Raw genomic sequence first — 57671 nt, forward strand, 5'->3', positions numbered from 1 at the left:
TAACTAGTTTGCCATTGTAGAAAGAGACTACGAGTATTGTTTTCATTGAAGTATAAACAAACATATTTTAAAAATATTTTTAAAAAAACAAGGTTTTAACTTTGATTAAGAGTAACTAGTTTGCCATTGTAGAAAGAGACTACGAGTATTGTTTTCATTGAAGTAAACAAATATATTTTAAAAATATTTGATTAAGAGTAACTAGTTTGCCATTGTAGAAAAGAGACTATGAGTAATATTTTCATAGAAGTTTAAAACAAATATATTTTAAAAATGTTTTTTAAAAAACATGGTTTGAACTTTATTATCGAGAGTAACTAGGTTTGCCATCTTAAAATTGAGAGGGGCTACGATAACAATATATTTCAGAGTTTGATGATCCGAATAAAAATCTTCTTTAAGTTCTAATTTAATAGAGATATGTTAGGGATACTTAAAAAGGGTGAAAAAAATTTTTATACATATTCTGAAATTCTTATGAATACACTGTTAGCAAAGTGAAACGATAAGCTAGTATATGGTTTCACTTTACAAACAACATACCAATTTTTTTAAAAAATACTATATCTTTCGTTTAGTACCTTCAAAAACAAGGTTATGTTTTTTTAGCGACAGTGGGAGGGGTTACGAGTAATATGTTGTTGATATAAATAGCATAATTATTATTGACGTTAGAATAAGGTTGTAACAAGAGTTTTTAGCAAGCTCTTATAAAATCTTGGTTTAAAATAAATCTATTTTAAAATTAAAAAAACAAGGTTTTAAAATTGTATAATAAAAAACGTAGATTCTGTTGAATCTACGCAAACTTTAATTTATTTAAAAAATGATAGTAGTTGATGGCGTTCCTTTGGAGAAAGCATTTTATTGTTCATATAAACAAAATCAGATTTTAAGACCTGATCTAAGTCAAAATATGCTTCTTGTGCTTTGTCTGTTAATCCAGCTAATTGCATTAAATCCTTAATGTCTAAGTCTAATTCAATTGCCAATTTAGATAATACTGTAACTGATGGCTTTCTTTTTCCTGATTCTATTCTTGAAATATAAGATTGTGACACCTCGATTACTCTCGATAGTTCAGATAATGAATATTCGCTATCAATTCTCGCTTCGTGTATTACCTCCCCTAATTTAATTAAATCTGCCATTGTATGCCGATACCTCCTTATTGTTCTGTATTTGTAATAGGTGCAAATGTAGAGCTTTTTACTTTTTTAAGCATATTTTGCTCTACGACATATTTTAAAAACGCTCCGCCTTCATGAAGAGGGATTTGAATACGTTCATCTGTAGAAATTCTGAAACGTTCAATTTCAGTAGTGCAAGCATATAGTTTACCTACTTCCAAAGCGTTGTCATCGTTTTCAGTAAATACAAAAAGTACAGGAGGTTCTAAATCCTCATAAAAATACTTTTTCCAAGCATTTGTCATAAGCAGCTGCTCTAATTTTTCAGCCTTTTCTCTAGCATATAAAGGGAAGTCAAAGTCACGAACGATTTCTCCAATATAATTTCGATTAATGCTGCCATCCTTAATGCAGAAATTGAATGATGGAATGATTGTTTTCTTGCCGCAACGGAAAATCGGCTCCGCTTTAAAGTAAATTAAGCGATTCCCCATTGTTTCACGCAAACGTAGGTAAAAGTCCACTGTAAATAGCGTTTTATTTACAATTTCAGAACTTACCATGTTAATTGCTGAATACCAATCCGTTGTATCTTCATTTGAGAAGTTTGTTAGTAGGTAACGTCCACCTAAATCTAGGCAGTAAACCTCAAAAGCATCCGTTGGGATTTCGTCCTCTTCATAGTCACCTAGCATAAATTTGTTTAAAATTCGAGAATGCGTTAATTTCTCAAGTCGTCCTCGTAAATTTTCAATTGAAGATTGTTCGTTTAGAAACGTATGAATCTGTTCTGCCGTAGCAAATCGGAATTGAAATAAAAATTTTGCAATTTTCACATCTCGTTCAGTCAGGTTGTTGTTGTTTTTACGTTTGATGATTTCGGTTTTGCCAATATTTAATGTAAATTTATTAGCAAATGTTTGCTTTAACTCAGCTGGTATAGCTGGAATACCTTGTTGTTTTTTAATGTACAAAAAAAAACACTCCTTTCGGTTCAATTATTTACAGGCTGCTAATAATCTATTAACAGCCTGTATGAATTTTTGATAATGTAAGCCTTATCCAATAATATCTACAATTTTACCTCGGATACGATTTTGTGCTCCGTCATTAAACACCTTAGTAATTCGGCATCGTACACGTGATCCTTCTTCAAGTTCACCTGTGCCTGGTAACGAGCAAAGGGCATCAATATTACCTGCTAGGCGTACAAACACGCCCCAGGGTTGAACAGTTACAACTGTGCCAAAAACTAGTTGATTTCGTTCGTATAGGTCAAAGTCGAAAATTGTAGGATTTTTATACTTTTCAACCGATTCAAATACTAATCGAGATGAAAGTTTTTTTAGCCTAACGTTTACAGTATCGCCAATTTTTAGAACGTCACCGATAGAAGTGTGATCTTCTGCAAAATCCTTATTTTTTAATAAGCCTGTTACGCCTTGAATTTCTACAAATGCTGCGTAACGTAAAATATTAACCACTTTTGCTGGCATTACTTCGCCTTCTTGTAGACGAGGAATGATCGTTTCGCGTGTAATTAATTGAGCTTCCTTACGAGAAGCGAAAACTGTTTTTGCTTCTTCATCTACTGACAGGATGATATATTGCACTTCACGTCCAACGAAATTGATTAAGGATTTCCATTCCATTTCAGAATCGATTTGGTCACGTTTGATAACGAAGCGTGCTTCCGAATGGTCTAATAGTAAAACATCTGATTGTAATTCTTCATCAAAGTAGATCATATAAACAATCCCTTTGAATACCTCCTTGTTATTAATCGCATTTTCATATTTTTTAGTTAAAGTCATGATTAATGTTCCCTCCTTGAGTTCTTTTATTTTTTTCTTCCAAATAATCGGGCAAATAGCCCTCCCTTTTTAACACCAGCATCAGATTCCTCTTCAGCATTATGGATAACATAGTGTTCAGGAATATCACTTTTATATTGACTAATCCTATGTTGTTCATCAGCTGTAAGAGGTCGTCTTTTTGACATTGGTGGTCTAATTGTTGAATTGAATCGATCACCTATGGCTGGATTCTGTTGTGAACTGTTTTCAGAAATAGAAATTTTTTGAGTAGGTTCAGGCTGCTTTTCTTCCTGTTCATACAAGGTGAATAGTTTTTGATCATACTCATTTTCGATTGCTTGTTCTTCAATAGTCAAAATGGGCGGTGGCTCTTGATTTTTTTCTTCAATTGCCTCAATAACTTGTTTAGGTTCATTGTTTTCTTCCAAACTTTTAATACGCCATAAACTACGATGATCAAACGGTTTTACTTCGATAGGAATTTCTTCATCTGATGCAGTAGATGTAGTAGCATGTTCGTTTTGCGTTGATGGTTGCACAACTAGCAAGTCATTTTTGCTGAAATCCGTTTCAACTTTTGGTTGAGGATTATTTAATTCATCCTCTTCCACTTCTTCAAGAATGATAGTGTCTTTTTGAGCGAGAATTTTTTCTTTAGTTAATGCAAATTCACCTGATTCATAATCGGGTGTTTTATCTTCTCCATATTGAATTTGTGTTTTTGCATTACGAATTTCGATGTTGCGATGTGGACGCTCAGTTGTTTCAGATGCAATCACTAACTCGAAGTCATCACTTATCTCAGGTTGAGGCAAGTAGATTTCTTCTACAAGAGGTGTTTCTTCTAAACGTGTTGTTAGATAAGGTGGTTGAAATGGTTTTTTGATTAGATGAAGAGCACCTAATTTAATAGCTAATTGATGTTTTTCTTCATTTCTTTCACCTGTGATAACAATGACTGGAAGTTTAGGATATTTGTCTTTCAAAATTTCTAACACTTCATAGCCATTACGTCTAGGCATATTTAAGTCTAGTGTAATTGCAGTGGGTTGAAGTTCTTCAATTAATTGAATAGCTTCAATTCCATCTGAGGCTTCACCAATACATGAATGATTTGTAGCATTGATAATCTGCTTCACAACTCGCCTATTAACATAGTTGTCATCTACAACAAGAACTTTATGCGAATACATTTATACACCTCCTTTTTCAAAAAAAATTCTATACAACAATCTACTCATTGGCAGCTACGATTATGCCAAAATATTAAAAAAGACAGGTAAAAGTGTCGATAAAACAAGGTTTTTGGATCACAACGTCAAATATAATTTACATTTACTTATGTTAAGCGAATGATATAATAGTTATATAAGTACAATTTAGGTCGTATAAAAATAAGGTTCATATATAAAAAATGGGGGCGAGTTGCCATGTTTAAAGGGATCGTAGAAATTAAAAAGATTCGAAATCGCAACAAAGAAACTGGATATTCGGTATTAGAAGTAAAAATTATTGATGCTCAAGGCAGTGAGATTTTGACTAAAGAGCCAATCGTAGTTGGAAGATTTGTTTCGGTTTTCGAGGGCGATGAATTTGCAATTGATGGACAGTGGATTGAACATAGGACTTACGGCTATCAAATTGAAGCTATTTCATACGAAAAGCAACTACCTCAGTCTTTAAAGGGGATTGAACGGTTCATTTGTATGCATGTAGAAGGAGTAGGTAAGAAAACTGCTGCTAAGATTGTAGATGTATTTAAGGAAGAAACGTTGAAAATTATAGAAAATCAACCTGATGCACTAGCTAGTATTGAAGGGATTACAAAGAAAAAAGCAATGCATATCAGTGAATCTATTTTTCGACATAAAAAATTCGAACCTGTTTCTATGTTCGTTTTAAATGCTGGAGGCAGTTATGAATTAGCTTTATGGATTTATGAAACATATGGAGATTCATCGATTCGGGTAATACGTGAAAATCCTTATGTGCTTATGGACTATGATAAAGAAGGGTTTAAATTAGCTGAAAAATTTGCCTTAAAGTTGCAAGTTGATCCTTATCATGAAAGTCGATTCAAGTTTGGTATCTACACATATTTAGTGAAAGCTGCCGAAACGAGAGGGGATTTATATGTTAGGGAATCTGAAATTTACAAAACACTTAATTCTTATTTAGCTTCATCAAGTATATTCGATCCATTAATGGATATGGATTTATATAGAAAGCGAATTAGTGATGCGATGATAGGATTAATTGCTGAAAAATCGATTGTCGTTTGCGAAATATTAAATGATGATGCTGAAGATCGAGCTGTGTATCTAGGAAAGTATTACACAATTGAGAAAAATATCGTTAAAACGATGAAGCGTATCATTATTGACGAGAATAAAAAAATGTATGTTCCTAAACAAGTAATTGAGGAATGGATTCCTTCATACGAAGAGAAAACGAATCAAAAGCTTGCTGACATGCAGAAAGAAGCAATTAATATGGCATTGACTTCAGGAGCTAGTATTTTAACAGGAGGACCAGGTACAGGTAAAACCGCAACAATAAATGCAATTATAAAATGTGCGTTAGAATTGAATCCTGCTGCTGAAATTGTATTACTTGCTCCAACAGGTAAGGCTAGTCGAAGAATGACGGAATTAACAGGGTTGCCAGCAAGTACAATTCATAGCAAGATAGGGTTGAAAATGAATGCTCCTACTGCATATGTAAACGAGCTGTATTGCGATTTTGTTATAGTAGATGAATTCTCTATGGCTGATGCTTATGTGTGTTCAAAATTATTAGAAGCTATTCAAGATGGCACATGTGTATTGTTTGTAGGGGATGTTGATCAATTACCATCTGTAGGTCCAGGTCTTATTTTAAGAGATTTTATTGAATCGGGTGTTATTCCAACAACAAGATTGGTTGAAATTTTTAGACAGGCTCAAAATTCACAAATTTTATTAAATGCTGTGAGAGCCATTAAAGGGAAGGATACAAATGATATAGAAGATCCTATTCATTGGGATCATTCAAAAGGTGACTTTTTCTTTATTGAGGAAAATGTACCTCATAATGTAGTAGGACGAGTATTGCAATCATATTTAAAAATGGTGAAACAATACAAGCATAGTGTTTCTGAAGTGCAAGTTCTTACACCAATTCATAAAGGTGTTTTAGGAACGTGGAATTTAAACAAGCAGTTACAGGAGCTTTTAAATCCACCTTCTTCTAATAAAGCGGAAATTTCGATTAATGAAACAACAATTATTCGTGAAGGTGATAAGATTATTCATTTAAAAAATAACGATGAATTAGGAGTTATGAATGGTGAAACAGGGATTGTTTATTTAATTTACGAGGATGCAGATCGTGGTATCAGTGTTGATGTCGAATATGATAATGAGAAAATGGTGACATATAATTATGTTTATTTTGAAGAGATTGATTTGGCGTATGCAATGTCTGTTCACAAATCTCAGGGAAGTGAGTATCCAGTGGTGATTGGCATTTTTCATGATATTTTAGGAATTGCTCCAAACCGCAATTCAACTTATACTTTTTGGACAAGGGCGAAAAGACGTTTGATTAATATCGGTACAATAGATGCAATGAATAGCTCGATTAAGCGAGTAATGCAAGTGCAACGAAATTCTCAAATTAAAGAATATTTAAGAGAAGCTTTTTCTGATACAGTAGCGATAAATAGTTGATATATAAGTCAGGAGGAATTGAGATGGATAAAAAACAATATAAAAAACAAGGTATTGGACAAGATAAAAAACAAGGTATTAAACTTGATAAAAAACAAGATAAAAAACGTTTTAAAATGTTTGATTGGTATTTTAAATTAAGTTGGTTGGGCAATGGACTTCTAATTGTCATTTTGGCAGTAACATTTGGAAGTGCCTCATTTACTCCATCAGCTTCAATGGAGCCAACGCTAAAAGAATATGATTACGTATATTTTATTAATTCAAGCGAATTTGAAAGAGGGGATATTGTAACATTTACGCCTTCATGTGAAGGGATCGATTGTGAGGCTAAATGTGGTGTTACGGAAGATGTAAAAGAGTTGTCTAAGCGAATTGTTGCAGTCGGTGGTGACGTTGTAGAAATTCGAGCAGGTGTTCTTCACATTAATGGAGAAGTGGTGAATGAGCCTTATGTAAAAGAAGAGTGGTTCGACACATTGCCTGAATTTACCGTACCCGATGATCATGTCTTTATTATGGGTGACAATCGCAATGAATCTTCTGATTCGAGATGTTTTGGGAATGTACCAATTGAAAATGTTTCAGCTAAAGCGTTGTTCAGATTGAAGCCGAGAAAAGATGTTGGATTTAAAGTCGAATAAATATTTTAAACAAGGTTAAGTGTATTAGCCTTGTTTTTTTATATATTTCAAGGTGTTAGTACATAGATTAATAAAGAAAAAAATTAGGAGGGATTTACATGTATAAAAAAGCTTTATTAGGATTGGGTATTGCTGGAATGGTGTTCTCATTTGGAAACGTTTCATTTGCAATGGAAGATTCTAAGCCTTTTGAGCAAGGGAACGTATTAAAAGAAGAAGTTGTGACGGAGGAAATTCCCTTTGAAAAAAAATTTGAAGGGTTTAAAACTTTGAATTTAGAACAGAAGTTGAGTATTGTTCAAGGTTATTTAAGCAAAGAGATAAAGCAGGTTCGTTCAAACGAAAAGCAGTCGTGGCTATTCCTACATTTAGGCATTAAAAGTATGAAGAGCGGAGAGATTGAGAATAAGTTAAATGAGTTTGCTCAATTAAATAAAATCTTAGAGGATACTTTAACGCCTGAAAATATTAAAAGTCGTGAACAGGAAAAAGTTATCAAACAAACATTGGAGATGTATAAGCAGTATCATGTGTTGTTAAAAGAGCAAAAAAAAATACTAAGTAAGATGAATACAATTTCAGCTAGAGAACAATTTGCTCGTTATTTAGTTATGCAAGATTATTTAACAAAAGGTGAAGCAGAATGGCAGTTGAAGGAGTTAAATGAGCTTAATCGTCAATTGGGCGGCAATGAAGAAATCTTAAAAATGATTAAATCATTTGAAGATATGTCGAAGCTTAATATCTATTATGATAATAGGCTAATTATTAAACCTTTATTTAATAATCAACCGTTAATCAAGTTTGGTGAAATGTTGATTTTTTCTGTAAAGGTGGCAAAAGCTGAAAACGGAGAAATATCCTTTTCGTATAAAGACCAAATGATTGTTCAGAAATCTGATGGTGTTTATTTAAACGATTCACTGATTTATGAAGGAAATGTTATGACAGTAGAGCAAGAAGAAAATTATGTTGATGTCTTTAAGGTATTGATATTATTAGGCTTCAGTGTCGAAGTAAATGAATTTATTTACAATGTGCATGAGCCAAAAGAAACTGAATCAATTTTATTAAAAATGGACAACGAGAAAATTATGAAGCTATTAATGGCTCACCTATAAACAATATTTATTGTCAATTATTATTGACAATATTGTGTATTAGGTAGATAATGAGATTATCATACAAAAAAACAAATTTATTTAATGGAAGAGAGGTGATGGGGGCTTAAATGCTCCCAATTTTATATGAGAGGTTTATTTATTGCAGAAAAACCATCTGTTGCTAGAGATGTACAAAGTGTTTATAACAAAATGAGAAATTATCCTGATGAATTAGATTTTGTAGGTTTAGTAGGTCATGTTTGCCAACAATCTATGCCTGAAGATTACAAACAAGAGTGGGGTAAGCCCTGGCGTGCTGAAGTATTGCCGATGATTCCCGAAAGCTTTACTACGAAGAAAATTGATCGTACATTGGATCTCTATAATATGATTGTTAATAAAATTAAAAATGGACATTATGACTATTTAATTTGTGGGACCGATGCAGGGAGGGAAGGCGAGCTGATTTTTAAAATGTTTTATAAGGATGCCAAATTGAAGCTTCCTGTTAAACGTTTTTGGGCTTCAGATACTACAGCAGAAACAGTAGAAAAAGCATTGAATAATTTAATTGATAATTCATCGCCTGAAATTCAAAATTTAGAAAAAGCTGCATTTTTACGTTCGGAATTTGACTGGCTGCTAGGTATGAATTTAAGTCGTTCTGTAACGTTAAAATCTAATGTATATATTCCAGTAGGTCGTGTAATGACACCGACTTTAGGAATTGTCGTTGAGCGTGAGTTAGCAATTCGCAATTTCGTCCCTGAAAACTTTTGGGAAATCGAAGGTCTTTTCGAAGGCTATAAAGGAATGTGGATTCATGCTGAAACAGGTGAGCGTAGAATTGATAAATTGGAAACAGCTGAAGCAGTAATTGGACGCATTTCTGATGCAAAAAAAGCAAAAGTATTAAGTATGGATACAAGCCGAAAAACTTCATATGCACCAGGTCCATTTAGTTTAATGCAGCTTCAAATTGAAGGTTCTCGAAGATATGGTTATACAGCGAGTGAAGTGCTTGACATTGCTCAGTCGCTTTATGAAAAGCATAAGCTTTTAACATATCCTCGTACATCGTCTAGCTTTTTACCCAAATCTCTAGGAGCTACCATTACAAAACATTTAGAGCCTCTTCAATATGTGCCTGAATTAGCAAATTATGCGAAAGAGGTGTTAGCTGATCCAGCTTTAATTAAGCAGGTTATGGGAAAAAAATCATACGTAAATGACGCTAAAGTGACGGATCATCATGGAATTATCGTTACAAATGTTGTTCCAAATTTAAGTATCTTGTCTGAAGCAGAGCTGCGTATTTATATGCTTGTGGCAAAGCGTTTGATGGGAATGTTCTTACCGCCATTATTAACGGATGTAACAACATTGATGACAGGTGTTAATAACGAGAAGTTTGTTACGAGAGGTAAAATAATTGTAGATGAAGGTTATACAGTTCTTTATCCTAAATCGAACAAGCAAAAGGATGACGATGATGACGATGATTCGGTGTTGCCAAATGTTAAAGAAGGCGATGAGGTAAATGTTGAAGGTATTAATATTTTAACAAGAAAAACAACGCCTCCTAAACGTTTTGATGATGCCTCATTGTTATCAGCCATGTTTAATGCTGGTAATTTGGTTGAGGAAGAAGAATTGAAAAATGTTATGAAGAAAACAGAAGGGTTAGGTACAGAGGCTACACGTGCAACAATTATTGAAAAGTTAGTAAGCCTTAAAATGATGGAACGTCAAAAGAAAATCATTATTCCCTCTGATTTCGGTATTGCTATTATTCAACACTTAAATGGTCGAGATGTTGTATCGCCAGTTTTGACTGCTGAATGGGAAACGAAATTGTTAGCGGTACAAAATGGAGAGTATTCAGCAGATGTGTTCCGCAAAGAAATGGAGGATTACATTACTCAAAATACAAGCGATGTTTTGGCAAATATGGGGGCGTTAAGCGGCTTTACAACAAATAGTGGTGGGGGAAAAAAAACGGACGGTAGTTATGATAACAGCGAAAAAGAGGTGTTAGGAAAATGTCCTAAATGTGGTGGAAGCGTCATTGAAGGAAAAACTTATTATTTGTGTGAGAACTACAAGAATCCATGTACAGTAATTATTGGCAAGGAGTATTTTAAAGCAAAAGTAACCAAAACGGATGTAAAGACCATGCTGAAGGGTAATGTGTCTAAGCCTAAAAAGCTGACTTATGGCTCAGGTAAAACATCTGAATCGGCACTTAAAATTAATCCTGACGGAAAGTTGATGGCGGAATGGATGAATTAATAAAGGGCTTTAGACATTTTACAAAAACCTTGTTTTTTTAAAAGTTAAAAGATTGTAATTAAAATTAGATAATTCCTTTGATTATTAAAGAATAGGGGTGAGTTGATGAATCAAGAATATGCTTATATCATAGGATGGGTAAATCATCATTCTCATATTGATACTTTGGCAGAATTGAAATCTTTTATTTTTCGACAAATGACTAATGAAGAAATTGAAAAGTTTGGAGAAGAACCACTGAAGATTGCATGGGAAAAGCTATCAATTGAAGAAAAGGTTCAATTGGAAGAAGAAATTGAATCTATCTATCAAAAGTAATTATCATATTGAAGTAAGTAAAGTTACATAGTTTTGTGTAATTTTACTTGCTTTTTAAATTATAAATATATTGATGTAAACGTATATTGAATAAAAAAAGGAAGGGGAGATGTTAATGAAAGATCGATTAAAACAGGCGTTTAGTAAGCCTATTTTTATACCAATTTTGCTTATTATCATTATCATATTTGGATCTTTGAGTGTAGGGGCATTCTTTGTACTAAAAAATAGTACAGGAAATCCTGACATTGAGAATGGGGCTGTTCTAAAAGGGAATACGGTGGATGGGGTAACTGAAGATAAGCGAGTGAAGGAATCTAAGGAAGTTGCTGAAGAAAAAATTGATAAAATGAATCAGTCGGGCGAAGTCGTTGTGAAAAATCAAGAAACGCCTTTAAATAACCCTATTTCGAATGAAGATTTTGAAATGGAAGAAGATGAATGGGAATATATAAAGGGCGAAGTGAATAAACTGGTGGATCAATATAAATTTGTAGAGGCAAATGAGTTGCTGAATAAGCGAGTAGTGGGATTGGATTTGGAAAAATATGAATTCGGAGTGGAGTTAAGTGAACTTCATATGGACATTAATAAATTGTCATTTATCGAAACAACTTACGGTGTTGAAGTTGCTAGTAATGATGTAGGTGCAGCAGTGATGCCTGTTGTTTCTCAATATGATCCGAAACGTGCTTTATTAGCTTCATTATGGCTTTCAGTTAATGTCATGACTGAAGCGATTTTAAATCAAGAAAGTTTAGTGCCAATACGAGATGGCGTGCCAGTAGTCGGAAAAATTGAGGATTTGAAAGATGTACATTATTTACGTGAGATTAAGACAACCTACGGTGATGTGCAAGCTAAGATGATAGATTTTAAATTGGATGGGTATCCATTACAAGCTATAGTTATTGGTTATCAAGATGGGACATATCAAGTGTGGAAAATTATGCAGGAGGCAAGTGGAGAAGCACCGTACCAAAATATTAAGTTTTGGAAAGTTTACTTGCAGCAGATAGCTCCTAAAGGATCGCATTTAAATGAAGGCACTGGACATGGGCATTCTAGTGACGATGAAGGATATATTGATGATAATGATGATGCAGACTATCAAAAATATTTAAAATCGCAAGGTAAAGACAAATAGTAAAAAAGGGTGTATAGAGATTTTAGTTTCTATACCCTCTTTTTTTATAGAGAGAATTATTTTATAAAGCTAATTTATAAACAAATGTTATATAAAAATTATTTAGAAATTAATTAATATTTTTAAAAAACAAGGTTTTATAAAAGCTTGTTTTAGATATTCGTAGGTTAAAGTTTTATATAATTAATATGTAAGGGTTAATTAAAAAATATACAACTATAGATTATTTGAAAGCTTACTGCGATTCAAAGGTGCTGGTTAATTCCAACATCTTTTTTTATTTTTATTGGTATGTTGTTTGTAAAGTGAAACCATATACTAGCTTATCGTTTCACTTTGCTAACAGTGTATGACTAAGAAATTAATAATATGTTAAAAAATTTTTAGTAAATCCTAGCTTACATTTTATAAATTTTTGGAATAACAATGCTTCTTAAAGCATAGCGTATTGTATAAAATTTTAAGGAGGTGAGATGCTTTTAGGCAAACAATGTTTAGAAGCAAACATTTATGAACAACAAAGGTATTATTGTAGGTAAGGATAAACAAACTAACGAAGATGTTTTATGGAGTGAGGCTGATCGAAGAAAACATATGATAATTGTTGGACCAACAGGCTCAGGCAAAACAAGTCAAAGCATTATTCCATTCATGGCTCAAGATCTTCAAAATGAAAATATGGGGATTACATTAATTGAGCCCAAAGGAGATTTAGCTTTGAGAATAAATGAACTGGCAAGCGAGTATGGACGCAAGGCATTTTTCTTTGATATAAAATCTAAGTCGAATGCTATTCCTAACCCATTAAAGGGTGATATAGCAGATGTGATTGAAAATTTCGTAATGGCTTATCGTACAGTGGCAGTAGATTCTTCTACATTCGTTTTAAATATAGGTGAACAATTGATTAAGGATACTATTACAGTTTTAAAAGCTGTTAATGGTGAAGAAACAAATTTAGTAGAATTTAATAAGTTTATTCACAATACAGACGATTACGGAACGGAAATGATTAAAAAATTCTCATATTTAACAACAATTTCAGCAGAAGAAGAGCAAAAAAAGAAAAATACAATTAAATGGTTTAAAAAAGATTACTTTGCAAAAAAATCGAAGCTGTTTAAACTTTGCTCAGATATTCGTGTAATGATGAATAATTTAGTTGAAGCATATGGATTGGAAGAAAAAGTGGCAGATAAAGAAATCAAAGAAATCGATTTTGAAAAGCATCTTGAAGATGGGGATGTTGTGATAATTTCAACAAGTGCTGGAAAAATGGGTGCAGGATACCATCTATACAATCAATTAATTTCTCTCTCATTCCAGTCGGCTGTTTTTCGAAGAAAATGTTTAACGATTGAATCAAAAATGAATGCAGTTTATATTGATGAATTACAAATGTATGTAAATTCGAATTTTATCCAATTAGTGGCACAAGGAGCTTCTTATAATGTCGCATTACATTTAGCTACGCAAGCTAGATCACTGATTGGCATGGGCTTAATGGCTTCTGACATTGGACCAATTGAAGGTGTGGATGCTATTTGTGCGAATATCCGAAATGTAATTGTATATCCTGGTGTTAATGTTTCGGATGCAGAATATTACTCGAAGCAGTTTGGTGAGGTAGATGGTAAGGCTATAGTTACGGTAGCAGATATTGAATATGGTAAGTTTGGAGAAGCTACATGTGCTTTAATTAAGGATGGTAAGTTACAAAAGCCGATAGTTCTCAAAAATAAATATATATAATGTGAGTAGATAGTTGAAGGATAAAAAAGGTGCAGGAGACAGGTAGAATAAATTCTACTTGTCTTTTTTTATGAAAACATTTAATAAAACTTTAATAAAAATATTTAAAAAAACATTTAATAAAGGATTGTTAAAAACATTGGTAAATTCCTTTGAAATTGAATAGTTGAGGGAGCAAATGAGTATATTGATGTAACAAAAAAATATAAGGAGGTGAGATGTTTCTAGGCATATGATGTTTAGAAACAAACAATTTGAATGATAAGATCAAGCAAATAATACAGGATTCAGGTAAATATATGTTTACCGCTGTAGTTGCTCTTGTCATTGTTCAAGTAATGATTTTTGTAGGGCAGCAAATCTTTCATTTTTCGTCATTTTACATCGTATTGATTTCAAGTTTAATGCCGACTATTGCTTATATGGTAATGAAAGAAAATGCTGAAGATACACATAAGAAGATGGGAATGGGATTAGTGAAGCTTAGTTTAGTTTTAGCTCTAATTCTATTATTAAACCATTTCATTATTGCGATCCTATCAGGAATCGGTGCTTCAGGATTTGGTATGTTGAAAATGTTGTTGATTTTCCTAGTAGCGATCATTGCATATGCTACTTACAACAATGATAAAGCAAAGTATATTTTTGAAAGAATGGAACAGGAATCGCTATTTTCCCTGCTTAAAAATGGAAAAGAGCCTGATTACGAGCCAAAAGTAGGCGATATTCGAATGGGTGTGAACGATGTAACAAAAAAGCCGATCTATTGGCGTAAAAAAGATCGTTTCTTACACATGTTGATTTTAGGTCCTACAGGTTCAGGTAAGACATCTCAAACGATCATTCCGTTTATTAATCAAGACATGCAGAATTTAGAGGCTGGTATTACAGTTATTGAGCCGAAAGGTGATTTGGCTGAAAAAATCTATTCGATGGCGGAACATTATGGAAGAAAGGCTGTTTATTTTAATCCTATCTTGCCAAACTGTCCGTATTTCAATCCGCTGTATGGTAAAGAAGCTGATGTAATTGAAAATATGTCGATGACTTTTAAGATGTTGAGTTCGGATTCTCCGCAATTCTTCTTGAATATGAATGATGATTTGATTCGAAAATCAATAAAAGTATTAAAGAGATTATATGGAAATAATGCTAACTTCATTGAATTTAGTCGTTTGATTCAAAACTCAGGTGGATTAGGGAAAAAAATGGTGCAGGAATTTAGCCGTTTGCCAGCTGATACGCCTGATATGGCAAAAGAAAATGCAGATATTACAGCATGGTTTTTATCGGATTACTTTGCAGAGCGTTCTAAAACATATGAGCATTGTTCAGATATTCGTTCAACGGTATCTAAAATCATTTCAAACCATCATTTGCGTAGAGTATTAAATCCACCTAACGGAGAAAATGATATAGATTTTGATAAGCACTTAGAAGAAGGTGGCGTTATTACAATCGCTACAGCTCAAGGTGAACTACAAGATCTTTCAAAGTTCTTAGGTTATTTCATCATCTTACAATTCCAATCATCTGTATTCCGTAGACCAGGTAATGAAAATACAAGACGTGAACACTACTTATATATTGACGAATTCCAAACGTATGCTAACTCAGGTTTTGCTAACATGCTTACACAAGGTCGTTCATATCGAGTAGCTTCACACTTAGCAACACAAAACAGAGCTTTAATCGGTATTAACTCAGGTAAAGATGCAAAAACATTTATCGAGTTAGTGTCAACCAATGCTCGTAATTTAATCATTTATCCAGGCGGTAATGCATTAGATGCTGATTATTACTCTAAGCAATTTGGCGAAATTATGAAGGTGACAACTCAAGTAGGTGTAACTCGTCAAAAATTCAATATTTTAAAAGGTATTAAGCCAATGAGCTACGATTCAGAATCAATTAGAGAAGTTGAGGAAGTTGAAGCTAGATTTTCTCCAACAGATCTTATGTATCTACCATTTAGAAAGATTACGTACTGTTTAATTGAAAATAATAGTATTGGCGTGCCAGGTGTTGCTGAAATTGAGTTTATTCCAGAAGAGCTGAATGAAAAGTTAGATATAATGGTTGAAGAATATAAGGCGGCAGCATTTGCTACAGAATCAGAAAAGCCAGTAAGTGAGCTGGAAATGAAAATTGATTCTGCACCTGATGTAATAGAGGATGTAGTTGTTAAAAAAGATGCAGCTAAACCTAGACATTCGGTGAAAGAAGATTTTGTTGTCAATCCATTACCGCATGTTGATGAAACAGAAGCAGATTTTATTAAGCGAGGCAAAGAGGAAAAGAAAGAAAGAATGATAGATGAAGATTCTGATGATAAAGATCCGTATTTAACACAAACATCTCGATCTAATACAAGAGAGCGTGATCTAGGTGAAGAAGCATTGCAACAACAACGATTTATTGATGATGCATTAGACTTGATTGAAGAAGATGACATCATTTAATAAGAAATAATAGAAAACGAGCTTATGAAGGGTGTAATTATCCAACATAAGCTCGTTTTTATATATTTTAAAAATTATCGAGATTCCCTAATGCTGCTTCAAATACTTGTTTAGTTAATCCGTTATTCTCAAAATGAAATACGTTTCCAAACTGATCAAATTGGAAGATTGCTTCATGGAATGGAAGTGATTTAAGTCGCTCTAATGTTGTATAGAAAACATTTGGCTGTGCTGTTAAATCTAGCGATTTTAAATCTTTTAGTATTGACAGTTCGCTTTCACAAATAATTAGATAAGAGAAGTTTCGATTATATCGCTCTTTAAAAGTTAAATTATACTTTTGTATATATGCAATTTTGGCTATAACATCAGTTGGTGAAAAATAATAGTCATCTACTAAAAACTCTTGAATACGATTATTTTCAATATAGATTTTATTTTCCTCATTTAATTTGCGTACATAGCCATCGAATTTTGCATTTTTAAAGATTTTATTTAACTTGATTGCTTCAGACCATACATATTGATGCTTGTCTTTCAACGTTTGAATAATATCTTGTTTATATTCAATATCGTTTTTAAAAGATGGCACAAGATGTTTTAATAGGTAATCTTGAAGTATTTCATGTGTACCTACAACAATTTCAAAGTCGCCATCATGTAGGTCTAGTAATGTTTCGTAAATAGTGTAGCGTACAAGGTCGATTCGATTTTCTAATAAGTGTGTTCCAGCAACGATAAAAAGTACGACAATTTTACGTTCACGATAAAAATACTCATTAGAATTAATGAAATTGCGGTATTGTTCCCATTTTTCATAAAGTTGGGATTTCTTTTCGGTTGCCATGTCCATTTCTAAAAATACATCGACATCGCCAAAAGAAAATAATCCATCAGGTCGTATGCGTGTATAAGTGTTCATGAATTTTTCATCGGCATATTTGATGGGGATGTCACCTTTATTACTCATAAAGTCGATGACAAAGTTGTTTAGATGTACCTGGTGATTGATATTTCGAGGTAAGATTTCCAATTCAGAAGCTCTGAAGTAACCTCTTACGGAAGTTTTCTTCTGTTCGTCATAGATATTTGCAGGAAAAGAATAGATTTGCCGCAATACCTCAATTCCTGTAGTAGTTAAGAAAAATACAGATTCATCAGGTCGATAAGAAATTTCTTTAATTAATTCAAATTTTAGCAGTGCCTTAATGTTTTTCTTTGCATTTCGATTTGATAAAACTTCATTATTTGGATACATAGTGTCAAAATGAAGTTTTTTTAATTGTTGTCTATTTAGGCAACGATGCTGATAGATAGAATACAAGCTTTCGGCATCTGCTTTAGAAAGTGATTGTATGATTTTGTTTATTGTTACTTTCATAAATAAATAGCCCCCCCCTTAATATATATTTGACCGTATATTCTATGCGTTAGAAGCCTGAAAAATAAGAGAAATATATATAGCATCAAATCTCTAAAAAATAAGTTGCTAATTGCGAAAATGGCTTTGTAGTTGATAAAGTCAATGTCCTTTGAGATAAATTAACGGAAAAATATAATCATTTTTATAGCTTTGTTGACATATATGTAATTTATAATGTATTCTTCTTTTTGAGAGAAGTGTAATATATGTAAGATAGCTATGGGGGTTTTATATAGATAAAAAAATAAAAAAAAGCTCTGAAATCAATTCAGAACTTTTTTAGATAGATCGTTATATTAAACTAATCCACAAACTTGACTACGGGTTAAATACTTAAAAATGAATATGTCGATGGCACGTAACATATCTTTTGTAGTGAATAGTTTCATACGTTGTAATTGGTATTCCATACTATTTTCACTCAAATCTTTATATTCTTCTTCTAATAAAATAGATAGATGCTCGCAAATGCTTGCACGATTCATAGAATAGTTTGAGTTTTTTAATGCAACGCCAATTAGCTCGGCAGCTCTTCGAGTGAGCGTAGCTGATTCTTTGTCATTTGAGCTCGTAGTGATTGTAGTGTTTAATGCTTTTACCATTTTAAAAACTCCCTTTTTTAATATTTCGCTTTAAGCGAATCCAAATTAAAGTAACTATATGTAAATTATATAACAAAAGTTACATATATTCAATTATTTACTTAATTCTGTTATTATTATTTAAGTTGGGTGATTTAGAAGAAGTTTTAATAAATACGAATATAATAGTGATGAAAAAAATAAAAATAAAAAAAGATGTTTATTTTCAAAAAAAGTGGGTAATTTTACTATATATGTTGTAAAATATTATTTACAAGATAAAATTCACTTTGAATAGTATGAATATAAAAAAAATGAACATACAATATAAAAAAGAGTAGATAACAGAAGGAGAATATTAAAATGAATATTACTAAAAACAAAGATGGAAAGGTATTAAATATGATGGGGGCTATAGGATCAGGTAAAACTAGCATGTTTATTAAGGCATTAGACTTAGAATTCTTTTCAGAATCTTCTAATTCTACAACGGTAGTAAAGAATTTTGAAATGCTTACTGACGCAATTCAAGCTGGTTCATACGATGATAAGACTTATCTTAATGACTTGATTAAAGTTGTCACATTAATTAATGATGCTGAAAAAAATCCCGACAGTGTTGCTGAAAAAGAAGTAGAAGCTATGAAAGTGTTTGTAGAAAAAGCAAAGTTTCCCGAAAATATTGTCCTTGTCTTAAATAAGAAAATTAAAGTGTTTTCTAATCGATTAATGCGTAGTTCTGATGTTAATTTAGGAGAAATTGTTTCATCTGTTCGTAAAGAAGCGAATATGACACTTAAAATGATTGAGCAGGAGACAGGTATTACTTCTTCATATTTAAGTCGTTTAGAAGCAAATAATAGCAAATCTGTTCCGTCTATTACAATTGTTAAGTTGTTATCAGAAGCTTTAAATCATGACTTTTTCCAATACTTTAAGCCTGAAATTGAAGAAAAAGAAGCTGGCGAAAAAATATCTATCAATGAAGTTTTAAGAGCAAATGATTTTTATATTGTTAAAAATAATGAAAATTATTCGCATTCTGAAAAGAGTATGTTAGCAGATATTTTATCTGAAATAGTTAATAATGATTTTGAAGAGAATCAAATGTTTGAAGTTGCAAAATTAATGGAAAAAATTAAGAGATTTAAAACGGCAACGAAATAATTAGCTTTATTTAAAGGTTTAAGTGTAACGATATTATATGCGTTACACTTATTTTTTTTGGAATAAATGTATATTTCTTAACATATAGTGAGTTGGTTTTATAAAAAAGGATGCTTATTGAAGCAATCTGATAGGAGGATTTTTAATGTTAGGTGTACAAAAACGAGAAGTTGTAGTTTCTTTTGCTGAATATCATGGCAATGGTGGTTTGAAAATGGAGGCTTTAACAGAAGGGGTATCAGTACGTATTCGTAAAGATATGGTAGAAAGATTGAAGAAGCCTGTTAAATTTACCCATAAAGTTGATGGTAAGACTGTTTGCGAAGTGATGATAGAATTTGTCGTTATTAAAGGTGAAACCATTTCTGAATTGAGAAATATCTGCGTTTGGAATACTCGAAGTAAGAAGTATCTTGCTTTTGGGGAGGAAATTGCAAAAGATGTTCAAAATTACTTAAACAATGAGGTGATTGAGAGTGTTTGTGATAAGCAACAGGCATTCGAAGAAGCATTTGAAAACGAATTATCAACAGTATTGGTAGGTGTTGAGAATAATACTGATTTCGTTGTAAAAGTGCGTTATGACGTAGAGTTTGAGCAAATTTTTGAAACTCTGAAAGCATTTGATTCTAGTAAGCTATATTTGGTTGATGGATTATTGTATAGAGAAATTGATAAAACAGCTTTGATGAAAGAGCTATACGCATATAAGTATCTACAGCGTGAGGGAGTAATTATTGTTAATGGCGATAGATGCTTTATGGAAAAATATCAAGCATAGTGCGTCTAGCAAGATCTAATCTTAAAGATTAGATCTTTTTTTTGTATGAATATATTACGTTATTTAGATTAAAAGAGATGTCTAATACATAGAGTAATGAGAATAACAGAATAGAAAGGAGATGGTTTAATGCAAAGAGTAGCATTTGCCGTTGGAGATCGTGAGCTTGAAAAATATCTTCAAGCTAAATTGAAAAGTGAGTGTGTGTTTGTAGGAGCAACAGTCTTTAGAGAAGGGGTTATTCGTTTAGTAGGGCAAGCTAATGCAAATGTTCTTGTGTTACGAGAGGTGCTGGATGGTAAAGAAAATATTCTATCTATTATCTATAAATTACAGATGGAATATCCTCATGTACGCATTATCTTTTTAGCAGGTGATCGGGAAGTAGGCGATGAATTTTTATCAACGTTAGTCAATTATGGCGTATATGATATTTTATACGGAAAATCTATTTTAGGTCCTGACATTATTGAGTTAATCCGTAATCCTCGTCAACGTAGAGATGTCGCTCATTTACAGCCTAAGCCTGTGTTAGATGATAAGGGCAAGAAAGTGTTGTTTGAATCGCCCGATGCTTTAGATCGAGCTAAACCAGCTGAAGAAAAAGTATTAGTTAAGGAAATTTATATTCCATCAGACATAACAGATGATGAATTGTTAGTTAAGCAGCGTGCTGAAAGCAAGGCGGCAACTACTAGCACATCAAATTTAGAAGAATTTGAGGAAATAGAAGATCCTAAAATAGAAGCTAAATCAAAAAAAGGTAGATTTTTTGATATGGGTAAGGCGAAAGATCCTGTAGAGCCCATTGTAGAGCCCATTGTAGAGCCAGTAACTGAAGTTGAGCAGTCGCTGACTCCGATACAGCCAGTGCGTCAAGAAGAGTCTAAAAAAGAAGAAACGATTTTAGAAAACCCAACTGTCAAAAGTGAAAAAGGCGGTTTTTTATCACGTTTAATGGGAAAAGATTCGGCTAGTTTGTCTATTGGTACTTCATCAGGGCGAGCATCGCAACAGATTATTACATTTGTTGGAGCTAAAAGCGGTGTTGGAAATTCAATGCTTGCTTTCAACACTGCTTTAATGTTAGCAAACAAACATCGAGTGCTATATATCGACATGGATGATATGAATCCAGTTGTGCCAGCGTTATATCAATTGTCTAAATTGAATGTAGGTATTGACACTGCTTTTCAGGCAATTCAAAATGGGCGATTAGAATTGATTCGTGAAAGTATTTGTAAGATGGATGAAATTGTTGAAATGAAATTGAGCTTAAATGATCTTCATAAAAAACTGCCAAAAAATTTAGAAATTCTAATATACTCTGAAACGTATTTGTCCAATCTTACTGAAAAGAGTGAAGCAAATAAGGATTTGAGTAGGGAGTTGTACTTGTACATGTTGTATCAAATGGATTATGACTTCATCATTTTAGATGTAGGCGGAAACATTAATGACAATGTTACATTTGACGCTATTACGTATTCTAATCGTGTGTTTTATACAATCACGCAAGATGCAGCGTGTATTTTAAAAACGGAAAATGATTTTCATGAATTACAGAAGCAGGGTGTAGACGTAGGAAAGAAAATTAAATTATTAATTAATCACTACACAAAGAACACAATTGATGTAAAAGGTATTTTAGATTGGCTTAATCTGAAGAATGCGGTCTGTATTCCAAATGCAAATGATGAAATCATGTATGCCAATTTTGAAGGAATTCCAGTTTCAATGCATTTAAAGTCGAACAGTTGGAAGAATGTTTGGAAGGGAATTTTAAGCGAATTGTAAAAAAAGGTGATTTTGTTTTAAAAAGTAATGATAATTCGAGACGCAAGTGAGTAGTATAAAAAAAAGAAAAATAAAGGAGGTGTTTTCGTGAAAGCGAAAATGAAGATAATTATCGCCATTCAGTTTTTAGTAGTAATCGCTGCAATGGTTGCCTTTTACTTATTTACTAAGAAGGAGGTAAATCCAACAGAAGCGTATATGTATACGGCAAACCTGTCTGAAAATCAACTGATTAAGGCAGAGCACATTCAAAAGGTGGAAGTTCCATCTAAGGCAGTGACAGAAGGATTTGCAATTAATCCTGATGAAATTGTTGGTAAGTTTGCAGCAACTGATATTGCTGCTAATCAATATGTGTTTAAATCGCATTTAATTGATAAAGAAGAGAAGGATGTATTTGCAGATATGGATATGACAAACTACCGTAAAGTTTCTTTACCTGTATCGTATGCAACAACTTTTGGTGGCGAAGTTAAGCCTGGAGATCAAGTAGATTTAGTATTTACAGGTAATGGTCAATCTCGAAATGATCAGGGGGAGGACTTAAACTTCCGTTATGCTAAAACATTCTTATCAAATGTGTATGTGTATAACATTCATACGAATGCTGGTTTCAAATTTAGCTCGCATTCAGATACAGACTTTGCCACTGATTCAGTAAAAGCAGAGGATTTATCTACACCAAACCACGAAGAGCCATCTACACTAACATTATTAGTGACATTAGATCAAGCTGAAGAAATTATTGCTCGTCAAAATGCAGGTGAAATTCGTATTGTAGGACGATTCGATGAATCAGAATCATATGAAACTCTAGGATTTGTATATGGCGATTATGAAAAAGTATTTACTGCTCCAGCAAATGCTGAAACAGGTCGTGGAACAGTTCAATAATAATCAAAGGGCTTGGCAAATTGCTAAGCTCTTTTTTTATTTAGAATTTTAATAACAACCATTTTTAAAAAAACAAGGTTTTATAAAATCCGATTAAATGAAAGGGCTGTTCCATATAATATATAAAATCTATTTTTCTGAAAGGAGTAGTGATTTATGAATTCAAATAAAAATCGTTTGCTTTTAGCTACAGGTCAAGAAGAAATTGATGCTGTAGTAAAGCGAAAATTGCCCTATGAATTTGTAGGGGAAACTTATTATAAGGAGGATGCTGAAAACACTATTCGAGAAATACAGCCCGACATTGTTATTATCGGTGAGGCATTATCGGGTACTGAAGCGATGATTCCTTATTTAATGAGAGTGATTCGTCAAAATCCTAAAGTACGAATTGTATACTTAGCTGGATATGTAGATATGCGTGACGAAGTGAAAATCCATTCGTTGGGAATGCTTGTTATGGCAGGTCTTTACGATATTGTTCATGAAAAGAATTTGACAATTGGTATGCTGGAGCACTTATTAGAAAATCCTAAAACGGAAGAACAAATGGGGTATTTGTTAGAAAAAACAACGGCAACGTTTGAACGTAAAAGTACGCAATTAATTGATTTTGAAGCACCAGCTGATGAAGAAAACGAAGTAATTAATGGTTATAAAAATTTAACGGTTATCTCTTCTATCAAGCCTGGTACTGGAAAAAGCTTTGTTTCTACTAATGTTGCAGAAGCTATTGCTGAATTTGGCAAAACGATTGATGGTCGTAAGCCACGTGTAGCTTTGATTGAAGGGGATTTGCAAAATCTTTCAGTGGGTACGCTTTTAAGCATTGAAGATGATAAACGAAATTTAAAAACGGCAATCGATAAAATTTCTTCCATTCTAAATGAAAAAGGTGAATTAATTGGTGGGCTGCAAGATACGGAAGATGTTAAAGATCACCTATTGAAATGCTTCAAGCCCTATCATAAAACGAAAAATCTTGAATGCTTAGTAGGTTCTCAATTATTGTTTGGTCAATTAGAAGATGTGAAACCTCATCACTACGTGTATTTGATTGAGGCAATCATTGATGAATTCGATGTAGTAATTGTCGATACGAATTCAAGTTTGACGCATGTTACTACATTCCCACTTTTAGCAATGGCTAAATCGGCATATTACATCTTAAATCTTGATTACAATAATGTTCGAAATAATAACCGCTATGCTGAAACATTGGGAGAAATTAAGGTGCTAAGTAAAGTCCGTTACATTTTAAATGAGGATATTCCACAAGGCGATCCTGAATATGTAGGTAGTAGCATGGAGGAATTAATCTTTACAGCCGATTTATTAGAAGATGCTGGATTTACTGTTGAAGCACGTATTCCTCAAATTGAAAAAACAGTGTTCTTAAACCGCATTTATAACGGTGAGCCAATTGTGCTGGATAACAATAAATACACGTTAAAAGCACGCTATGAGCTATTAAAAATTGCAAATCAGATCTATCCGATTGCCAACTTCGATGCTATTGAGCGTGAGATTAACGAGGTTCACAAGCGAACACCTAAAAAGACTGGTGGATTTTTAAAACGAGGTGGTAATTAGTGAGTATGGAAGTTAAAATCTCGTCTTACCGAAAAGATATTGCAAAATTGAAAGGAAGCCATGTTGCAGAAGGTTTTTTAATGACGTTTGAGGATGCGTTAGATTTTATTCGAGAAAAAGCAAATAAACGAATTGCTGATTTAGGTTTAGATATTAATATGTCTAAAGCTAAGACAAAGTCTGAATTTCGAGAAAACTTTGAGCGTGCTAAAACAATGGTAACAGATATTGTACTTATTAATGAGCTGCGTGTTCGAGGATTCGAAGGGGATAAATTTGATGATTTTATTCATTATGCTACGCATGAAATTGCAGGGTACTCAATTCTATCAGATATTTTTGAAGATGATGATATTACTGATTTCTTCGTTATTAAATACAATTACATTGTAGTTGAATACCGAGATGGACGTTATGAGGTTTATCCTCGTCCATTTACTTCAGAAAAGCATTTAGCTGTAACTGTAGAGCGATTTTTACGTGTAAATGGGCTAGAGGTTAATGATGGTAGTAAAAAAATAGTCCACTTTGAACTATTTGGTGATCGTGGCTGTGCAATTTCTGCTAAAACGGCTAAAAAAGGGCTTTCACTAACAATGCGTAAGCATAGTGAGGAACATATTGTGTTGGAGCAAGTAGTAAAAGCAGGTGTTATGACACAAGAAATAGCTGATTTAATGGGTGCATTTATTTTAGGTGAAACAAATGTAATTATTGGCGGATTAACAGGCTCAGGTAAAACGACAACAATGCGTGCTCTTTTGGATGAATATTTAACTCGTTCCAATAAACGTGCTCTAGTGGCTGAAGATACACAAGAGCTTTATTTGCGTCACAAGCATGTAGTAGAATTGTTGGCATCTCATGGTAAGCAAGGTGAAGATGGGGTTGTTACACTATATGATTTGATTCTTACAGCTTTACGTTTAAAGCCTAAGTATATTATTGTTGGTGAGGTTCGAGGCATAGAAGCAGTTGCAGCGGTTGAGGGGATGGAAACAGGGCATAGTACATGGATGTCAATGCATGGTGGTAACTCATGGAATATCTTCAACCGTCTTGTTACAAAATATTTAATGGGGATGCCTTCTTTATCAGTGCCAGTTATTGAACGTATTATCGGTAGTTCACTAGATTATGTGGCGATTCAGGATAATATTCCCGATATAGGTCGTAGATTATCTATGATTGATGAAGTTTCTTACAACTTCGATGAAAATAAAATTATTATTCGCCCTATTATCCGATTCAATTTAATTACGCAAGAGTTTGAATGGATTAATAAAATCTCAAAAGAAAAAGCAATGAATATGCTAAGACGAGGTGTAAAATGGGATGAAATTAAGCAATGGGTTGAGGGAGAATCGATAGCGGCAGCTTAATAATTTTATAAAAAAAATAAATGTGAGCAAAATAGGACAATTTTTCGAACGAAAATAGTCCTGTTTTGCACTTTTTTTGCCTTTAATTTGGATATTTTGATAGAATAGGTAGTAGGAACATAGTTTGACTTCAATCAAACATTTTTTTGTTATAAATAAATTTTTACTTCCATACAATGAAGGGAGTTTATGAAAAAGGAGAAAATTTATATTTTCATTTTCAAATGGCTCTAATTTTATTGTGAAGATTTTAGGAGGATGAATTAGATGGCTAATAATCAAAATCAAGGTTTTAAAATGAAAGAGGCATTAGATCGTGTTTTAAAAAACAAAAAAGTTCAAGGTACGGCATTTGTTATTGGTTTAGCTGTATTAGGAGCAAGTTTAGCAAATCAACCATATTCACTTACAAATGTGAAAACATCAGAAGTAAATGTAACGGAAAAGACTAATATCGGTGATGCTGAATTGGTTGATACGCAAGGTGTAACGTATGAGGTGGATAAAAATAAGCATTTTGAAGTTCTTGTTATGTATAAGAATTTAGAAGGTTTAGAGTTCGCTGAAAAAGTTGGTAAATCGGTTGATGGTGGCGATGATTTGAAAATTTTCAATATCATTAAAATCAAAACGAACGATGCTGGCTTAAAACGTTTACAAAACAACAAGAATATTCTTTCTGCTGAAATTAATGTACGTGTTGAAGTAGAAGAGCAAGGTTCTACAATGAGCTCGACATCTTCAAAGGTATACGAAGTTCGTCCAGGTGAATTTGCATCATGGGCTTTTGAGTATATGAATATTCAAGAAGCGTACAAAAAAGGTGTAACAGGTAAGGGTGTTAAACTCGCAATTGCCGATTCAGGTATAGCTGGACATTCAGACTTAAAGATTGTAGATCAGTATATTGTAAACAAAAATGTATTGAATCTAACAGACAATAATGGTCATGGTACACATGTAGCAGGTATTGTAGGTGCATCAGACAATGGCAGTGGTGCTATCGGTGTTGCTTCAAATGTTCAAATGTATTCAGTTAAATTAGATGATGACCAGGGAAAACTTTACGCATCAGATATGTTAGATGGATTACGTTGGGCTTTAGAAAATAATGTAGATATTTACAATGCTAGTTTTACAAACTCATTAAATTCTCCAATTTATCAAGCTGCAATCAATGCTGCTTATGAAAAAGGTTTAATGATCGTAGCGGCTACAGGTAATGATGGAGAAGGTACAGTTGGATACCCTGCTGCATATGACAATGTTATTGCAGTCGGTTCAATTGGAAGCAATGGAAAATTAGAATATTACTCTAACTACGGTCCTGAAGTTGACTTTGTTGCTCCAGGTTCTGTAATTACAAGTACATCTAATAAAGGTGATTTTGAAACTCGTTCAGGTACATCAATGGCAGTGCCATTTGTATCGGGTGTCTTAGCATTATTAATGGATGAATTCCCAAATCAAACGCCTGATTGGTATTATGAGGCATTGAAGGATATGTCGAAAGATGTTGAAGCTCCAGGTTTTGATAACAAGTCAGGTTATGGCTTACCACAATATAAGCCATCTGAAATTAAGGAAGAAGTTCAAGAAAATGATAAAAAAATCACATCAGTAAAAGATTTGCCAAAAAATGAGCAACGCATTTATGAGTTAGTAATGGCTTATATTAAAGATCCGTCAGGGAAACCAGCGAGCAAACGTACACATGACTTTGAACGTGCAGAGGAATTAGTTCAATTAATTACTCCTTCTGTTGTACGAGATCAACTATTAGAGCTATTGCATGAGGAAGGATATGCAAAAGATGTTGCTTTATCAACAGGCGGCAAGTATGAGGGAAAATTACCTCAAACAATCGAGGAAATGCCTTATGATGAAAGACGCTATGCTAATCAAGTAGAGCGTTATATTGAAAAAATGAAAAATGCTAAACTTGAAAATCTGTATGAAGGGTATAAAGAAACGGTGACGGAAATTATCAAGGAAAAATTAACGCCATCACCTGTTTTAGACCGACTATTAGCAGAGGCTCATAAGTATGGAGCGGCTTTAGATGTTCCGTACTCAGACGGAAGCATGTATCATGGAGTGGTTTCTGAATTCAGTGATTTGCAAAAACCTTCAGTGGTTATTCCACCAACAGAAATACCGCAAAAACCTGAAGAAGTAATGCCTCCTGTAACGAATGTCGGGAAAGAAACAAGTGTAAGTCAATTGCCAAAAGAGCAGCAAGAATATTATGATCGAGCAGAGTATTACATCAGTCGAGTAGATTCTAAAAATGGTGAATCGATGCTTGAGCAAGCTATGTTCTATGTGACACAAATTAATGCGTCACCTGTTCGAGATCGAATTTTAGCTAAAGTTCATCAGTATGGCGGATTACTACACATTCCTTATTCTACTGGCTATTCATATCAAGGTTTAGTAACGAAGCCCTGGGAGAAATACAATGTTCAATCAAAGCCTGACACAAATACAGGTGGCGGTTCAACAAATAGTGGTGGGTCTACTAATAATGGGAACGGAAATGTAGGTGGCAATACAGGCGGCAATACAGGTGGCTCTACGGAAACTCCGTATGATCCTCCGAAAGAAATTTCAGATGCTTATTTAGATTCAATCAAAAAGGCATTAGATGAAGATATTGCAAGCTTACGTTTAAGACCTGATTCATATATCGCTCAAATGAACTTTGAGGCGGATATGCTGAAAATTCCAGCAGAATATCCTGAAGTGACAAAATACTATCGTGATCTTTACAATAGTATCGTTTCAAAATAATAACATAACTAAGTAGATTAAAGGCTGTATTAGGAGGATCATCTGATTCCCTGATACAGCTTTTTTTAATGTATGGTATCAAACATCTTTTTGTATGGAAGGTATAAATTAATTTGGCGAAAATGGAATATTTCTTATCACTACTTACGTATTATGCAAAGTATTAGATGAAGGAGGTTAGCTAGTTAGCTAAAATTGAAAGGTTCTAATGTTTAGGAGGAATTCGAATGGTAAAGCAAAGTAAACATGTTTTGAGGTTAGTAGATGCAGAACATGGCGATACAGTACATTTTAAAGGAACAGTACGTAAAGAAGTTCGGTTTAAGGATAGTGGAGAAAGATTTCTATATCTGACGTTATCGGATCGAAGTGGTGTTGTAACAACGATGTGCTGGCAAGAAAATCCTTTGTTCGCTTTTTTTGATTCATTGGAAAATGATGAAAAAATTGAGGCATATGGCAGAGTGATTAAGCGTACTAGGTTTACCAATTTAGAAATCTCTTCAGCAAAGATTTTATTAAGAGATGATGATTGGGATTTCCATCTTAAAGACTTGAAAAAAGCTCTCGGAAAAATTATTCGTGGTATTGATCACGCAGGTTTGAAAAATATGCTGCTCAAGTATTTTAGAGATGAAAACAACCATAAAGCATTTTCAAATGCTCCCTATTCATATAATAGTGGCGGTTGTTATAAAGGTGGAGCTTTAGTATTCGTCATTCGTTTATGCAAGTTAATCGATTCGACATGGAATTCGATGCAGCTGTTTTCTAAAGATTATGGTGTGAATCGTAATCTGAAGTCAACATTTAACAAGGACTTATTAAAAACCGTAGCGATTTTTGAAGCTATTGGTAAAACAGAAGTTTACGAGGTAACAAATACTTCAAAAGTAAAGTTTACTCGGAAGGGCAATTATTTGTCAGAACGTGTTATTACACTACAAGTTGTACAAAATCAATTAAATCAATCTTCGCTTTGTGAAGATGAAAAATTGATCTTTTTGCATTTGTTAGCATCTGTGACAGATGGTGAAGCAGGGCAAGCTGTTCTGCAAGCTAAAACACGTGAGGCAGCAATTTTAAATTCGTTATATAAGACGGTTCAACAATTAATGCTGTTTGAAGAATTAGACAAGAAGAATGCTGAAGATGTTAGTCAAGACGAATTTTATTTCTACAAACGAAAACACCTTTCATTGATGAATTTTGATGATTCAGATTTGGAAAATGGAAAGCTAGAGTATGTATCGGAAGAAGTGCAGTATGAGCAACCGCCTGTACAGCAAGAATTGCGACAACAGCCAGTGCAACAACCATTTGTACAACATATGCAGGAGCCAGTGCATTATATGCCAACGTCTCAACAAATGCAGACAGTTCAGAATCAACAACCATTAATGAATGGTCAGTATTATAATACGAAAGCTCCATTTTAGGAGCTCTTTGTCTAGTGGATTTTATTGAATAATAGGATTTTATTGGGAGGAAAAGTAGATGTCTACTAAATTAATTTATAACGAAGCGAAAACACAAGAGCTAGTTGAGGAAATGAAGCAGAAGGGGCATATTACATCGGTAAGCGATTTATCAAAAATGATTCGTCAATCAGGTGTAATTGTTCGTGAAACAATTGGTCGTAAGCGTTCATTTATTGAAGTATCTCCAAAAATGTATGGTGTAAATATTGACGATAAAGAAGAAGATACACGCAAATTCTTTAAAGAGCACGTTCGTAAAGGGAAGTTGTCATTCATTCCTGATTCATACGATAAAAAGCTAACGAATTCAGAAAGTAAGGTTCGTATTGCTCGTAGACGTTCATCAATTGGGTATGATGAAAAGTTTATGACAATGGAAGAATATAATGAATTCCAAAAGAAATTTGATAAATGGAAAGAAGAGTATTTCCAAATTCGTGACGAAATTGTGTTAAATTGGGATAGCTTAATTCGTGAATTTAAACGTTCGTTAGAAGCATCATTAAACGACTTAAACTCATTAGATAAGGCTACTCTAACTGCTGAAATTATGCAGCGTATTCCTTCAAAAGAGGATTACGAAAAGTCGTTTTATATGAATTTAATTTTAGAAGCATTCCCTGTGGCAGATAATTTAAGTATGTTTACTCCTGAAGTGCAGGATTCTATGCGTGAAAACGTAAATGATGAAGCGATTCGTGCAATGTACCAAATGATTACAGCAAGTATTGATTCTATTTTTATTCAAACTTCAAAAATTATTAAATCGCTAGAAGATCAAGGTACAATTCATAGCCGTACAATTAATCAAATGTCGGTAATTGCTAATCAAGTGCGTAAAAACAATATCATTGATAATGACGTTGTATATGCATTAGCTGAATTAAGTGATCAAATCGGTAAACGTGGGGCAGATGAAGGGTTACTAAAAGATCTGTTATTATATTGCGTAGCTTATGCTGATGAATTATCAGTAATTGATGATTTAACATGGATTGAATGCCCGTTGACTTCAAAAGAAGCGATGGAAAAAATTAATGTCCTAGAAATTGATATTGATCAATTTAAACAACAGGCGAAAGGCAACTCTAAAAATGTTCAGGTCATTCAGGCAAAAGCAGAACGTGAAGTAGAAAAAGTTGCAGAAGTAACAAAAGAGGATATGGCTTCAGCTGTAGGTAAAATCTACGAAGAGCTATCGCTCTCAATTCATAAAGTATTCTATGTGGCTAATAAAATGGTTCAAGAAGGTATGGATGAAGTTGTAGCAATTAGCGGCTCATATCTTGAAACAATGCTTACAACGATTACTGAAATGAAGCGTAAAAATATCATTAATGACACAAACATTAATAAGATGATTGATATTGCGAAAGATTTATGTGCAATCGATGCAAAAAATGTTGAGTTATTAACTGAAAAAGCAGAAGAGCTTGTTGGATTTGTTTACTACATTTCAAAATTAAACAATATTCATAATGAAATTGACTTAGAAGGATTACCGTATGATCAAGCGTCATTAGAAGAAATGATTGCTTTCTTATACGAGTAGTCAATATAACCATCTTTAGAACGTAAATGTTCTGAAGATGGTTTTTTTATGGAAATGCGTTACAATAAAGTTTACAAACAAAAAAGTTTACAAACAGACAAATAAAAGCGAAGCTTGTAGCATATATATGGAGTAGGGGGGGCGGCTATTATGTGTTCTAAATTGATTTATAATGAAGATAAGACGAATGAGTTAGTAGAGGAAATGTGTAAAAAGGGATATATAGCTTCTGCACAAGATCTTTCGGTAATGATACGAAATTCAGGCATACTTGTCCGAGAAACAATTGGACGAAAACGTTCGTATATCGAAGTGTCACCTGAAATGTATGGTGTTGATATTAAGAAGAAACAAGAAGGGACAAGGAAATTTTTTGAAGATCATGTTCGTAAGGGCAGATTATCATTTATTCCTAGTTACTTTGATAGAAAATTAACAAATCTCGAAGGAAAAGTTCGCATTGCACGTAGACGTGCCACAATTGGATATGATGAAAAATTCATGACAATGGAGAGCTACAATGAGTTTCAGAAAAAATTCGAAGATTGGAAGCAAGAGTATTATAAGATTCGTGACGAAATTATAAACAATTGGGATCAAATAATATTGGATTTCAGAGCGTCATTGGAAAGTTCGTTAAGCGATTTGAATTCAATCAATCATGATGTGATGATTGATAAAATTATGAATAAGATAGTTGATAGAGAGAATTATCGCAACTCATTTTATATGAATTTAATTTTAGAAGCCTTTCCAATAGCTGAAAACTTAGCGATGTTTACACCTGAAATTCAGAATCAAATGCGTAAGAATGTGGAGAAGGAATCGATTCGTGCAATGTATGAAATGTTGCAATCAAATATAGATGTCATTTTTGTTCAAACTGCTAGAATTATTAACACGTTAGATAGTGGGCAGGATGTTCATTATCGTACAATTAATCAGATGTCAATAGTTGCTAATCAGGTACGCAAAAATAATATTATAGGTAATGATGTTATCTTTGCGTTAGCTGAAATGTGCGATCAAATAGGAAAAAGAGGAATTGATCGTTACGCTATTAAAGAATTGCATTTTTATTGCATTTTGTATGCAGAAGAATTAGGTTTGGTGAATGAATTAACGTGGATTGAATCACCTTATACGCTGAAAGAAGCACTGGAAAAAATAGAAGTATTAAAAGTAGATTTTGCAAAATTTAAAGCTTCAGCAAGAACAAAAGAAGTTAATGTCAAAGAAGCTGGAATGAAAGCAGAGTACAGAAAAAAAGCGGAGCTGCAAGAAGAGGTAGAAACGGTCATTACATTAGCGTATGAAGATATGTCGTTAGCGATTAAAAATTTATTTGATGTAGCAAATAAAATTATTTATGCCGATATAAATAAAGAAGTTTATATAGACGAAAATTACATTCAGATTATTTCAGATATATCTAATGGGCTTTTAGCAAAGAATGTAATTAATGATCCGTTTATTGAAAAAGTCATTGTATTAGCGAGAGATATAATAAAATTGGATTCAAAAAAAGTCGGGGAAATGGCGGAAAGGGCAGAAATGCTTTTGAGCTACGTATACTATGTAGCTAAAGAAAAGGGTATTCACAAAAATTTGGATCTAAGTGAATCGCCATATACGGATATAGTATTGGAAGAAATGGCTTTATTCTATTACAAATAAAAAAAGGGTTATCTAGGGGAATATACCTTAGATAACTCTTTTTTTATTTAGTCGATAAATAGTTCTTGTGTTTTTTTATCAAAATGGTGGTCAATATTATGCTTGTTTAATAATGCAACGATTTCATCAATCTGAGCTTGTGCTAATTGTTGATCAATTTCTGTGTGATGTGCTCGTAGTTCATTGAATGTTGTAGAGAATGAACGTGAAAGGGCGGATTGATTGTTTGCATAAGTTACGAGATTTTCGTAACGTGTAACGCTCGCTTCATATAATTCATCTGTTTCATTTGTGAATGTTGACTTAGATGCTTTAAATGCATATTGGAATTGTTCGATTGAAGTGAAGTTAGATTTCAATTTGCTTTCTAAATTCATTCGATTAATATCTCGACTTTCATAGCTTAAAATCAATTTCTCGTTTTGCTGCACTAATGATAGTAAATTTACATTTGACTGATTGACAAATTCAATGACACTCATTACTTTATCCGCTTTAGGGGCAAATGAGCTTACATTTGGCGTGTCGGGTAGAGCCCCATTTTCAGTAGGAGTGATTTCATTATTTGATTCCACTTTAACATCGGATGGGTGATCAATTGTTTGATCATTCGTAGGAGCTTCATTTACCAGGTGCTTAACTTCCATAATAGTCCAAAATAGAATAAGAAAAAATAATATTGAAAATACAACCTTGATAAATTGTTTATTATTATTATTTTTAATATCCATGATTTTTTCCTTGTTTTTTTCTTGATCTAAAGATTGTGCAATATACGGTTTTCCATGAGGATTCACATCTTCTTTCATGATAGTTTTCACTTTACCTTCCGTAAAAACCAGCACTTCATCTTCTGCATTTTCTCTTTTACTGTCACTTTTCGATAGTCCTTTTATCCATTTCAAGGCTAATCCCCTCCTTCATTTATATTTGGTTCTGTTTACTATATGCAATCAATCTTCGTTTTAAAAATTATCCAACGAGAATTTATGCATGAATTTGGCAATTACTGAATAGGTTAGAAAGAGATAAAAAAAAAGCAGATGTATCGTTGTATACAATTTATAAAGGAGAGGATTTTATGTTTATCGAAGCATTGGATATTCCAAAAGCGAAGTTAAAGCAGCTTCAAAACAAGGGTTTTGAAACGATTGAAGATCTAGCTGGCTACTTTCCTAAAAAATACTATGATTTTCGTTATCCAGTACCGTTCAACGGTCTGATTGCAGGGGAAACTCAAGCTACAGTAGGTCGCCTAATGAAAGTTAAAGTAGGTGAAAAAGTGGTCAGGTTTTCTTTGAAAAACGAATTTAATCAGTGGTTGAATGTATCTTTCTTTAGGGCAGGTCATATGGCAGATCGTTTCGATGTTGGGAAGGAAATATTAGTGGCAGGAAAAGTTGAAGCAGATGAGTATGGATTAAAAATGGTTAGTCCATTGATTTTTACACACGACATTCAAGAGAACTGTCGAATTTTACCGATTTATACAAAAGTACCTGGTATGAGTAATGATTACTTAGAAAAATGTATGGTTGAGGCATTACGCATCATTCCTGAAAAGGAGCTACTAGAGCCAAAAATCGTTCAGCATTTTAATCTAATTCCAAATCATCAGGCATACCAATTGCTACACAATCCCATGACATTGATGGATATTGAAAATGCGAAAAAGCGTATTGAATTTAATCGAATGTTTGAATATGGCTTAAAGGTACAGCAGCAAAGTAAGGAGCGGATGAATCAAACAAATGTTCATTTAAAAACATTTGAATATGCGGCTCATATCATGAATAATTTACCCTTTACTTTAACTCAAGGTCAGTTGGAAACATTGCGAGATTTGTCTTTGAAAATGGCAAATGGAAATCAAAAAGTGAACGCATTGGTGCAGGGTGATGTTGGCTGTGGTAAAACACTTATAGCTATTTTGATGTTAGTAACAATGGTGGAAGCTGGTTATCAAAGTGTTCTAATGGCTCCAACAAATGTTTTAGCAAAACAGCATTTTAATGAATTAGAAGAGAGAGTGGCAGATTTGGGGGTTAATATAGCGTATCTTTCAGGTGAAACAAAAACGAGAGAGCGTAAAAAGATACTAAAAGGTCTTGCTGATGGCGAAATTCAAATTGTTGTGGGTACGCATTCTGTATTATCGAAAGATGTTGAATATCAATCACTAGGATTGATGGTTGTAGACGAACAGCATCGTTTTGGTGTTAAACAAAGACAGATGATACAAGAGAAAAGTAGCTTTATTCATCAAATAGATATGAGTGCTACGCCAATCCCACGTTCATTAACTATGGCACTGTATGGTGATTCTATGGATGTTTACACGATAACATCCATGCCGAATGGTCGAAAAAAGATCATTACAGGAGCAATTAATGACGAAATGCGTGCATGGAATGGTATTCGCACAGAAGTATCTAAAGGGCATCAAGCATATGTGATTTGTCCTTTAATTGAAGAATCGGATGATGAATCAATGGAAAATGTGGAATCGGTTGATCAAGTATACGATAAGTTAGTCGAAGAAATGGCTGGTTTCTGTAAAGTAGGAAAGATTACAGGGAAAATGAAGGCGAATGAAATTGCTGAAATCTTAGGAGCATTTAGCCGAAATGAAATTCAAATTTTGGTTTCAACTACAATTGTAGAAGTGGGTGTAAACGTTCCGAATTCAACAATTATCGTTATAAAAAATGCAGAACGATTTGGTTTAGCTCAACTGCATCAATTACGTGGACGTGTTGGGCGAAGTGCATTACAATCATATTGTGTACTATTGAGTGAGAAGTGGCAAGGTGAAAAGTTGCAATCAATGGTGTTGTATAGCGATGGAGGCGAGATCGCTAAAAAAGATGTTGAAATACGAGGTGCAGGTGATTGGATTGGCACAAAACAATCGGGCGGAAATCCTGATTTGGAATTAGTGATGCAAAATGTTGAAAAGTATAGGGAAATTCAAAATTTTACTAGAGAAATAGTGAATGACGAAATTCGTTTTAAGCGATATAGTACCTTAATGCTAGATGAAAGCGAGCTAATAGCTCAAGTATAGTTTGTAATTATAATAAATTGGATTTAAGGGTGGTTGATTATGGAAAATTACCAGGTGGAAATGGCTTTGATTCGATATATAATGAGTTATCCAAATTTCGAATCGCTCCCACAAGAAGAGCAATGGAAAATTTCTATTGAGAAGAGAAAAGAGCTAGTTAGGGTAGCTGAGGAAGGTAAAGCGATGCTTTATACGCCTCAAGATCTACATGTATAGAAAATAATAAATGAAAGTGTAATAGTTGCGATTATTACGCTTTTTTTTATTGGTTTCAAGAATATTGATAGGTCGAGTGGCATATAGTGTCGTATAAATTAAATTTAAAGGGGAATGACAAATGGCACATGTTGGTACTAAGGGCTTCTATATAAAAAAACTTAAAGAGGCTGGTATTACTCACCATCCGGAAACTCAAAAATCATTAAAACTGTACAAAACACATGAGCTGGCTTCTTTATTGACAGCAACTAAATAAAATTTAATTAAAATAGAGAACATCTTCTTGACGAGGGAGTTCTCTATTTTATTTTTGTTCATATTCTACAAATTACTAGAAATGTTGAAAAGTATTATCAAGGATTAGGAATGTTAGAAAGTTGTGCAGTGTAGAATGCATTATGCAATTTTTGAGCAAGGTTGTTCAAAGGCAAGATTGTTCAAAGCAAAAAAAATTAAAAGGGGGCGTTTTTAAAATGAAAAAACGTGAAAAAAATGCTGTATTTTCGAAATTTAAACGAACAATGATTGCAAGTGGGGCAGCAGTGGCTATTTTAGCTTCTAGTGTTGTACCTGCATATGCAATTGAGAAGGATGTTAATGAGCCTAATGATCCAGCACAAGAAATGGTGCAAGAGGCGGAGCAGGTAAAATCGGGTGTAGAGCCAACAGGTAAAGAGCAAGTAACTAAAGAAGTTGCTATGGACTTTACTGAAAATATGTTTTCTAATACGGATGCAGATCGTAGAGCGGCATTAGAAAGGCAATATAAGATTCAATTAGATTTTTCAGATGTTTGGGAAAATAAAAGAACAGTAAGTAAATATACTTCTCATGATGAAATGAAAGCAATGGGCTTTTATGGTGTAAATGCAAATCGACAAGAACTAATTAAGTACGCTGTTCGTACAGGTGATTGGGAGCCGTATAATCAATATGAACGTGATTTATTAGCAAAGCAGGAAGCTGAAAAAGCTGCTAATACTGAAAAAACTGCTAAAACTGATAAAGTAACCAATGTTGCTAAACAAACAATGAAGGTAGCTTCTTTAACTCCGATTGCTGCACCTACAAAGCCAGTGGTTGATTCTACTTCAACAAAGGTTGAATCTAATGACACTGAATTAGTAAAAGTGAAAACTTCAGGTGAGGCTGCAACGCCTAAAGATACAACATCTTCTCCTATCGATAAGGTAGATAAAGAAGAAATTGTACCTGCTGAAGAAATCATTCCTAGCGAATTAGTGCCTGATACGATAGCTTCTACTGTAGATAAAGGGTTGGTGGGCTTAGATTCAAATGATGATCATGAGCGTAGAGCGGCATTAGAAGATAAGTTTGGCATTACTTTAGATGCTGCTGATAAATGGGAAAATAAAAAAGGTCGAGCGTTTACAGCATTAAGCGAGCCAGCTTATTTCGAATTAGTTGATGGCAAATTAGAGTACAGCAAAATTTACTACGCTAAACAATTCGAAGTAACGAATTCTGATTATGCATCCCGCATTGCGGAAGCATATACTATGCAACAGCACGATAAAGTAAAAGAACTTCAAGTAGAAAAGAAGAAAAGCTTGCTGGAAGTTGCTGAAAGTTATAAAGCTGCTCCAGGTCCTTCGGTATACGTTATCGGTTTAAATGGCGATCCAACATCGGCAAAGGAATTTAATGTTCCTGAAATCGAAAATGAATACTTTGACAGTGAGTTGAACCATCCTGACGTTGTAGGTAAAGGCGTTTATAAAGATGGTCACAATCCATTCACAAAACTATTCCAATAAAACAATAAATTTGAAGCGTGGGGGCTAAAGTCCTCACGTTTTTTTATGTTTTTTTTGAAAGTTAATTTGCAAGAATGTTGATAGAACAAGAAAAGTCGAATAGCTGTTTTATCGATTGCATAGAATGAAACATTTACTAAAGAAGGGAGAGGATATTATTAGAAACGACATTAAAGAGAATAGTCGAATACAAATTGAGTTAGAACATGAAATACCAATTTATCGAACAATTAGAGGAATCGTTATCAGCGTGACGGAGAATGAAGTATTTGTACTTACTGATTTTGGAGAGCAAGTGCAGATCTCAAAGGATGCCATTTTAGCACATTCATCAACAAGTTTTTCAAAAGTAGTATCTGAAGTGCTGCAACGTATGAGGAATCATTATGAAACTATGTTCCAATTGCAAAAGGAATATGAAGAGTATGAAAAAGCGTTGCCTGAATTGCAAGATGATTTACATGATGCACAATTTTTATCAAAGTTTAATTTGCCAGGAGTTAAAGCTCGATTGGAGCATTCGATTTCACCTGAACTACTTAATTTTAAAGCAAAAGATTTGGAGTTCAATGTTTACTTCCAAACAGTAGAGGGTGGACAGTTTGAAGCGTATATTGCTGTTAAACGAATTGTAGATTATCCACAATTCGACATAGAGCGAGATATGGAAAAATTTAAACGTTATCAATCACCTGACGTACTAGAGTGGTTAGAACGTTGCTTTAAGGCACGAAAAATTGAAGAGAAAGAGCGGATGGTATTTCATGTATCTGAAACATTTTATGCTGCCAAAACGCTTTATCGGCTACAATTCGACATTACTGCGGAAAACTTTATCGATTTCAGAATGCGTTTCATTGATGCATTGGAACAATTGAAAAAATAAATGAATAAAAGGAGAGATGTTTTAAATGAGTAATGATGTAAAAGAAAAAGAGGAAAATAAAGTATTAAAATTTGCAAAGGTGATTGGTGAATATCTAATGATGTTTGCTATTGCATTATGTATAGCATTCGGGCTTAAATTGGCATTTGAGCCTACTGTTGTATCGGGAATATCAATGGAGCCAACGCTACAAAATGGTGACAGAATGTTATTGAACACATTTAAGGAAGTTGAAAATGGCGACATTATTGTTTTTAATTGGACTGAGCGTAATTCAGTATTGATTAAACGTGCTGTAGCTGTGGCAGGAGATCATATTCAAATTAATGAAGATGGCGTGTTTTTAAACGGTAAGCTGCTAGAAGAAAATTATACGAATAGTGAGCCAACAATTGCTTCAGAACCAATTGATATTGTTGTGCCTGAAGGAAAAATTTTCGCTATGGGCGATAATCGTATGCATAGCTTAGATAGTCGAGCAGATGTAGGGTTAGTAGATGAAACGGATGTATTGGGTGTTCGAATGATTCAAATTTGGGAAGGGGATGATGAATAATAGGTATTGAACATTATAAATTAAGATCCCAATTCTATTTATTGATCAAATGTGATACGGAGCAAAATCCTAATTATGTTACATTGGCTATTTTAAATAGTGAAGGTGTCATTATTACAGATATGGTAGATCAATTGATTGAAGAAGATATGTTATGGAAGCTCATGTATTGGATTCCCGATGTTTCTAAAGTGAGCTGTATTGCTAAAAGCTTGTCTGAGTATAAGGCTTTTGTCAGTAGGTTAGAAGCAATAGGTAGACGTTCAAATAAAAACTATTTACTCACATTGCGTTCGAGATATATCAATTTGATACAAGATATTCCATCTGCATATTTCGAATGTGAGTACGGTGAAAATGAATCTAGTTTAATAGGTTCGAAATGGATTACAGTAATTAGTTCTATTATACATCACCTAATTGTTAGCAAGAAAACATTGATTTGTGAAATTAAAATTGCTGAAAAGATGATGTCTTTGCCTACAACATTGGAGGATGTTGCTTTATTGTGTAAAAATATTTGCTCTACATTTGAAATTCATCAACGTTTTAATGAGGAAGGAATCGAATATTGCGTGGTGATAAAAAAAGAGGATAGGACTTATTCTTTTATGAGTGAAAACGTAAGAACTTTATATTTCAGGATTATGTCTGCACATTAAAAAAAGAGTTCTCGATGATATTTTGTCGAGAGCTCTTTTTTTAATGAGTTATTTTACTTTTTGTTCAGTCGGATTGTTTTCTTCCATATTCGATGGCTCGTTGCTAGACGCATTGTTTTCACCTTTTTGAGCTTGCTGAATTATATCGCCTTGTTTATAGAGTTTTCCATCTTCATAGACATATAGAAGTGGCATACCTTTTAATTCAGAGCTATTTACATCTTCTGTGATAACAACTGTGCTTCCATCATAAATGTCTACACGTACATCACGATCATTAAGGTGCTTAACTGAATCGGCATATGCTTGAACAAATTTTGCAATTTCCTCATTGGTGTAGTTTTGATAAATCATTAAGTTAATTTGTTGGTTAGATTCCGAATCACCGCTAATTGAATGGATGTTGAATTTAATGTCGTCTATGCTTCCTCCCTCAATCAATTCAATTGAATTTTTCGTATCGTACTCTACATATTTTCCATTGTTTTCTTCTGTACAACCAAAAAGCAAGAAGGATGCTAATAATGTTGACATGAATAGGTTAGTTTTTTTTATAGTACGCTTCATTTGCTCACTCCTTTAATTATTTTTTTATTACTTTACTCAATGTGACATAGAATCATTCATATTTTTGTAGATTTGTTCTAATAAACAAGCTAAAAACGTTATAACTTTTATCGTTAATGTGTATATTAATAAAGTCATGACAGATGATAGACAAGCTTTGAGAAGATAATATGTGATTTCCCCAAAATTATAGTGTTGTCTGTAGATAAGAAGGTCTATCGAAAAGGAGCGGCTATACGAAACTTATTGTGAAACTATTATTTGTTGTTTCCCCAAAACAGCTAAATATGGAATCGTTGTAAGGTGACGATAGCTGCTTTTTTTGCAGGCGTAGGGAGATGTTGGGAACATTTTCATACGCCTTTTTATTTTTATTTGAGACATTTCGGATGGTTCGACATAAAAAATAGAATAATTGAAGTTTCAACTAAGTAATGTAATAAGGAAAAATTAAATATCAAGGAGGTAATGCAAAAAATGACAAAACAAAAGAAAAATAAGAATACTAACAAAAAGGTGATTGCTACATTAGCAGTTGCAGCTACGGGAGCTGCTGTGGTTGGAATTCCTTCGGTAATTGAAGGAGCAGGATTTAATAAAGCAGAAGCAGAAACATGGGCATTTGCTGGCGGTTCGGGTACAATAGCCGATCCATATCAAATTGCTACGTTTGATCAATTAAAATTAGTTGCTCAAAACTATACAAGTTACTTCGTTTTGACAGCTGATATTGATATGAATCATGTAGCTTGGTCGCCAATCGGGAATGCAGCAGTGCCATTTAATGGTCATGTGGATGGTAATGGATTTAAAATTAAAAACGTGAACGTCACAACTGGCAATGGTTACGGCGGTTTGTTTGGTTATATTTCAGGTGGATCTGTTAAGAATTTAACAATTGAAAATATTTCTGTAGTCTCTACGGCAGGTGATTATATTGGTGGAGTAGTAGGTTATGGGAAAAATGCGAAAATCGAAAATGTTATGGTTGAGGGTAATAACCAAATTAAAACAACAGCAGGAAGTTATGTAGGGATGATTGCGGGTTATCTAACAGGTGCTCCAACATCAGGCTCATTTGCTGCTTCGAAAGTAGCTGCTATAGGTACAATTGATGCATCAGGTTCAAAGAGCTACATTGGTGGTGTTTTTGGGCGAACAGCTTCCAAAGCTAATGCCGACCAAGTATTTTCTATGGTTAATGTAAACGCATCTGCATCAAATAATGTTGGCGGTATTGTGGGTAATAATGCAACTGAAATTACAAATGTTCAGCAAGTCGGAAAAGTTGAAGGTAGTAACTATGTAGGTGGTCTTGCTGGACAACAAATTTCAACAGGTGTTATGAAATATGCATTTACTTACGGTAAAGTAAATGGTTTAGCTGCTAAAGGCAATGTCGGTGGTGCAATGGGAGACTTCGATGGAACAGCTACTCAAATTTTCGCCTTTAATGATGCAGTTACTGGACTTAATGCTGCTACAACAGGTAAAGCTTTCGGTACAATTGACTCTACTGTTACGAGTATGGCAGTTGTTGCAATTGAAGAGATTGTTGGTTCATCCCATTCAACAGGTATTACAAATGTAATGAACATGGCTAATTTAAAAGATGAATTGACCTTCAAACGTTTTGGTATCGACTTTTCAAAGAAAGTTTGGTCAATAGTTCAAGATGAAACACCACCATTTTTAGAATTCTATGGAAAAACTGGCGAATATGTCGATGGAGAGTGGGTATTCACAGACATTGAGAAGAACGAAATTTATGGTGAAGCAGCAATTGCAGCAGTTGAATTAGCGGAGGCTACTAAGCTTCAAGGAAATGTCGATGCGGCTCAAAGGCTTGTGGATAAATTAGATGCTGGTTCAGCATTGCAAAATGAATTAAATGAACGATTGAATGTAGTACGTGCATATATTGAGGCGGAAAAAGCAGTTACGTATGCTGAAAAGGTGAAAACGCAAGTTTCTATTGATGCGGCTCAAATACTTGTAGATAAAGTAACGAATGCAGCTGATAAGGCGGCTCTACAAGCTCGATTAGATGCGATTAAGGCTTTATTAGCAGAACAAGATAATCTGTATGCAGAAGCATTGGCGGCAGTAGAAAAAGCAGAGGCGACTTTTACAACAGGGGATTGGGATAAAACTCAAGTTGATAAAGATGCTGCACAAGTGTTGGTGTCTAATTTAGTAGATTCTGATCGCAAAACAGCCCTACAAGATCGCTTAAATGCCTTACAAAAGAAGATTGATGAAGAAAAGGCGAAGGAGTTAGCAGCTGAAAGATATACTGACGCATTAGCGGCAGTAGAAAAAGCAGAAGCTTCAATTGAGCAGGTGGACGTAGATGCAGCTCGTTTGTTAGTTAATGAACTTCCAGCAGGTGCAGAAAAAACGGATTTAGTTAATCGCTTAGATGAAGTACAAAAATTAATTGATGCATTAAAAGCGGCAATGGTAGCAGTTGCAAAGGCGGAAAAAGATGTGACACAAGTTGATGTTGATAACGCTCGTTTATTAGTTGGAGAAGTGACGGATAAAAAAGCTGATGCAAAACTAGCTCTAAATAATCGCTTAGATAAAGTGCAGTCTATTCTTGATGCTTATACTGTGCTTCGTGAGAAAATCATGGATGTTCGTAATAAAGTGATTGATGGAACAATTACAGTTGAACAATATCCTGAAAATCGAACAATTTTAGAAGGTTATAGAACAGAAGCTAATGCATTTACAGCAACGAATTTAAAAAATGAATTAATCTCATTAATCAACTCTACGTTAGCTTTAATGAAGGAAAAAGAAGATTCAGAAGGTGAATTAGTGAGTTTAATCGAGGAAGCTGAGCGTTTAGTAAAAATTGCAGAAGAAACAATCGCTGAATCGGATGTTACAAATGCACAAAATGCAATTAATCAATTGCCTGAAAGTGATATTCGAACAGATTTACAGGATCGCTTAGATAAGGTTAAAGTATTAGCAGCATTATATGCTGAAGCAGAAAAAGCTGTTAAGTATGCAGAGCAAAATCCTTCAATCACTAATATTGATGCGGCTCAACCAAAAATTGATGTATTGCCAATTGGGGATCGAAAAGATGCCTTGCAAACACGTTTAGATGCAGTTTTGGAAAACATGTTTAAAGATGCTGAAGCAAAGGTGACTAAAGCAGAAGGTACAAAGTTACTTGTAGACATCGGAACAGCTTATACGGCAGTAAACAAATTGCCTAATGGTGAGCGTAAGCAAGCTTTATTAGATCGTTTAGCCGCAATTGAGGACAGCGTTGAAGCAGACAAGGCATATGATGAAGCTTTAAAAGCGGTTATTGATGCTGAAAACAAGAAAACACTAGATGCTATTGCTACTGCACAAGGCAAGGTAGATTTAGTAAGTAATGCAGATAATCGTAAACCAGTATTGCAGGAACGTTTAGATGCAGTTTTAGAATCAATGTTTGCTGATGCAGAGGCGAAGGTTGTAAAGGCAGAAGGTTCTAAAACTACTTTTGATATTAATACTGCTCAAACAGCAATTAACAAATTGCCTAATGGTGAGCGTAAACAAGCATTGCAAAATCGCTTAGATGCATTAAAACAGCAAATTGAGCTTGATAAATCATATGATGAAGCTCTTAAAGCAGTAGAAAAGGCGGAGAAAGAAAAAACGCTTTATTATATTGATGCTGCACAAGCTAAAGTGGATTTAGTGAGTGAATCCGATTCTCGCAAGCCAGCATTACAGGAGCGTTTAGATGCAGTCTTAGAAGCTCTTTATACAGATGCAGAAGCAAAAGTTGTAAAAGCAGAAGGTACAAAGTCAACGGTGGATATTAATACAGCTCAAACAGCAGTCAATAAATTACCTGATGGTGAGCGTAAACAGGCGTTGCAGAATCGCTTAGATGCATTGAAGCAACAAATTGCTGACGACAGTGCTTATGATGCAGCATTAAAAGCGGTAAAGGCGGCTGAGGCAAATACAAATGCAACAACGATTGGTACTGCACAAGATAAAATTAATGTTTTACGAGATACAGATCCTCGTAAAGCAGAATTACAGGCACGCCTAGATGCGGCATTAGCAGCTCTTGAGAAACGTGCAATTTCGGCAGTTGAAAAAGTGGAAGCTAGTTTAGCAGAAACGGACTTAACAAATGCTTATGCTGTAGTAAATCTGTTGCCGACTGGAGCCTTGAAAACGAAGCTATTAGAACGCCTAGAGGCTATTAAGCAAGCTGTTATTGATAAAGCTACAAATGATAAGGTGTATGAAGAAGCTTTGAAGGCGGTTGTGGCGGCTGAGAATAATCCTTCGAACGTATCAATTAAAAACGCTGAGAATAAAACAGCTGTTGTTGCAAATGATGATCCACGTAAGCAGGACCTATTAGACCGTATTGATCATATTAAATTCTTGTTATTAGTGAAGGATGCAGAAACGGCTGTGCAGTTAGCTGAAAAATCATACCTTACAAATGTTAGCTATGTAACAGCGGCTCAAAATAAGGTTACAGCGTTAAAAAATTCTCCTGAAAAGACAGCACTGCAAGACCGTTTAGATGCAGTATATGAGAAGTTAGATGATTATTACTACAGCAAGGCGTTAGCGGCAGTAGAGAAAGCGGAGCTACCTGAAAACCGTAAATCTAAGAATACGTTGCAACCACTGATCAATATTGCTAAACAGAATATTGATTTAGTGAAAGATAGTCCTCGTAAAACGGCTTTATTAGATCGATTAGCTGTGCTTGAAGCAGAATTAGACTTCTTAGTTAATCGTAATGGTAAGTATCAACCAGGAGATGACATTGTGATGGTCGCTGAATCAGTTAAGGATGCAACAGTTCGTAACTATTTAGTAGCATGGGCAGAAGCGATTGTGGTAGCTGAGGCAAGCTATTCATCTACGAACGTGACACGTGCTCGTTCAATGCAAGATGCAATTCCAGCAGATGTTTTATCAAATCCGTTATATGCTGACTTGATTCAAGAATTAAAAGATCGTCAATATGTATTATCAGCAGGTACTGTTTTATATAGCTTCGTTAATTTCTCTCATATTAAGGCAGCATTAAATGCGTTAGCGAAGTTTGAATCTGATCGTACTGAAGCAAATCGTCAATTAGCTATTCAAAAAATTGCAATAGCTGAAACAAAAACTGTTTCAGGGCGAGATGAATATAAAACAAAAATGTTTGATCTGTTAGAAAAACGTACTCTACGCTTAGAAATTGAATAAATTTTTTTAAGGTATTGCTTCGGCAGTACCTTTTTTGTGTTCGATGGTGGCATAGTAGAGGTTTGAAGTGGATAAGATATAAGAATTTAGTAGAAAAAGGAGTAGATGCTAGTTTGAAAACAATTATGAGAATTATGCCTTTTCTAGTATTAATAGGCATAATCGTATTCGTTCTAGTTTTAAAAGGGATTGAAGAAGATGCTCAGAACGAGCGGCAAAATAGAGAAACCTCGATGGTTATTCTAAAAGAATCTACTAAAGCAGATGAAAGTCCTCCAGTTGTAAGTAATTGGGTGAAAAAAGAGGTGAGTGGTCTTGATAGTTCAATTAAGAAATTAGTAGATGATCTTGAGCCAGGTGTTTTTCAGTTTGATAACAACTTAATTGTTATTAAACCCGAAAAGGATAAGGCATATGAAATGATTCGAAGAGAGGTGGATCTATATGAAGTTCGTTTGATTATGCGTGAAGTGAATGGAGAAAAAAATGGGGAATTAGTCGTTGGGGAAATGTCGATAAGTAAAGAAGTGCCAATTGGTGTTTATGATGAAAATGGACAATATTTATTTTAAAAAAATATTATTTTTTATCAATAGTATGAATAAGTTAAAAAGAACCTGTATATGATGTGTTAAGAAAAAGGTTTCAGGTGTATAACTTTCTGTTTGAATATCGCAAACGTGTAATGGCGTTACGATATTACTATTACTTATCGGAACACCTAATAACGCTTTTATTCGCCCATTCTTGGTTGAGTGGGCGATTTTATTTTGGAATAGCGTTTGAATATATGTAGTCTTGATGATATAGTTACATATAGTTAATGTTATGGTACGAGGACTACTAGAAAGGAGGAGCGTGAGATTGAACGAAACATCTAGTGGCATAGCAGCATATTATCACGCAAAAATGAAAGATATTGAACATCGATTATCCTGGCGTGAAATGCAGATCAAACAATATGCTCCAATATCATATAAATTTAAAAAGGCAATGTTAAAAAAGGATCGGGAACGAGTGGCTGCACTCTTTAATCTTTCCTATATTCAATCATATAATCATCAGATGCATTTTTCTTCTGATGAAGAATTTCATAGCTATTTACGAAAGTTTCCACTTCATAATTGTTTCCTAGAAAACAATCAATTACAAGTATACTTCGATTGTATGTTATTTGAAGGGTATACAGCATGGTTTTATATGGATCAAGATGGACATGTTCGCTATTACACACGTAAAGGATATGGTCTACCAATTTCATTAGATTTACTAGATTTTATTGAAATTTGCTTCAGTGTAAACCACTTTGAAGCCAAAAGTTTATTTTTACAATGGTCTAATGCGATGATTCAGGATTCATTATATGAGCAAACATTGCGATTGAGATATGAGGACAATTTGGCTGATTTTGAAGGGCTATTAGAAAAATCTACTGTGAGTAAGTCTTTATCTCCAGTATACGAAGTGTATCGAGAGTTATTGACTATTGGTGCATCACCTAGTTATTTAACAATCACTGCTTATGAAAGTGAAATTTTCTTTGCATCCAGCCGTTATTTGGCTGCACGTTTAAATAAATCAGACCATACGGTTATTTCAAGAAGTATTAATTATCTGAATGCAATTGGATTAATCGAAAAAGTCGGTATTGATGATTTAAGCATGTCAATGCAGGTTGCTATGAAAAAATGGACAAAACAGATGGGTTATACAAATCCAGTGACATTTTTAAAGATTCCTTCTTTAAAACAAAATATGTCTACAGTTTTAGAGCGAATAGATATTGCCAAAAAGATGAATGTGACATATCGAAATGCTACTGCTAATGCTAAGGGACGTATAATTGAGGAATCTAAAGTGATTAAACTTAATGAAAATACTAGACTTAGGGCGTTACAACTAAAGTTTGAGGATTCCTTGATAGAGAAAGGATATGTTCAGATGCAAGAAATGGTTATGAATTTTGAGGGATTATTAACTAAGAGTGAAATTAAACGTGAATGGTATTCGCTTTTAGAGGTATATGATTGCTCATATGTGAAGCCTAATGGTCAAATGAAGAAAGCTTATGGGCTAATCTCGAATGAATATGTAGCTATTTTAAAATGATTTATATCAAACAAAAAAGGAATTGTACAATGTACAATTCCTTTTTTGATTTAATTTACACGAATGATTAACTCTGTACTTTCGAATCCTAATTTTTCCTGAAGTGCCTGATTGATCTTTAGAGCAATTTCATCTCCAGGTTGTGCGTCTGTAAAGTTGATCACGACTTGTTGCTTGTGTTCTTCTTCTACAATTTTCGTTTCACCCATTTTAGATGATAATGCTTTTTGTACATCACCCTTCAATTTGCCAGCAGTTTGATCTTCTTCCGAAAGAACGGAATATGGAGCTTTTTCTTCAGATAGTACAACTTCGAAATCTGAGGCACTTACTTGTAAAATACCGTTCGTTGGGAAACTTATGCCGTTTACAGTTAAGGTATAGTTCCATTCCTTTTCGATGATTTTTTGCCGTTCTTCTTCAGACATTAAATTCGTCATACTAATAGTGTATTCCTTATAATATTTTAGTTCTTTTTCTAATATCGTAATGTATTCAGCTTTTGTGTCAATGTCTGCTTTAATATTGTTTAAATCAGATTCTTTTACTTGTACTAATTTTTCCTCCTTCGCTTCCTCACCATCTTTTAGATTTGTATCGGCTTGTTCAGTTGATGGGTCAGTTTTTTTCTCACTTAGAACATCAGCAGGGGCGGAGCAAGCAGCAGTTAAAAGCATTAAGCTTGCAAACACACCTAGCAATGTAGCTTTTCTAGTTTTTTTCATTAAGCATACCTCCTTCTATTTTTTTCTTACACTCTATGCAGTTGGGGTATATGCCTATTCGCAAATTTATTGGATTTCCGCTTTAAGTTTTCCAAATCGTCTGTAAAGAAAACCAATTTTTATAATAATAGTTATAAAAAAGGTAATTTTTTTGATAGAATAGAAGAGTCAATACACAATCTTTTATCGCAAATAGTGTAAGGAGAGCAAAGATGGCAGAAAAGAAAAAAGGAAAAATGAAAGTGAAAGTTTTATGCTGGGACATAAATTTTGAATGGGTATTTTTAAGCGTAGTTATTATTTCTGCAATAGCTGTATCAGTTTTGCTGTACAAATTTAACATTCCTTATATGAATATATTATTCGGAGGATTTGCATTACTATTACTTGTGGTACTAGCATACTACTGGATGAATAGTAAAGGATATTACAATAACTTAGGTCGTATCCGAAGAACGTTCTATACTATGTATTTTCTCTTCATGATATATGGTTTTATTTCAGAAGAGATAGATTTTACTAAATGGGAGATTCTTCTACAACTATCAGGCTTAGTCGTATTCGTGGATTTAGCTGTTTTTCAGAATCCGAATATACTAAAGATTTGGAATACGGAGCTAAAGCATGATGATGAAATTAGGGAAGCTCTTAATGAAAGTAAAGATGTTATTTTGAAAAACGCAAAGAAAGTAGAGAAGTTTACGCAAGTAATTCAACAGACAGATGTTTACTTTGATAATAAACCAGTTCCAACTAGTATGAATGAATATCGAGAAGGGGCTACAGGTTATTTAGAGCTGTATTCGAATGTCATGGATTTTACAACTTCCTTCTTCATGTTTGAATCTCCAGTAACGATAGAAGATAAAGAGCAAAGCATTAAACAACAAATTCGTGACATCAGTATCAGACATGCTATTGAGTTTGAAGATAAAGTTGCAATGCAGAAATCCTTTTCAGAAGGTGAAACCTTGATACTAAGAGAAGGAAAGTTGATTGCGATTCCATACTTTGGAGATTTTTACTGCATGATTGTTACCATAGAAAGTAAACCCGAATTAGTCGATGGTATTGATGCTTCTCACATTCTGAGCATGTTAGTTATTTTTGATTGGTATATGACGGATATAGCAACACTTGAAGTAGAGGAAGAAGAAGAGGTTGCACATATTCCTACCGATGAACCATTATCATCAAATACTGGAGGAAATTCTGAAACAAGTTAAAGCTATTAAATGCTATTATATGTTATAATAGGTATAAGTAATACATTAACTGTAAAGGGGGATGATTCTTATGCTAAGAAGAGTAAGGGTTTCAGTCGTTGCTAATAAGTCAACAGGGGAACAAAAAGGAAAAGGAAAAATACGAGTACAAATTAAAAGAAAAAGAGCATCCGATAACTCTTTATTACCGAAAACTCGCATCGCAGTAGAAAAAGGATTTAACGAAGTATTGACTGCCAATGACAAAGCTGTTCAACTCACATATACACGATAAAAACATTATATTTTCCAACAAGCAGGGATTCGACAAGATCTCTGCTTTTTTGATGTATAAAAGACCTTGCCTCTGTACAGGATAGTTAATAACGAAATGCTATGCAGGAGGGACAAACATGGGCTTGAGACGTACAACAAAGAGAAAATCTACACAACCTCACACCAAAGTAACTAATTATGGATTTGATAAAACGATTAAGAAAATTGATAAGGCGATTGCTCTGCTTAAAAGAAAATAACTCAATTAAAGAATAAAGGTGACTTATTTTTGTTATAAAAGAGGTATTTTAAATACAGCATTATTAAATTACCAGCATCATCCTAAAATAACAATGCATGTAGCTGTTTAATTAAATAAATTGTATGGGTGAACACATATAACGTGTTCACCCTTTTTATATTTAAAGAAGAATAACGCTTAATGGTCAACGGTATAATGAAATATTGAAAATTTTTATAAATTAAAGGAGGCGATGTTAAATGGCTGAAGAACAGGAATTGTTGGTTATTGAAAAAAACATTGGTAAAAAAGTGAAAGAAGCGGTGACGGTTATTGAGGTCATTGCAACGTTTCAAAATAATGGATTTGGCATTTATGCATCTGTTCGAGAAAACGGGGAAGAATTTACGCTATGTGGTTCATTTGCAAACTTTTTAACAGAAGGTCAAACCTATTTAATTGAAGGAAAGATTAATCGGTACAAGGATCAAATCAATATTATGGGGTTCCAAGCGTTGCCAGTGCAGCCTAAATCAGAAAAGGGTATCATCAGCTATTTAGCTACGCTTGATGGTTTGAAAAAACGTGCTGAACTGCTTTACGAACATTTCGGTGATGAAATACTGGAGCTTATTGTAGAAGACCCTGAGAGAGTGGCAAACGAAGTATCAGGTATTGGAATTAAAAGTGTGATGAAGTGGCGAGAGGAAATCGTGGAAAGGGAAGATGAACAGATTGTACTCGTTACATTATTAGGCTATGGATTAACAGAAAAGCAAATTCGAGAGCTTTTTAATCTTTATGGAGAATCGATCATACATGAAATTAAGAAAAATCCATATATTCTATCGGTAAAATTAAGAGGCTATGGCTTTAAAAAATGTGATGCTATCGCTGCTCAAATGGGAAATCCTTTAGATGCGAAAGAGCGTGTAGCTGCTGCTTCCTTATATCTACTAGAGCAAGCTCGTTACGATGGTCATAGTTATCTTCCATACAACGAACTTCATACTCGCATTCAAGAATTGCTTGAAATTAAGTTAGAGCAAGAAGAAATGCAAGAAGTTCATCGAAATCGAACAGATGATGGTTATATTTATGAGCAAGAAGGGGCTCGATTCAGTATTGAAAAAGAAATTTTTGAGCGTGCTTTCAATGATATTAAAATGAATATTATTCCACATTTCTCATTAGGATTAATTTCTAAGGAGCGGTTTGATGAAGCACTTATGCATTTAGAGGATGAATTGGCAATAAAGCTGGAAGGTGAAAATATCTATGAAACATCTATTTTTTATTCAGAATTAGATGTGGTTCGCCACATATTGCGTTTGTTAAAAACGGATGAAGTAGAGCCGAAAGGTAAAATGTATGTTGATGAACATTTGGAAGAAACAGGTTTTAATTTAGAAGAAATGCAGATTAAAGCACTGGAATTATTTACTTCTACGAAATATGGTGTCCAAATTTTATGTGGCGGTCCAGGCATGGGGAAAACTTTCACAATTAATCAGATTTTAAAAGTAATAGAGCTATTAGCTAAAGACAAAGGTGTGCCAAAAGAAATTAAGATTTTTGCTCCGACAGGACGAGCGGCTAAAGTGGCTAGTATTTCTACAGGGCGAGATGCTTGTACGACTTATCGAGGATTGCAATTTATTCCAATGGAAGGTTTTTTATATAATGAACGAAATCCATTAGAGGCAGATGTCGTTGTTATTGATGAATTTTCTATGATGGATGTTGAAATTTCAGCTCATTTATTAAATGCTATACCAGCAGAGTGCAAAGTGTTGATTATTGGCGATCAGCGTCAACTTTCTTCCGTAGGACCAGGTAAAGTCTTAGCTGATTTATTAGAAGTCCCTGAAATACCTCGTATTCAGTTAAATGTAGTTAAGCGACAGGGAGAGGGTAGTACCATTGTTAAAAATGCGATGAAAATTGCAGAAGGGCAAATGATAGAAATTGATAATAATTCAACTGATGCCTTTTTTATTCGAAAGCATGAGCCTGAAGAAATTCATGCAACTCTTATTGCAGGTGTTCGAAAGCTGATAAAAAAAGGTGTAAAAATGTATGATATACAGGTACTTGTTCCGATGAAAAATGGGATTATGGGAACAAATTACATCAATTATCTTATTCAACAACATTGCAATCATTTAATTGAGCGTGAGGGAGCTATATTAAATAAGAAGTTTCTTGTAAACAATCGGGAATGTACGCTGAATTTTCATCTAGGTGATAAGGTAATTCAAACAGAAAATAACTATAATCTGAAAACATATCACAAGAAAGAAAACGGCAAAATGTTAGAGCTTCAAGAGTTAGGTGTTATGAATGGTGAAATAGGAGCGGTTGTTTCTATTGGAAGGCTTCGTTTAGAGAGCGGAGAAATGGTTGATGCCATGTGGGTGAAGTATGGTGACATCTATGTGAGATATGTAAAAGAATTTGGCGAGTTAGATCATGCTTTTGCAATTTCAATTCATAAGTCACAAGGTAGCCAGTGGCAATATGTGTTTCTTCTTATTTCCATGCATCATCGTAGAATGCTTGAAAATAGCGTAATTTATACAGGATACACAAGACCTCAATTGTTTTGTTGTTTAATAGGTGATCCGAAGGCAGTCGAGATAGCGATTAAGACAGAAACGAGCAGTCAGAGATATAGCGGTATTGCTGAAAAGTTGAAAGAAGATTTAGGATGTTTAGGATTAAAAGTGTTGTGATTTTAGAGTTTGGGAAAGATCGTAGAAAAGGCAGCTGTGGCAGCAATCGACAGCCTAAAACGACTCTGTAGTCATAAAGTTCAAGTGAAAAATTGATAATCCGAATTGAGCGAATCGAAATAGAATAATGATTTATGTGGAGGTTTCCTATTTAGGAAGCCTCTTTTATTTGTTTCTTTGCAAACATTTAAAATCGGTTAATTTACGCCCGTAAATAGGGGTTATTTCCAATAATTAGTTTATTAGAAAGAGGTTCCACTCATTTTTAGAACAATTCCACCATCGAAAGTTGTTTAAATGTAGGCATCTGCATAGCCTGCATAGTGCTTAAAAAAATGAGCAACAAGAAAATTATTTAATAAGGAGTGTGTTGTATACATGAAAAAGAATTTAAAAAACAAAATTGCAATTACTACGGCAATGGTGGGGGCGGTAATCGTCACGCCAACAGTGGTTGACGTATTAGAGGACCAATCAGGACTAGATGTAAAAGGAAAAGTTGGATTCAACCAGTTTGAAAATAAAGCGTTTGCGTTTGAGGGAGGTAAAGGTACAGTAGAAGATCCATATTTAATTTCGACAAGAACTCAACTTGAAGCAATCAATAACGATCTTGCAGCTCACTATAAATTAACTTCCAATATTAACTTAGGCAATGTGTCATGGACACCGATTGGTGGAACTACAGGTGATGGATTTAAAGGAAGTTTGGATGGTGCAGGATTTGAAATTAGTAATTTAAAGGGCGATTTAACAACTGTAGATATGGGGCTCTTCCGACGTATTAGTAATGGTACTGTTAAAAATCTAACCTTAACTGACTTCAACATTGTTGTGACGAGTAAAAATGCAGGTACTATTGCAGGTTCAGCAACTGGAAGTAAATTTGAAAACATCACTGTAAATAACTTTAAATTTGCTTCTACAAGCACTTCGTCTACGGGTGGATTAGTTGGTTCATCTCGTTCAAATTCATATAATGCTGTAAAAGCAAGTATTGATTTTTCTGAAGTAACAAAAGCTTCGGGTTTAGGTGGTATCGTAGGTAGTACAGCAGGAGATTTAATTCAAAATGTATATGCGGAAGGTATTATTAAAGGTGAACTAACAGCAGGTGGTGGTATTGCTGGTGAAACTAGTTCAGCTGGTACAACTAAAATTTATGATGCTGTTTCAAACGTAGATATTGAAGTTGCTAAAGCAACTTATATTGGAGGCATTGTTGGTCGTGGCACTATGGCTGAAGTTTACCGAGCGATTGCGTATGGCAAAGTTGTAAGCAACGATGCATCTACTTCAGGAACTTCTTATATAGGTGGTGTAGTAGGTAGCTTAGGATTAGTCGGGGAATCGAATCCGTATTACGGAAAATTGCGTTACGTATATGCTTTTAACCGAGAAATTTCGGCAGGTATTATTGCTAAATCGAAAAGAATTGAGCGTATTGGTAGCATTTTAGCAGGTTCAGCAACTGATCTTTATGGTAACGCATACGAAATTATTCCAGGTAATGCGGGCTCAAACATGGTTGGCGACATTATTACAAAAGATCAAGTGTTTACAAAGCAACAATATGAACAATTCGGGTATGACTTTGAAAACGTTTGGACAATTGATGAAGGTAAAAGTGCTCCAAAATTAAAAATTGCAACTGAGCAAGATACGACAATGGAAATGGCTGCCGATGTGAAAGAAAAGTATTCATTTGCAGGTGGTGCAGGTACTGCTGCTGATCCATATTTAATTGCAAATGTCGATGATTTTAAATTAATGTCCACAAACTTAAAATCTCACTTTAAATTAGTAGCAGATATTGATTTTGATTGGATTCCAGTAAATCCAATTGGTGAAACAATGACAACAGGATTTTCAGGTACAGTAGATGGTAATGGATTTAAGCTAAAAAATGTGCAAGTTAATTCAACAGAAGATTATGTTGGTATTTTCGGGGTCTTAAATGGTGCAAATATCCGTAATGTTCATATTGAAAATGTTTCTGTAACTTCTTCAGGAAAGTATGTAGGTGGTTTAGCAGGGTATGCTCGAAATACAACTCTTACTAATGTTGCCGTAACAGGTGAAGTAAACGTTTCAGGTGGCAACTATACGGGTGGTATGGTTGGTAACTATGATTATACGAAATCAATGCCTCGAAACTTTAATCTTTCGAAGCTTTTAGTTGATCAAACAACAGGTAAAATTTCAGGTAAAGATTATACAGGCGGTGTGTTTGGTAGCATCGAGCATGGATATGGAGATGTCGGCACTACCTATCGAGTTATTGTGGATGAAGTTTCAGTAAACGCAAAAGTTGTTGGTTCTAGTGAAGTAGGTGGATTCGGTGGTAAAATTCGTTCAGGAACAACTCTTCGAAATGCTGTGATTCGTGGTGAAGTAACAGGTACTAAATATGTCGGTGGTATTGGACGTTCCGATTCAAGTATTTGGGGTCCGAATAGGGCTGCAATTTTTGAAAACATCATAGTTTATTCTACTGTAAAAGGTTCTTCTTCTACAGCTACAAATATCGGTGGTGGATTTGGTGAGTTTTCTGAGGGAACAATGGATGGAATCTTCCTTTATAATAACCATGTTTCAACAGGTAAAACAGGGACGATTACACGTTCTATTGGTTATGATTCATTAGGGGATATGACTAAAAGGAAAACAATCACAAACTTATACCAATTCCATACGATTCTTGGTGGAGCTCCAATCGGTTTCACAACAGGTATTGTTACAAATGAATTAGTAGCTTCAGAAGCTTTTTATAAATCAAAGTCAACAATGGCGTTTGGTTCAAAATGGGTATTTGCTGAAAATGGTCATCCAACATTAGCATTTGCTCCAGTGACTGCTGAGCATACTTTTACAGAAGATGAACAAGAGGCTTCTCAATTTGCAGGTGGTGCAGGGACAGTTGATAATCCATTCTTAATTTCAACTCCAGCTCATTTAAAAATGGTTGCAGGAAACGAAGCATCTCACTTTAAATTAGCAAACGATATTGATATGGATCATGAGGTATGGAACAACATTATTGGTGCAACAACTAAAATGGCATTTACAGGTTCTTTTGATGGTAACGGATATGCTATTAAAAATATCGGCATTCAAGCTACGGGCAGCTATCAAGGTATCTTTGGTTATGTTGGTCCAGCAGGTAAAATTTCAAATCTAAAAATTGATGGTGCAACAGTAACGACATCAGCTACTTATGGCTCGTTATTAGTAGGTAAAATGGAAGGTCAATTTTCAAACATTACGATTCAGAATGTCGATGCAACAGTAGGAAAAGGTTATTTCGGTTTAGCAGCTGGTCTGTATGCTGGTACTGAAGATATTAAAACTGGAGCAGGTATCGTAAATGGTCTTGTCATTAAAGATGTTCGCATTACTGCTCCAACAACAATTGATTATATCGGTGGTGCTTTCGGTAATATTTCAACAAAAGCAAATATGCAAAATATCTTCGTGGATGCAGACATTTCGGCAGGTGAGCGTGTTGGTATCTTTGCAGGTCAAATTGCAAGTACAGGTGCGTATAAAGACGTTGTGACAATGGGTTCTGTAGATGGATTAAGTTATTTGGGTGGTTATGCAGGTAACATTTCATCTAGCAGTGATCATTCAAATGTCATGATTTTTGCAGATTCAATTGGTAGTGCTCAAACAGTAGATTTAGTAGGTGGTTTTGCTGGCAGTCTTACATCTGCGTCCTCTAAAATTCAAAACATTTATTCAAATGTTCGTTCTGTTCAGGGTAAGACAGTAGCAACGGTTGGTAAATTTGCAGGTAAAATGTCAACGTCATCATCATTTACGCCATTATATATTAATGTAATTAGTGATATGAGCGGCGGTCACTCTACAAAAGTGAACAATTCTTATACTGAAGATCAATT

42 protein-coding genes (1 of these 42 running past the window's edge) are annotated in these 57671 nt (G+C 34.0%); 33 read left to right on the forward strand and 9 right to left on the reverse strand.

The features are described from left to right. Positions 1–815: 815 nt before the first annotated feature. The 4 genes from ACOMCU_RS00005 to ACOMCU_RS00020 all read right to left on the reverse strand — a co-directional run bounded on the left by ACOMCU_RS00005 (position 816) and on the right by ACOMCU_RS00020 (position 4140). Positions 816–1151, reverse strand: a complete 336-nt coding sequence (locus tag ACOMCU_RS00005) for a helix-turn-helix domain-containing protein (protein WP_421048912.1) — start codon at positions 1149–1151, stop codon at positions 816–818. A 17-nt stretch (positions 1152–1168) separates the two neighbouring features. Further along, entirely contained in the window at positions 1169–2104 is a 936-nt protein-coding gene (locus ACOMCU_RS00010) for a hypothetical protein (RefSeq protein ID WP_421048913.1), read from the reverse strand. An 84-nt stretch (positions 2105–2188) separates the two neighbouring features. Continuing rightward, a complete protein-coding gene (locus ACOMCU_RS00015; protein ID WP_421048914.1) occupies positions 2189–2944 on the reverse strand; it encodes a S1 RNA-binding domain-containing protein in 756 nt (251 codons plus the stop codon). Positions 2945–2970: 26 nt separating this feature from the next. Further along, positions 2971–4140, reverse strand: a complete 1170-nt coding sequence (locus ACOMCU_RS00020; RefSeq protein ID WP_421048915.1) for a response regulator transcription factor — start codon at positions 4138–4140, stop codon at positions 2971–2973. 237 nt (positions 4141–4377) lie between these two features. Here ACOMCU_RS00020 and ACOMCU_RS00025 point away from each other — a divergent pair, with 237 nt between their 5' ends. From ACOMCU_RS00025 to ACOMCU_RS00060, 8 genes are all read left to right on the forward strand, one after another. After that, positions 4378–6657: an ATP-dependent RecD-like DNA helicase gene (locus ACOMCU_RS00025; RefSeq protein ID WP_421048916.1), complete on the forward strand. Its 2280-nt coding sequence runs from the start codon at positions 4378–4380 to the stop codon at positions 6655–6657. A 23-nt stretch (positions 6658–6680) separates the two neighbouring features. Then, a complete protein-coding gene (gene lepB, locus ACOMCU_RS00030) occupies positions 6681–7301 on the forward strand; it encodes a signal peptidase I (protein ID WP_421048917.1) in 621 nt (206 codons plus the stop codon). 98 nt (positions 7302–7399) lie between these two features. Next, a complete protein-coding gene (locus tag ACOMCU_RS00035; RefSeq protein ID WP_421048918.1) occupies positions 7400–8422 on the forward strand; it encodes a hypothetical protein in 1023 nt (340 codons plus the stop codon). Positions 8423–8614: 192 nt separating this feature from the next. Beyond that, positions 8615–10696 carry a DNA topoisomerase gene (locus ACOMCU_RS00040; protein ID WP_421048919.1) on the forward strand — a complete coding sequence of 694 codons (2082 nt, stop codon included), beginning with the start codon at positions 8615–8617 and terminating at the stop codon, positions 10694–10696. Positions 10697–10801: 105 nt separating this feature from the next. Continuing rightward, positions 10802–11014 (forward strand): hypothetical protein, encoded by a 213-nt coding sequence (locus ACOMCU_RS00045; protein WP_421048920.1) that lies wholly within the window; start codon positions 10802–10804, stop codon positions 11012–11014. A gap of 115 nt (positions 11015–11129) precedes the next feature. After that, entirely contained in the window at positions 11130–12161 is a 1032-nt protein-coding gene (locus ACOMCU_RS00050) for a hypothetical protein (protein WP_421048921.1), read from the forward strand. Positions 12162–12671: 510 nt separating this feature from the next. Next, positions 12672–13913 carry a type IV secretory system conjugative DNA transfer family protein gene (locus ACOMCU_RS00055; RefSeq protein WP_421048922.1) on the forward strand — a complete coding sequence of 414 codons (1242 nt, stop codon included), beginning with the start codon at positions 12672–12674 and terminating at the stop codon, positions 13911–13913. Between the two features lie 254 nt (positions 13914–14167). Next, the gene (locus ACOMCU_RS00060; protein WP_421048923.1) at positions 14168–16375 is read left to right on the forward strand and encodes a type IV secretory system conjugative DNA transfer family protein; all 2208 of its coding nucleotides are present in this window, start codon (positions 14168–14170) and stop codon (positions 16373–16375) included. A gap of 67 nt (positions 16376–16442) precedes the next feature. Here ACOMCU_RS00060 and ACOMCU_RS00065 read toward each other — a convergent pair whose 3' ends face one another. Beyond that, positions 16443–17756: a replication-relaxation family protein gene (locus ACOMCU_RS00065; RefSeq protein ID WP_421048924.1), complete on the reverse strand. Its 1314-nt coding sequence runs from the start codon at positions 17754–17756 to the stop codon at positions 16443–16445. Positions 17757–18094: 338 nt separating this feature from the next. Next, a complete protein-coding gene (locus ACOMCU_RS00070; protein ID WP_421048925.1) occupies positions 18095–18400 on the reverse strand; it encodes a hypothetical protein in 306 nt (101 codons plus the stop codon). 342 nt (positions 18401–18742) lie between these two features. Here ACOMCU_RS00070 and ACOMCU_RS00075 point away from each other — a divergent pair, with 342 nt between their 5' ends. The 10 genes from ACOMCU_RS00075 (at position 18743) to ACOMCU_RS00120 (ending at position 33496) form a co-directional block, all read left to right on the forward strand. Further along, complete coding sequence (locus ACOMCU_RS00075; RefSeq protein ID WP_421048926.1) at positions 18743–19546, forward strand: helix-turn-helix domain-containing protein; 804 nt, start codon at positions 18743–18745, stop codon at positions 19544–19546. A gap of 145 nt (positions 19547–19691) precedes the next feature. Further along, the gene (locus ACOMCU_RS00080) at positions 19692–20327 is read left to right on the forward strand and encodes a hypothetical protein (RefSeq protein WP_421048927.1); all 636 of its coding nucleotides are present in this window, start codon (positions 19692–19694) and stop codon (positions 20325–20327) included. A 129-nt stretch (positions 20328–20456) separates the two neighbouring features. Next, entirely contained in the window at positions 20457–22124 is a 1668-nt protein-coding gene (locus ACOMCU_RS00085) for an AAA family ATPase (RefSeq protein WP_421048928.1), read from the forward strand. An 87-nt stretch (positions 22125–22211) separates the two neighbouring features. Next, positions 22212–23018 carry a Flp pilus assembly protein CpaB gene (gene cpaB / locus ACOMCU_RS00090; RefSeq protein WP_421048929.1) on the forward strand — a complete coding sequence of 269 codons (807 nt, stop codon included), beginning with the start codon at positions 22212–22214 and terminating at the stop codon, positions 23016–23018. A 156-nt stretch (positions 23019–23174) separates the two neighbouring features. Continuing rightward, positions 23175–24611 (forward strand): ATPase, encoded by a 1437-nt coding sequence (locus ACOMCU_RS00095; protein WP_421048930.1) that lies wholly within the window; start codon positions 23175–23177, stop codon positions 24609–24611. A gap of 5 nt (positions 24612–24616) precedes the next feature. Continuing rightward, positions 24617–25993: an ATPase, T2SS/T4P/T4SS family gene (locus ACOMCU_RS00100; RefSeq protein ID WP_421049359.1), complete on the forward strand. Its 1377-nt coding sequence runs from the start codon at positions 24617–24619 to the stop codon at positions 25991–25993. A gap of 267 nt (positions 25994–26260) precedes the next feature. After that, positions 26261–28786: a S8 family peptidase gene (locus ACOMCU_RS00105; protein ID WP_421048931.1), complete on the forward strand. Its 2526-nt coding sequence runs from the start codon at positions 26261–26263 to the stop codon at positions 28784–28786. Positions 28787–29013: 227 nt separating this feature from the next. Beyond that, positions 29014–30225: an OB-fold nucleic acid binding domain-containing protein gene (locus tag ACOMCU_RS00110; protein WP_421048932.1), complete on the forward strand. Its 1212-nt coding sequence runs from the start codon at positions 29014–29016 to the stop codon at positions 30223–30225. A gap of 58 nt (positions 30226–30283) precedes the next feature. Continuing rightward, positions 30284–31819 carry a hypothetical protein gene (locus ACOMCU_RS00115; RefSeq protein ID WP_421048933.1) on the forward strand — a complete coding sequence of 512 codons (1536 nt, stop codon included), beginning with the start codon at positions 30284–30286 and terminating at the stop codon, positions 31817–31819. 150 nt (positions 31820–31969) lie between these two features. Further along, positions 31970–33496, forward strand: coding sequence for a hypothetical protein (locus tag ACOMCU_RS00120; RefSeq protein WP_421048934.1), 1527 nt, complete (start codon positions 31970–31972; stop codon positions 33494–33496). 47 nt (positions 33497–33543) lie between these two features. Here ACOMCU_RS00120 and ACOMCU_RS00125 read toward each other — a convergent pair whose 3' ends face one another. Next, the gene (locus ACOMCU_RS00125) at positions 33544–34401 is read right to left on the reverse strand and encodes a hypothetical protein (RefSeq protein WP_421048935.1); all 858 of its coding nucleotides are present in this window, start codon (positions 34399–34401) and stop codon (positions 33544–33546) included. 176 nt (positions 34402–34577) lie between these two features. On the opposite strand from ACOMCU_RS00125, the gene ACOMCU_RS00130 reads away from it, so the two are divergent. The 7 genes from ACOMCU_RS00130 (at position 34578) to ACOMCU_RS00160 (ending at position 40664) form a co-directional block, all read left to right on the forward strand. Beyond that, complete coding sequence (locus ACOMCU_RS00130) at positions 34578–36563, forward strand: ATP-dependent DNA helicase RecG (protein WP_421048936.1); 1986 nt, start codon at positions 34578–34580, stop codon at positions 36561–36563. Between the two features lie 39 nt (positions 36564–36602). Beyond that, positions 36603–36779 (forward strand): hypothetical protein, encoded by a 177-nt coding sequence (locus tag ACOMCU_RS00135; RefSeq protein ID WP_421048937.1) that lies wholly within the window; start codon positions 36603–36605, stop codon positions 36777–36779. 121 nt (positions 36780–36900) lie between these two features. Further along, positions 36901–37038, forward strand: a complete 138-nt coding sequence (locus tag ACOMCU_RS00140) for a DUF2639 domain-containing protein (protein ID WP_421048938.1) — start codon at positions 36901–36903, stop codon at positions 37036–37038. 217 nt (positions 37039–37255) lie between these two features. Then, complete coding sequence (locus ACOMCU_RS00145) at positions 37256–38560, forward strand: hypothetical protein (RefSeq protein WP_421048939.1); 1305 nt, start codon at positions 37256–37258, stop codon at positions 38558–38560. Positions 38561–38675: 115 nt separating this feature from the next. Further along, a complete protein-coding gene (locus ACOMCU_RS00150; RefSeq protein ID WP_421048940.1) occupies positions 38676–39446 on the forward strand; it encodes a hypothetical protein in 771 nt (256 codons plus the stop codon). Positions 39447–39471: 25 nt separating this feature from the next. Beyond that, positions 39472–40002, forward strand: coding sequence for a signal peptidase I (lepB, locus tag ACOMCU_RS00155; protein WP_421048941.1), 531 nt, complete (start codon positions 39472–39474; stop codon positions 40000–40002). An 83-nt stretch (positions 40003–40085) separates the two neighbouring features. Next, positions 40086–40664 (forward strand): hypothetical protein, encoded by a 579-nt coding sequence (locus ACOMCU_RS00160; protein WP_421048942.1) that lies wholly within the window; start codon positions 40086–40088, stop codon positions 40662–40664. Positions 40665–40712: 48 nt separating this feature from the next. Here ACOMCU_RS00160 and ACOMCU_RS00165 read toward each other — a convergent pair whose 3' ends face one another. Continuing rightward, positions 40713–41231, reverse strand: a complete 519-nt coding sequence (locus ACOMCU_RS00165) for a hypothetical protein (protein ID WP_421048943.1) — start codon at positions 41229–41231, stop codon at positions 40713–40715. A gap of 477 nt (positions 41232–41708) precedes the next feature. Between ACOMCU_RS00165 and ACOMCU_RS00170 the strand changes: the two genes are divergently transcribed. From ACOMCU_RS00170 to ACOMCU_RS00180, 3 genes are all read left to right on the forward strand, one after another. Continuing rightward, a complete protein-coding gene (locus ACOMCU_RS00170) occupies positions 41709–46475 on the forward strand; it encodes a GA-like domain-containing protein (protein ID WP_421048944.1) in 4767 nt (1588 codons plus the stop codon). Between the two features lie 113 nt (positions 46476–46588). Then, positions 46589–47047: a hypothetical protein gene (locus ACOMCU_RS00175; RefSeq protein ID WP_421048945.1), complete on the forward strand. Its 459-nt coding sequence runs from the start codon at positions 46589–46591 to the stop codon at positions 47045–47047. Positions 47048–47339: 292 nt separating this feature from the next. Next, the gene (locus tag ACOMCU_RS00180) at positions 47340–48584 is read left to right on the forward strand and encodes a hypothetical protein (RefSeq protein WP_421048947.1); all 1245 of its coding nucleotides are present in this window, start codon (positions 47340–47342) and stop codon (positions 48582–48584) included. Between the two features lie 50 nt (positions 48585–48634). Here ACOMCU_RS00180 and ACOMCU_RS00185 read toward each other — a convergent pair whose 3' ends face one another. After that, positions 48635–49309: a hypothetical protein gene (locus ACOMCU_RS00185; protein WP_421048948.1), complete on the reverse strand. Its 675-nt coding sequence runs from the start codon at positions 49307–49309 to the stop codon at positions 48635–48637. Between the two features lie 212 nt (positions 49310–49521). Between ACOMCU_RS00185 and ACOMCU_RS00190 the strand changes: the two genes are divergently transcribed. The 5 genes from ACOMCU_RS00190 to ACOMCU_RS00210 all read left to right on the forward strand — a co-directional run. Next, on the forward strand, positions 49522–50535 hold the full coding sequence (locus ACOMCU_RS00190; RefSeq protein WP_421048949.1) for a type II toxin-antitoxin system SpoIISA family toxin: 1014 nt from the start codon (positions 49522–49524) through the stop codon (positions 50533–50535). Positions 50536–50605: 70 nt separating this feature from the next. Next, entirely contained in the window at positions 50606–50809 is a 204-nt protein-coding gene (locus ACOMCU_RS00195) for a hypothetical protein (RefSeq protein WP_421048950.1), read from the forward strand. A gap of 118 nt (positions 50810–50927) precedes the next feature. Further along, positions 50928–51050, forward strand: a complete 123-nt coding sequence (locus tag ACOMCU_RS00200) for a hypothetical protein (protein ID WP_421048951.1) — start codon at positions 50928–50930, stop codon at positions 51048–51050. A gap of 241 nt (positions 51051–51291) precedes the next feature. After that, the gene (locus tag ACOMCU_RS00205) at positions 51292–53766 is read left to right on the forward strand and encodes an AAA family ATPase (protein WP_421048952.1); all 2475 of its coding nucleotides are present in this window, start codon (positions 51292–51294) and stop codon (positions 53764–53766) included. 378 nt (positions 53767–54144) lie between these two features. Next, on the forward strand, positions 54145–57671 hold the 5' end (the start) of the coding sequence (locus ACOMCU_RS00210) for a hypothetical protein (protein WP_421048953.1). Its footprint extends 5038 nt past the window's final position; the window shows 3527 of its 8565 coding nt (coding positions 1–3527); it begins with the start codon at positions 54145–54147; its stop codon lies beyond the right edge, outside the window.

This window comes from Lysinibacillus sp. UGB7 (assembly GCF_049058285.1).
Taxonomy (GTDB): Bacteria; Bacillota; Bacilli; order Bacillales_A; family Planococcaceae; genus Lysinibacillus; species Lysinibacillus sphaericus_B.

Excerpts from the sequence above, each read along its gene's own strand:
- ACOMCU_RS00070 (WP_421048925.1), bottom strand. The coding sequence starts at position 18,400 with ATGGTAAAAGCATTAAACACTACAATCACTACGAGCTCAAATGACAAA.
- lepB (WP_421048941.1), top strand. The coding sequence starts at position 39,472 with ATGAGTAATGATGTAAAAGAAAAAGAGGAAAATAAAGTATTAAAATTT.
- ACOMCU_RS00200 (WP_421048951.1), top strand. The coding sequence starts at position 50,928 with ATGGGCTTGAGACGTACAACAAAGAGAAAATCTACACAACCTCACACC.
- ACOMCU_RS00045 (WP_421048920.1), top strand. The coding sequence starts at position 10,802 with ATGAATCAAGAATATGCTTATATCATAGGATGGGTAAATCATCATTCT.
- ACOMCU_RS00105 (WP_421048931.1), top strand. The coding sequence starts at position 26,261 with ATGGCTAATAATCAAAATCAAGGTTTTAAAATGAAAGAGGCATTAGAT.
- ACOMCU_RS00100 (WP_421049359.1), top strand. The coding sequence starts at position 24,617 with ATGGAAGTTAAAATCTCGTCTTACCGAAAAGATATTGCAAAATTGAAA.
- ACOMCU_RS00055 (WP_421048922.1), top strand. The coding sequence starts at position 12,672 with ATGAACAACAAAGGTATTATTGTAGGTAAGGATAAACAAACTAACGAA.
- ACOMCU_RS00115 (WP_421048933.1), top strand. The coding sequence starts at position 30,284 with ATGTCTACTAAATTAATTTATAACGAAGCGAAAACACAAGAGCTAGTT.
- ACOMCU_RS00110 (WP_421048932.1), top strand. The coding sequence starts at position 29,014 with ATGGTAAAGCAAAGTAAACATGTTTTGAGGTTAGTAGATGCAGAACAT.
- lepB (WP_421048917.1), top strand. The coding sequence starts at position 6,681 with ATGGATAAAAAACAATATAAAAAACAAGGTATTGGACAAGATAAAAAA.
- ACOMCU_RS00170 (WP_421048944.1), top strand. The coding sequence starts at position 41,709 with ATGACAAAACAAAAGAAAAATAAGAATACTAACAAAAAGGTGATTGCT.
- ACOMCU_RS00080 (WP_421048927.1), top strand. The coding sequence starts at position 19,692 with ATGTTAGGTGTACAAAAACGAGAAGTTGTAGTTTCTTTTGCTGAATAT.
- ACOMCU_RS00065 (WP_421048924.1), bottom strand. The coding sequence starts at position 17,756 with ATGAAAGTAACAATAAACAAAATCATACAATCACTTTCTAAAGCAGAT.
- ACOMCU_RS00135 (WP_421048937.1), top strand. The coding sequence starts at position 36,603 with ATGGAAAATTACCAGGTGGAAATGGCTTTGATTCGATATATAATGAGT.
- ACOMCU_RS00140 (WP_421048938.1), top strand. The coding sequence starts at position 36,901 with ATGGCACATGTTGGTACTAAGGGCTTCTATATAAAAAAACTTAAAGAG.
- ACOMCU_RS00025 (WP_421048916.1), top strand. The coding sequence starts at position 4,378 with ATGTTTAAAGGGATCGTAGAAATTAAAAAGATTCGAAATCGCAACAAA.
- ACOMCU_RS00040 (WP_421048919.1), top strand. The coding sequence starts at position 8,615 with ATGAGAAATTATCCTGATGAATTAGATTTTGTAGGTTTAGTAGGTCAT.
- ACOMCU_RS00165 (WP_421048943.1), bottom strand. The coding sequence starts at position 41,231 with ATGAAGCGTACTATAAAAAAAACTAACCTATTCATGTCAACATTATTA.
- ACOMCU_RS00085 (WP_421048928.1), top strand. The coding sequence starts at position 20,457 with ATGCAAAGAGTAGCATTTGCCGTTGGAGATCGTGAGCTTGAAAAATAT.
- ACOMCU_RS00130 (WP_421048936.1), top strand. The coding sequence starts at position 34,578 with ATGTTTATCGAAGCATTGGATATTCCAAAAGCGAAGTTAAAGCAGCTT.
- ACOMCU_RS00205 (WP_421048952.1), top strand. The coding sequence starts at position 51,292 with ATGGCTGAAGAACAGGAATTGTTGGTTATTGAAAAAAACATTGGTAAA.
- ACOMCU_RS00190 (WP_421048949.1), top strand. The coding sequence starts at position 49,522 with ATGGCAGAAAAGAAAAAAGGAAAAATGAAAGTGAAAGTTTTATGCTGG.
- ACOMCU_RS00075 (WP_421048926.1), top strand. The coding sequence starts at position 18,743 with ATGAATATTACTAAAAACAAAGATGGAAAGGTATTAAATATGATGGGG.
- ACOMCU_RS00095 (WP_421048930.1), top strand. The coding sequence starts at position 23,175 with ATGAATTCAAATAAAAATCGTTTGCTTTTAGCTACAGGTCAAGAAGAA.
- ACOMCU_RS00020 (WP_421048915.1), bottom strand. The coding sequence starts at position 4,140 with ATGTATTCGCATAAAGTTCTTGTTGTAGATGACAACTATGTTAATAGG.
- ACOMCU_RS00145 (WP_421048939.1), top strand. The coding sequence starts at position 37,256 with ATGAAAAAACGTGAAAAAAATGCTGTATTTTCGAAATTTAAACGAACA.
- ACOMCU_RS00050 (WP_421048921.1), top strand. The coding sequence starts at position 11,130 with ATGAAAGATCGATTAAAACAGGCGTTTAGTAAGCCTATTTTTATACCA.
- ACOMCU_RS00015 (WP_421048914.1), bottom strand. The coding sequence starts at position 2,944 with ATGACTTTAACTAAAAAATATGAAAATGCGATTAATAACAAGGAGGTA.
- ACOMCU_RS00185 (WP_421048948.1), bottom strand. The coding sequence starts at position 49,309 with ATGAAAAAAACTAGAAAAGCTACATTGCTAGGTGTGTTTGCAAGCTTA.
- ACOMCU_RS00195 (WP_421048950.1), top strand. The coding sequence starts at position 50,606 with ATGCTAAGAAGAGTAAGGGTTTCAGTCGTTGCTAATAAGTCAACAGGG.
- ACOMCU_RS00035 (WP_421048918.1), top strand. The coding sequence starts at position 7,400 with ATGTATAAAAAAGCTTTATTAGGATTGGGTATTGCTGGAATGGTGTTC.
- ACOMCU_RS00120 (WP_421048934.1), top strand. The coding sequence starts at position 31,970 with ATGTGTTCTAAATTGATTTATAATGAAGATAAGACGAATGAGTTAGTA.
- ACOMCU_RS00005 (WP_421048912.1), bottom strand. The coding sequence starts at position 1,151 with ATGGCAGATTTAATTAAATTAGGGGAGGTAATACACGAAGCGAGAATT.